Genomic DNA, 55,658 nt, shown 5'->3' with positions numbered 1-55,658 from the left:
GTCCCCGGCCAGCAGCGCGGGCAGCTCGGCGACGACGTCGGCGAACCCGCGGGCGGTGGCCGCGCAGGCCTCGGCGAGCCGGTCGACCTCCCAGTCGTCCTTGACCGCGCGCAGCCGGTCCAGCGCGCGGGCCAGCTCGGTGGACGCGGCCCCGGGGCGTAGCGCGTCGACGTCGGCGTCCACGCCGGCCAGCAGGTGCACGTCGCCGGCGGCAGCCAGCGCCGAGGCCAGCTCGGTGCGCGGCCGCACGGCCACCTCCAGGCGCTGTGCCGTCGCCCCGGCCGACGGGATGCCCCCCACCCAGACAGCACCCTCACGGCGGTCGGTGAAGTAGGTCAGCGTGCCCGGGCCGGCCGAGGGCAGCAGGAAGACGGTGGCCTCGCCGGCGGGGGAGAGCACCAGCACCGCGCCCTCGGCCTGGTCGCCGGTCAGCCAGGTGTAGGCGCTGGCGGCCCGGAACGGGTAGACGGTGTCGTTGGCGCGCACCGGTGCCGTACCGGCCGGGACGACGACGGTGCGACCGGGCAGCGCCCGCAGCAGGGCAGCCCGGTGCGCCGCAGCGGCCTCGGCGGCACCGTCGACCGCGGGGTGCCCGGTGACCGGCTCGGGGTCCCAGCCCTCGGTCAGCGTCGTCTGGACCCAGGGGCCGAAGGGCTGGTCGTGCGGGGCTCGGCGGGTGGCGGCGTCGGCGGGCTCGGTCATGCCCCCAGTCTGCCCGTCAGCCCCCGGGCGCCACGAACACGCAGAAGGGGTGACCGGCGGGGTCGGCGTACACGAACAGCGGTTCCTCGGGGTCGTCGCTGCGGTCCGCCCGCAGCACCGCGCCCAGCTCCAGGGCACGCCGGTGGACGGCCCGCAAGCCGTCGAGGTCCGGCACGGTGCAGTCCAGGTGCAGCTGCATCGGCACCTCGTCGTCCGGCCAGGTGGTGGGGGTGAGCACGGCGACCCCCTGGAAGGCGAGGTCGACTGCGCCCGCCGGGCCGCGCAGCACCAGCCAGTCGGGGTCCTCGTCGGCCACGGGCTCGTCGCCGGGGCGGTACTCGTAGCCGAGCAGCTGACGGTAGAACTCGGCCAACCCACGGACGTCGGTGCCGTCGAGGACGACCTGACGGACGGTGGGGCCGAGCGGCTCACGAAGGCGCAGCTGCGCGGCGTAGGCGCCGAGGGAGCGCTGGTAGCGGGGGAGGTGCGGGGCGAGGGCGCCGAGGGCGAGACCCAGGGCCTCGCGCTCCCGTCCGAGGTCGGCCAGGCAGAGCGCCAGGAACCCCCGGACGGCGTCGCTCAGCTCGTCGGCGGGCTCAGCGAGCTCGGCGGTGAGCAGCTCGACCCCCTCCGCGGCCCGACCGACGTTCCGCAGCGAGCTGGCCAGTTGCACCGACGACCGACGGCGCCGCAGGCCGGTCAGCCCCAGGGTCCGGGCCTCCTCGTACAGCTCGACCGCCCGGGCCGGGTGGCCGGTCGAGTCGTGGGCGCAGGCGAGCTCGAAGACCCCCGCACCGTCCCCGGTCGGGCACTGCCCGGCCAGCACGGTGACCCGGTCCAGGAACCCGGGCGCCTCGGGGTCGGCCCACTCCTGCGCCACCTGCTGGTCCCAGTCCACGCCCCGACCCTGCCGGACACCGGTCGACGGCGCCAAGGGGCACATGTCCAGGCCTCCGGCCTGCAGGGCACCCCGCAGGCCCGCGGCCGGTGGTGCCGGGTGCGGCGGCCTGGCAGGGTGCCGGCATGCGTCCCGTCGTCTCGCTGGTCACCCTGGGGGTGGGCGACCTGGCCCGCGCCCGTGCCTTCTACGCCGCACTGGGGTGGCGGGAGTCCAGCCAGTCCACCGACGACGTCGCGTTCCTCGCCGGCGCCGGCACGCACCTGGGGCTGTGGTCCCGGGCCTCGCTGGCCGAGGACTCCGAGGTGCACGAGGACGCCGGTGGGTGGGGCGGGGTCACGCTGGCACACAACGTCGAGACCCCGGCCCACGTGGACGTGGTCCTCGCCGAGGCCGAGGCAGCCGGCGGGACGGTGCTCCGGCGCGGTGCCGCCACGTTCTGGGGCGGGTACAACGGCGTCTTCGCCGACCCGGACGGACACCGCTGGGAGGTCGCGCACAACCCGGACTGGCCCCTGGACGACGAGGGCCGGGCCCAGCTGCCCGACTGAGCCCGGGGCTCAGAGCTTGCGCAGCAGGACCTTGCGCACCGAGTGGTCCTGGGCCTTCTGCAGCACCAACCGGGCCCGGGAGCGCGTCGGGGCGATGTTGGTGCGCAGGTTGGGGCCGTTGGTGGCCGCCCAGATCCCGCGCGCGGTGGCGGTGGCCTCGGCATCGGTCAGGTCGGCGAAGCGGTGGAAGTAGGCGGCCTCGTCCTGGAACGCCGTCCGGCGCAGGGCCAGGAACCGCTCGACGTACCACTCCTCGATGTCGTGCTCGGCGGCGTCGACGTAGACGGAGAAGTCGAAGAAGTCCGACAGGAACACCTCCGGCACCCGGCCGTCGGTGCGGCTGCCGGCCTGCAGCACGTTGAGGCCCTCGACGACGAGCACGTCGGGGTGCTCCACGGTCTGCCGCTGGTCGCGCAGCACGTCGTAGGACTGGTGGGAGTAGAGCGGGGCGCTGACCTCGCCGCGGCCGCTCTTCACGTCGGCCAGGAAGCGGAGCAGACCCCGGCGGTCGTAGGTCTCCGGGAAGCCCTTGCGGCCCAGCTGCCCGCGGGACTCGAGCACCGCGTTGGGGTGCAGGAAGCCGTCGGTGGTCACCAGGTCGACCCGGGGGGTGTCCGGCTGGGCGGCGAGGAGGGCCTGCAGCAGCCGGGCCGTCGTGCTCTTGCCCACCGCGACGCTCCCGGCGACGGCGATCACGTAGGGCACCTTGGCCGTGCTGGCCCCGAGGAACTGCGACTGCGCGGTCCACAGCCGCCGGCTGGCCGCGACGTGGAGGGCCAGCAGGCGGGCCAGCGGCAGGTACACCGTGGCGACCTCGTCGAGGTCGATCCGGTCACCGAGGGTGGCCAGCTCGGCGACCTGCCCGGCGTCCAGGGGCAGCTCGGACCCGGCTGCCAGGGCCCGCCACGTCGCGCGGTCGTAGGCCGCGTAGGGCGAGGGATGGCTCCTGGCACCGACCGTCACGGCGCCCATGGTGCCGTCCGCCTCCCGGGTGCCCCCCGACCGGGTCGTCCAGGACGTCTCCTGGGACGTCGTGCCGGACGGGCGCGTCTAGGGTGCGGGGGTGCCCTCGCGCCCGGACCTGCTGGACCTCCTCGAGCGGTACTTCGCCCTCTCCCCGGTGCCCGACGGACCGGTCCTGGGCGTCGGCGCGCTCGACGTCCCGGTCGGGACCCCGGAGTGGCCGCACCCGGCCCGGCCCCGCCCCGGCGTCGGGCCGGTGCCCATCGACGACGTCCGGGCCGCCCTGGCCGCCCAGGTCGAGGCCGGGCTTCCCGAGGCCGTCGAGTGGTTCGCCGAGCGCAACCCCGGCCTGTCCCAGGCGGCCCGGTCGGCCGGGCTGCACGTCGACGAGCTGCCCCTGCTGCTGGCCGCCGACCCGCTGGAGGTGCTGCTGCCCCCGGGGGTGCGGTTCTTCCTCGTCGGCGCCGAGGACCCCCAGCTGGCCACCTACCAGCGATTGGCCCAGCTCGCCTTCACCGTCCCGGCCGGCTCCGTGGCCGGTGAGGCGACGGCCACCCCCACCGGGACGGCGCCCGACCGGATGGTCGACCCGCCCCAGCCCACCGACGTGCTCCGTGAGCGCATCGCCGCCGGACGCACCGTGCTGATGATCGCGGTGGAGGACGGCGAGACCGTCGCCGTCGGCTCGCACCAGCCGGTCGACGTCGAGGGGACCGAGGTCAGCGAGATCGTCGGGGTGGCCACCCTGCCGCGCTTCCGCGGCCGGGGGATGGGTGCCGGCCTGGCCTCGGCGTTGGTGGAGCACGCCCGGGAGACCGCGGCGCAGGTGTTCCTGTCCGCCGGGGACCACGACGTCGCCCGCGTCTACGAGCGCGTCGGCTTCGCCCGGATCGGCACGACGTTCGTCGCCGAGCCGGCCGGCGACTGACTCAGCCGCGCAGCGCCGCAGCGGCCGCGTCGACGGCGGCCCGGCCGACGTCCCACCCGGCGCCGGTGGGCGTCCGGCTGAGCAGCACGACGACCTCGCCGTCGACGACCCCGACGGAGTGCAGGTCACGAGCGCCGTCCACGCAGCACATCCAGCCCTGCTTGGCGGCGATGGCGCCGGGCGCACCCGGGGCCATCAACCCGAAGGACTGGTCGAACCCGTCGGCACCGGCCGGGGTGGCCAGGGCCAGCCAGAAGCGCATCGTGGTCGCGTCGGCCGGGTCGGCGGTCACCGACAGCGCGGACAGGAAGCGGGCCACGTCGGCGGCGGTCGTGACGGTCTCGCCCCACTGGCCGGGGTCGGCCGGACCGGCGGTGCCGGTGAGCCCGTAGCGGGTCGCGACGTCGGTGACCATCTGGGTGCCGCCCCAGCGGTCCCAGGCGGTGCTCATCGCCGGGTCGTCGGAGGTGACGAGCATCGACATGAGGAGCTGACGGTCGGCCGTGGTGAGCGTCAGCGCACCCGTGCGCGCCCGGTGCAGGACGTCCTCGACGACGAAGAGCTTGGACAGCGACGCGGTGTAGAACGGCTCGTCGGCAAGGGCGTTCGCGACCGGGGAGGACGTCCGGTCGGCCAGAGCCACCGCACCGTCCGCGGTCTGGAGCGGGGCGACGACGACGGCGAGGGCCCCGCTGGTGCCGGACGCGGCGACGCTGGCGGCGAAGGCCGCGTCGGCCGCGGACACCGCGGTGCTCGTCGCGACGCCGACGCGAGCCTGGGCCGGTGCGGCGAACGCGACGCTGAGCGACATGGCCACGACAGCGAGCGAGGACGCGCCCCATCGCTGGGAACGCGTCCTCGGTCGTCGTGTCATGAACGCTCAACTACCCGCGGGAAGCGGCATTCACACAGGTCCATCAGGTGTCCGGCACGTCACGGCCGGGTGTCGGGTCAGCCGACCTCGTAGGTCGGCACCAGCACGGCACGGGCCAGGGTGTGGCTGAACAGGTTGAAGCCCAGGAACGCCGGGGTGGCCTCGGCCGGGACGCCGAGGTCGTCGGTGTCCAGGGCGTGCACGACGACGTAGTAGCGGTGCGGGCCGTGTCCGGCCGGGGGAGCGGCACCCACGAAGCCCACGAAGCCCGCGTCGTTCTTCAGCTGCACCGCACCCTCGGGCAGACCGCCGTCGGCCGCGCCGCTGTCCAGGCTGGTGACCGAGGCCGGGATGCCGGCGACGGCCCAGTGCCAGAAGCCGCTGCCGGTGGGGGCGTCGGGGTCGTAGACGGTGACGGCGAAGCCCTTGGTCTCCTCGGGGAACTCCGACCAGGACAGCTGGGGCGAGCGGTCCTCGCCGTCCAGGCCCATCTTGCCGCTGACCAGCTCGCGGCCGACCGGCGTCCCGTCACTGACGTCGGTGCTCGTGACGGCGAACTCGGGGACCTGGGGGAGGAAGTCGTAGGGGTTCGGCGGGGTGGGGCGGGCCATGAACTGCTCCTCGGTCGGGCGGATCGGTCGTGCCCAACCTAGGAGCCCTGCGACCGGGACGCAGATCGGAGCCGACCCGCCGGGGTGACCTGCGACTCTCCGGCGGGTCGGGGGGTCCCCGGACCCGTACCGTCGGCGCGTGCTCGGACTCCCTGACTCCATCCGCGCCTGCCTGTTCGACCTGGACGGAGTGCTGACGCGGACCGCGACGGTGCACCAGGCGGCCTGGAAGCGCACCTTCGACGAGTTCCTGCGCGCCCGGGACCCGCAGGCCCGTGAGTTCAGCGCCGAGGACTACAACCGCTTCGTCGACGGCAAGCCCCGCGCGGACGGCGTCCGCGACTTCCTCGCCTCCCGCGAGATCGACCTGCCCGAGGGCTCCGCCGACGACGGGCCGGACGCCCAGACGGTGCAGGGTGTGGCCACCCGGAAGAACGACCTGGTGCAGACCGAGCTCGACGAGCACGGGGTCGAGGTCTACGACGGTTCGATCCGCTACCTGCACGCCGTCCGCGAGGCGGGCCTGGCCGTCGCCGTCGTCACCGCCTCGGCGAACGGGGAGAAGGTGATCGCTGCTGCCGGCTTCGCCGACCTGGTCGACGCCCGCATCGACGGCGTCGTCACCGCCCGGGAGGGCTACCGCGGCAAGCCCGCACCCGACACCTTCCTGGCCGGGGCGCGTGCGCTGGGGGTGGAGCCCTCGGCCGCGGTGGTGTTCGAGGACGCCCAGTCCGGGGTGGCCGCCGGCCGTGCCGGGGAGTTCGGCTTCGTGGTCGGCGTGGACCGGGTCGGGCAGGCCGACGCCCTGCGCGAGCACGGTGCCGACGTCGTCGTGCAGGACCTCGACGAGCTGCTGGAGGACCCGAAGTGACCGAGGGGCGCGCGCACTTCCCGATCGAGCCCTGGTCGCTGACCGAGGTCGGCATCGACCACGACAGCCTGGCGGTCAACGAGTCGGTGTTCGCCCTGGCCAACGGGCACATCGGCATGCGCGGCACGCTGGAGGAGGGGGAGCCCGGCGTCGTCCCCGGCACCTACCTCAACGGCTTCTTCGAGGAGCGGCCGCTGCCCTACGCCGAGGCCGGCTACGGCTTCCCCGAGGAGGGCCAGACCGTCGTCAACGTGACCGACGGCAAGCTCATCCGGCTGCTGGTGGGGGACTCCCCGCTGGACCTGGACTACGGCGAGATCGTCAAGCACACCCGCACGCTCGACCTGCGGGCCGGGGTCCTGAAGCGGTGCACCGAGTGGCGCTCGCCGAACGGCCGGACCGTCGAGGTGAGCAGCACCCGGCTGGTGTCGCTGACCCGCCGGGCGATCGCCGCGATCGAGTACGAGGTCCGGTGCACCGACGACGGCGGCGATCTGTACGTCGCCATCCAGTCCGACCTGCTGGCCAACGAGGTGGTGGAGAACTCCGGGTCCGACGACCCGCGGGCCGCCGCCGCCCTGCGCAAGCCGCTGCAGTCCGAACAGCACGTGGGCCGCGGCCGGCACGCCGTGCTCGTGCACCAGACGAAGACCAGCAGGCTGCGGATGGCCGCGGGCATGGACCACGAGGTGCAGACCCCCGACAGCGCCAGCGAGGACCTCGAGGTCTCCGCCGACCTGGCCCGCTACACCCTGGCCGCCCGGCTGCCGGCCGGGTCGCGGCTGCGGATGGTCAAGTACCTGGCCTACGGCTGGTCGTCCCGGCGGTCCTCGGCCGCCGTCCGCGACCAGGTGGAGGGCGCGCTCAGCATCGCCAAGCTCGCCGGCTGGGACCGCCTGGTGAGCGAGCAGCGCGAGCTGCTGGACCAGCACTGGGCGCAGGCCGACGTCGTCATCGAGGGCGACGACGAGTTGCAGCAGGCCGTGCGGGTCGGCATGTTCCACGTCCTGCAGGCCGGGCTGCGCGCCGAGCGCCAGCCCATCCCGGCCAAGGGCCTCACCGGCCCCGGCTACGACGGGCACACGTTCTGGGACACCGAGACCTACGTCCTCCCGGTGCTCACCTACACCGCCCCCGAGGCCGTCCGGGACGCGCTGATCTGGCGCTGGTCGACCCTGGACCTGGCCCGCGCCCGTGCCGCCGAGCTCGGCCACGAGGGGGCCGCCTTCCCGTGGCGGACCATCCGCGGTGAGGAGACCAGCGGCTACTGGCCAGCCGGCACCGCGGCCTTCCACGTCAACGCGGACATCGCCGACGCCGTCGCCCGCTACCAGGCGGCCACCCGGGACGAGGTGTTCGAGGCCCAGTACGGCGTCGAGCTGCTGGTCGAGACGGCCCGGCTGTGGGCCTCGCTGGGCCACTTCGACGACGGGCGGGGCTTCCGGATCGACGGGGTCACCGGGCCCGACGAGTACACCGCCGTGGTCGACAACAACGTCTACACCAACCTCATGGCCCAGCGGAACCTGCGCGAGGCCGCCGCGGCGGTCGGCCGCCACCCCGACGTCGGCGGCCGGCTGCGCGTCACCGACGAGGAGCTGGACCTGTGGTCGCGGGCCGCCGAGGCCATGCGCATCCCGTTCGACACCGAGCTCGGCGTGCACATGACCAGCGAGGGGTTCACCCGCCACCAGGAGTGGGACTTCGAGGGCACCGACCCCCAGAAGTACCCGCTGCTGCTGCACTTCCCCTACTTCGAGATCTACCGCAAGCAGGTCGTGAAGCAGGCCGACCTCGTCATGGCCCTGCACCTGCGCGGGGACCACTTCACCCACGAGGAGAAGGTGGCCGACTTCGCCTACTACGAGGCCCGCACCGTGCGGGACTCCTCGCTGTCGGCGGCCCAGCAGGCGGTGGTGGCCGCCGAGTGCGGGCACCTGGAGCTGGCGCACGACTACTGGGGCGAGGCCGCGCTGACCGACCTGCAGAACCTGCACGGCAACTCCGGGCACGGCCTGCACATCGCCTCGCTCGCCGGCGGCTGGACCGTCGCCGTCGCCGGGTTCGGCGGGATGCGCGACCACGACGGCAAGCTGACCTTCGCTCCCCGGCTGCCTCCGCGGCTGACCGGCCTGGCGTTCCGCATGGTGTTCCAGGGCCGCTGCCTGCGGGTGCGGGTCACCCAGCAGGACGTGACCTACCGCCTGCTGGACGGCGAGGACCTGGAGATCGGCCACCACGGCGAGGTCGTCACCGTCGGCAGCGAGGACCTGGTGCTCCCGGTCCCGCCGGCGCCCCCGGTCGAGCCGGTCCGCCAGCCGGCGCACTGCGCCCCCCGCCGCCGGGGGCGCCCGGCGACTAGGTGAGCACCCAGCGGGAGCCCAGGGCCAGCGCGCCCAGGTCAACGACCAGGAACGCGCCCACCCAGACCAGCCCGGGCACCCGGGTGAGCCGGGCCAGCTGGTCGGCGTCGCTGTCCGGGGTCGGACGGCGACGCCGCTTGGCCTGCAGCTCCCACACCGTGCGCGGTGCGGCCAGCAGCAGGAACCAGACGACGACGTGGGCGAACCCCGACTGCCAGGTCACCGGCAGCCACCAGGTGGCGGCGAAGACCAGCGCGCCGGTGACCAGGACCGACCACAGGCCGTAGAGGTTGCGGATCTGCAGCAGCAGGAGGGCCAGCAGGACCAGCAGCAGCCAGAGCGCGCCGATCGCGTGCCCGGCCCCGAGCAGGGCGGCCGCCCCGAGCCCCAGCAGACCTGCTCCGACGTAGCCGGCGAACGCGGTCACCACCATCCCGGGCCCGGTGGGCCGACCGGCCGACACGGTCACCCCGGAGGTGTCCGAGTGCAGCCGGATCCCGGCCAGCCGCCGCCCGGTGAGCAGGGCCGCGACGCCGTGCGCGCCCTCGTGGGCGATCGTCACCGCGTTGCGGCTGAGCCGCCAGAGGTCCCGCTGCAGCACCAGCGCCAGGGCGAGGAGGGCGGCTGCGGCCAGCACCCAGCCCGGCAGCGGGGGAGAGGTGGCACTGACCCGGGCCCAGAACTCGCTCATCACGGTCCAGCCGACCACACCGGGCTGTGTGCGCGACGTGACACGCACAGGACACGAGCGGCGAGGACCCTGGGGGCGTGAGCTCCAGCCCGTCGAGACCCTCCCGGTGACCGTCTCGTTCACCCGCCGCGCCGACCCCGCGCACGCGACCGAGATGACCGCGTGGATCCGGTCGGGCCTGACCATGGCCGAGTCCTTCCCCGGGTTCCTCGGCGGCGGGTGGGTGCGCCCGCGGCACGGCTCGGACGAGTGGCACATGCTCTGCCGCTTCGACTCCCCGGCCACCCTGGCGGCCTGGGACGACAGCACCGAACGCGCCTGGTGGCTGGGGTCGGCCCAGGGGCTGGCGCAGACCACCCGGACCGAGAAGCGCACCGGCATCGAGGGCTGGTTCGACCCGCCGGGGTCCACCGAGGCGGTCGACGTCCCCGGACCGGCGGTGGCCGCGCCCCCGCCACGGTGGAAGCAGGCCACCACCATCTGGCTGGTCTTCTTCCCGCTCAACCTGCTGGCCACGGTCACCCTGGGCGCGCTGCTGGCCGACGTGTTCGTCGTCGTCCGGGTGGCGGTGGTGACGCTGACCCTCACCCCGCTGATGACCTACCTGCTCCTGCCCTGGATCACCCGCCGCCTCGAGTGGTGGCTGCAGGGCCGACACTGGCGCGACCGGCGCGGCTGAACCTGGGGGCTGCCCGGGTAGGCCCCGGCATGGCCACCACCGAGAACGCCCGCGTCCCCGCCTCCACCGTCCCGCCCGGCGCCGTCGCCCGCGCCGGTGACTCCGCCGTCGGCAACGCCGACGGCGAGCTGTTCGCCGTCTCCCGCCGCTGCCGGCACCAGCTCGCCGACCTGTCCCGCGGCAGCGTGGACGCCGACGGGTGCCTGGTCTGCCCGTGGCACGGCGCCCGCTACGACGTCACCGACGGGACGATGGTCTCCGGCCCCCGCGGCTTCTTCGGCTACCACGGCCCGGTGCCCGGCTACAGCGGCCTCATCCGGTTGGTCGGCCGGGTCCTGCCACTGAAGGTCCGCCGCGCGGTCCGTCGCGGGGACGACGTCGTCGTCGAGGACTGACCCCGGCCCACGGAGCCGGGCGGTCAGGCAGGATGGGCCCGCCGCTTGAACAGTCGGGCGGCCCCGAGGAGGCCTGCGTGACCGCCCCGCCGATCGACCCGTCTCCCGTCCTGCTCTACGACGCCCAGCGGGACAGCCACCACGCCCGCCCCCGGTGGCGCGGTTCGCTGCACGCGGTGTGGTGCGTGCTGTCCCTGGCCGCCGGGATCCCGCTGGTGATCGCGGCCGAGGACGGCGCCGAGACCCTGGGCGTGGCCGTCTACGTCGCTGCGCTCGTCGGCCTCTTCGGCACCAGCGCGGCCTACCACCGGGGCACCTGGACGCCCACGGCCCGGCGGGTGATGCAGCGCCTGGACCAGACGATGATCACCGTCCTGGTCGCCGGGACGGCCACGCCGATCGCGCTGCTGGCCGTGCGCGGGACCGCCGGCACCCTGCTGCTGGGGCTGATCTTGACCTGCGCCCTGAGCGCCATCGTGCTGCACCTGTTCTTCCTGCAGGTGCCCGAGCTGCTCATGGGCGGGGTGTTCGTCGGGCTGGGCCTGGTCTCCGCGCTCGGCCTGCCCGCGCTGTGGGACACCGCCGGGCACGCCGCCGGCTGGCTGGTGCTCGGCGGGGGAGCGCTGTACATCGCCGGCGCCGTGGGCTTCCACCTGCGCCGACCCGACCCGCGGCCGCTGGTGTTCGGCTACCACGAGGTCTTCCACGTCTGGGTGTGCGTCGCGGCCTCCTGCCACTTCGCCGCCATCGCGCTGCTGGTGGCCGCCCGATGAGGCTGCCGTGGGCGTACCGGACCGTCATGACCGCGGGCACCCCGGCCGTGCGCTGGTGGGGCCGGCTGCGGGTCGAGGGCCTGGAGCACGTGCCCGCCCAGGGCCCGGTCGTGCTGATGGCCAACCACGACAGCGCCTGGGACCCGGTGGTCGTCGGCATCGCCGCGGCCGGCCGGCGTCAGGTGCGTGCGCTGGCCAAGGACACGTTGTGGAAGAACAAGGCCGTGGCCTGGGTGCTCGACCACATGGGCCAGATCCCGGTCAGCCGGGGCCGCGGCGACGCAGCGGCGCTGGCCACCGCGGTCGGGGTGCTGGAGGGCGGGGGCTGCATCGGCGTCTTCCCCGAGGGGACCGTCTCCCGCGGCCGCACGATGAAGGTGTTCAGCGGCGCCGGCCGGCTCGCCCAGGCCGTGCCCGGCACGCCGGTGGTGGGGGTGCGGATCCTCGGCTCGACCGACGTGGTGCGCTTCCCGAAACGCCCGCGGATCAGCGTGACCTTCTTCCCGCCGGTGCAGCCGGAGCCGGGGGAGTCCGCCCTCGGGCTCACCCGGCGGGTCGTCGCCGAGGTCCGTTCCACGGCCCCGCCGCAGCTCCCCGGTCGGGCCAAGGCGCAGGCGAAGTTCCGGCAGCTGGTCGCCGAGCACGACGCGAAGCGGGCGGCGGACCCGAAGGCGGGCTGAGGCGGCTCAGAGCATGCTGAGCCCCGGCACCGCGAGGACGACCACGGCGGGCAGCACCAGCGCGAGCAGCACCACCGGCCAGTGGCCGGGGCGCCCGCGGCGGAGCAACGAGTGCACGGTCCCCGCGGTGCCGAGCAGGCCCAGCGCGACCGCGTCGGCGACCCAGGTGCGGACGGCGGCGTCGGTCACCCGTGCGCTGCCCTCGACCACCAGGAACACCCCCAGCCAGTTGACCAGCATCGCGGCCAGCACCACCGTCACGGCCGAGGCCAGCAGCGCCTGGACGAGCCGGTCGGCGGTGCCGGGCCAGGGGGTGCGGGTGGCGGCGGGCAGCGGTGTCGTGGTCACGGGTCCACCCTGGTGGGGAGAGCCTCGTCGTCCCACCGGGTGACTACTCAGCCCCGGGACTGTCGGTGGTCCGGCCTACGGTGACCCCCGACACAGCCACCGCCTCCCGAGGAGCTCGCCGTGACCACGCTGACCGACCGACCGAACACCGCCCTGCTGGTGATCGACGTGCAGAACGGCGTCGTCACCGGCGCCCACGACCGGGACGCCGTCGTCGGCGCCATCGCGGGGCTGGTGGACGCCGCCCGCGCCGCGGCGGTGCCGGTGGTGTGGGTGCAGCACGCCGACGAGGGCATGACGCAGGGCAGTGACGCCTGGCAGGTCGTCCCGGAGCTGCAGCCCGCCGACGCCGAGCCGCGGGTGCTCAAGCGCTTCGGCGACTCCTTCGAGGCCACCGACCTGGAGGACGTGCTGGCCGAGGCGCAGGTCGGCCGGCTGGTGGTCACCGGGGCGCAGACCGACGCCTGCATCCGCTCGACGATCCACGGCGCCTTCACCCGGGGCTACGACGTGACGCTGGTGGGCGACGGGCACACCACCGAGGACCTCACCGCCTACGGCGCTCCCGCTCCGGGGGACGTCATCGCGCACACCAACCTCTACTGGGGCTTCCAGTCGGCGCCCGGGCGGACGGCGTCCGTGGTGCCGGCCGTGGAGGTGGCCTTCTGACGGTGCACGTGCGACCGCGAGCGGGAGCGGACCTCCCCGGGCTGCTGGCGATCCTGCAGCGCAGTCACGAGCTGCACGCCTACCCGGTGCGGGCGTCGGTGGTGCGGGCGGACTGGCTGGCCCTGCCGACCGAGCTGATGGGCGCCGTCGCCGAGCACGAGGGACGGGTGGTCGGGCACGTGGCCCTGCACCCGGCGGACGGCCCGGGCCACGACGCGGGGGAGCAGCTGGCGGCACAGCGGTGGGCGGCGGCCACCGGCGTGCCCGTGTCGCAGCTCGCGGTGGTGTCCCGGCTGGTGACCGAGGGCTCGGTACGCGGGGCCGGGTCGGCCCTGCTGGCCCACGCGGTGCGGGTGGCCGGGGATCTGGGCCGCGTCCCGGTGCTGCTGGTCGAGCCGGAGGCCGACGCCCGCGGCTTCTACCGCCGGCGCGGGTGGCGCGAGATCGGCACCGCCCGGCAGCAGTGGGGCGAGCACACCGTCGACGCGGTGCTGATGGTGGTGGGGGAGCAGGCAGACTGACCGGGTGTTCCGCATCGCCTTCCACGAGCCGCGGATCCCGCCCAACACCGGCAACGCCATCCGGCTCGTCGCCGCCACCGGCGCGCAACTGCACCTGATCGGTCCGCTGGGGTTCGACCTCTCCGACGCCAAGCTGCGCCGGGCCGGCCTGGACTACCACGACCTGGCCTCGGTGACGGTGCACGAGGGGCTGCCGGACTTCCTCGACGCGGTGCCCGGCGCGCGGGTATTCGCCTTCACCGCCGCCGCCACGACCCGGCACACCGACATCGCCTACGTGCCCGGCGACGTGCTCCTGTTCGGCCCCGAGCCCACCGGGCTGGACCCCGACGTCCTCGCGCACCCGCGGGTGACCGACCTCGTCCGGCTGCCGATGCTGGCCGGTCGACGTTCGCTGAACCTGTCCAACGCCGCGGCGATCGCCGCCTACGAGGCCTGGCGGCAGCACGACTTCGCCGGCTCCTGAGGCCGGGGGCAGCGCCCCGGACGGGCGTCACTAGATTGCCCGCGTGGAGTCCGCCCCCCGCTTCGGCCGCCTGCTGACCGCGATCGCCACGGCCTTCGACGCCGACGGTGCGGTCGACCTCGACGCCACGGCCCGCATCGCGCGACACGTCGTGGACACCGGCAGCGACGGGGTCGTGGTCTCCGGCACCACCGGGGAGGCCCCGACCACCCTGGTGCCCGAGGACGGCGCGATCCTCGCCGCCGTCCGTGAGGCGGTGGGGGACCGGGCGACCGTGATCGCCGGGGTGGGCACGAACAGCACGGCGCACTCCGTGGAGATCGCCGAGCAGGCCGCCCGGGTCGGGGCCGACGGTCTGCTCGTCGTCACGCCGTACTACAACAAGCCCAGCCAGCGGGGTGTCCTCGAGCACGTGCGCACCGTCGCCGCGGTCAGCGACCTCCCGGTGATGCTGTACGACGTCCCCGGTCGCACCGGGGCGTCCATCGCGCTGGACACCTACGCCGCGGCCCGGGAGATCGAGAACGTGGTGGCCGCAAAGGACGCCACCGGGGCACCCGCGCACGCGGCCCGGCTGGTCGACCTGGGGTACGAGGTCTGGTGCGGCGACGACAGCCTCACCCTGGGGTACCTGGCCTACGGGGCGGTCGGCCTGGTCAGCGTCGTCGCCCACGCGGCCGGTCGCGAGCTGCGGGAGATGATCGAGGCGTTCCTGGCCGGGGACCACGGGCGCGCCCTGTCGCTGCACACCCGGCTGCTCCCGGCCTTCGACGCCGTCATGGGCGTGCCGAACTACGGGGCGACGACCGCGAAGGCCGCGTTGCAGCTGCTCGGGGTGCTCACCGACCGGCGCGTGCGGCTGCCGCTGGTCGAGCTGGACGACGACGAGGTCGCGGCCCTGCGGGCCGGGTTGCAGGCCGCCGGGCTGTTGAGCGGTCCGCGCCCGTCGGACGGCCCGAACGAGCTGGACCCGTGGTGGGGGACCTACCGGGGACTCGCCGCCGACCAGTGACCCCGCACGAGGTCCGGGTCTCCGCCTGCCGGTACCACCACGGCAGCTGACCGCCGGGAGGGGCTCGACAGGTGCAGGTTGACATAATGTCGATTATCGGCGCACTGGGACGGTCCGCAGACAGGGGTCCCAGCGGCGTCCTGCAGACCGCCGACCCCCAGAGTGCACGTGTCGTCGTTGCGGGCGGCGCGTCGTCGCGTGTCAACGACGCCAACTGCACACCGGAGCCCCCCGGGTGGAACGACCCGGGCCCGCTGCGGCGCCCTCGGCGCCGTCTCCACCCGGTCTCGTGGACCACGGTCGCCGACCTTCGGACTCCCCTCCACTCACCGTCACCTGTCGCATTGCGTCAGTGTGACGTAAGCACCGGTGTGGCGGCGGGTGTCGGCGAGCCGGTCGGCTGCGCGGTCGCATAAGGTCCGCACATGCAGATCCGCCGTCCCGTCGTCTCCGTCCTCGCCGCACTGGCCCTCCTCGGCGCCGGCGGCGCACTGACCGGGTGCAGCGACACCGACGGCCTGGGTCAGCGCACCGGCACGCCCAAGGACGACACGAACAACACCTCGGGCAACGACCCGTCCAGCGTCGAGCAGGGCAGCGTCTACAACCACGGCAACGAGATCCCGGGCACCGGGGCGGAGAACGCCGAGGGCGGCGGCGTCGGCTGACCCGGCCGCACAGACCCGAACAGCGCCCGTTCCGTCACGCTGACGGAACGGGCGCTGTCGTGTGTCCGGGGCGGGTTCAGCCGGCGTTGCGGCCGGAGAGCCAGAGCTTGTCCAGCCGACCGGTGGAGCGGACCAGTTCGGCGAGTGCCTTCTCCAGGTCGGCCTTCGTCGGCTTCTCCCCCATGAGCGTCTGCACGTCCTCCAGGGCGCAGCGCAGCTGGAACAGCCGGTCCTGCAGCCCGTCGAGCTCCGAGCGGGTCACCAGGACGACGTCCGGGCTCAACCCCGCCTTGGCCGTCGCCGAGCGCTGCTCGTAGGCACGCTGCCGGCAGGCCTGGCCGCAGTACAACCGCGGCCGTCCCACGGACTCCTGGGCAGGCAGCACGCTGCGGCACCAGCCACACCGTCGTTCCTCCGCCGTCGTCGACCGACGCCGCGGACGACGGGTCGTGCCCGCGCCCACCGGGTCGGTGCCGGGGATCGTCACGGCCACGCCCTCGGGCGCCGCCACCTGCTCTGCCACCACGCCGCGAACCGTAGACCGGCAGGTGGCACCGCCCCACAGGACACGCCCAGGCACCCCCGCTCAGCGCGCCCCGGACACCCGCCCTAGCGTGTTCGCGTGCCCGGCTCGCGCTTCCCCTTCCTCGACAGCGAGACCCCGCTGGCCATGGCGCACCGCGGTGGCGCCATCGAGCACGTCGAGAACACCCTGCCGGCCTTCGAGGCGTGCGTCGCGCTGGGCTACCGCTACCTGGAGACCGACGTGCGGGTCACCGCCGACGGCGTCCTGGTCGCCTTCCACGACCCGACCCTGGACCGGGTGACCGACCAGACCGGCCGGGTCGACGCCCGGCCCTGGCGGGAGGTGCGGACGGCGCTGATCGGCGGCCGCGAGCCCGTCGTCGCACTGGAAGACCTGCTGACCGCCTGGCCCGACGTCCGGTTCAACCTCGACGTCAAGGCCGCCGGGGTGCTCGCGCCCCTCGCGAAGCTGGTGCGGCGCACCGGCACGCTGCACCGCATCTGCCTGGCCTCATTCTCCGATGCCCGGATCGCGGCCGCCCGGCGGCTGCTGGGTCCGGAGCTGTGCACGTCGCTGGGGCCCAAGGGCGTGGCGGCCCTGAGGCTGTCGTCGTACTCCCCGCGCGCCGCCGGGCTGGTGCGCATCCAGGCGGGCTGCGCCCAGGTGCCGCTGCACCTCGGCGGCCGGCCGCTGGTCGACGAGCGCTTCATCGCCGCAGCCCACGAACGGAGCCTGCAGGTGCACGTGTGGACCGTCGACGACGCCCAGGAGGCGGACCGGATGCTCGACATGGGGGTGGACGGCGTGATGACCGACCGCCCGGCGATGCTGCGCGAGGTCCTCGACGCCCGCGGCCAGTGGACCGGCCGGTGAGCCGCCCGTCGTGGAAGCAGCGGCTGCTCGCCTGGGAGCCCCGCTGGCCCGCGGTGCCTGCGGACCTGGCCGACCAGGTGGGTGAGGACGACCCCGCCTGGTTCGCCCGGGAGCTCGCGGTGGCCGCCACCCCGCCCTGGTGGTTCTGGCGGTTCCTGCTGCACACGGTGTCCCCCGCCGTGCCGCTGTTCGGCCGGTTGCAGATCACCGGGTCGGTGTCCCGGGAGCTGCTGGACGGCCCGCTGATCCTGGCCGCCAACCACATCGGGGACTACGACAGCTTCGTGATGGGCGCCAGCCTGCACTCGCTGGGCATCACCCCGCGGTTCATGGCGGCCAAGGGCATCATCACCGCTCCCCTGGTGGGCCCGGTGCTGGAGCGCTCCGGGGGCATCCGGGTCGATCGCGGCACCGACGTCGCCGCCCGGGCGCTGAAGGTGGTGGAGGAGGCGCTGGCCCGGGGTGGACACGTGGCCCTGTTCCCCGAGGGCCGGGTGGGGCTCACCCCCGACGGCTGGCCGGAGAAGGGCCGCACCGGGCTGGCCCGCCTCGCCCTGAGCACCCGCGTGCCGGTGCTCCCGATCAGCCAGTGGGGCGCGCACGAGGTGCTCGCCTACGGCAACGACCGGACCAAGCTGCGGACGGCGGCGTCGGCGCTGTGGCGTCAACCTGCACTGAAGGTCCACGTCGGCCCCCCGGTCCCCCTCGACGACCTCGAGCTCAGCAGGGTCGGGGACGCGAACAAGGCCCGTACCCGGATCAACGCCGCGATCACCCGTGGCCTGGCCCCGCTGCGGGCACACGAGCCGGCCGACCGGATCCTCTTCCACGACCCCACCCGTCCGGTCCGGGCCACCGCGGCGTTCCCCGGCGGGGTGGTCCCCGACGACGTCCCGGGCGCGTCGGAGCCCGCCGCTGGACCTGAGCGCTCGGCGGCTGACACCCTGCGCCGGTGACCGACTCCCGCACGGTGGACACCCCGGCCCCGGACGCCGAGCTGCGCCGCGAACGCTTCGGTTGGTACTCCTACGACTGGGCGATGTCGGTCTTCAACACCTCCGTCACCACGGTCTTCCTCGGCCCCTACCTGACCTCGGTGGCCGAGGACGCCGCCGGCCCCGACGGGCGGCTGGGGTTCCTCGGGTTGTCCATCCCCCCGGGCAGCTGGTTCTCCTACGTGCTGTCGTTCTCCGTCGTCCTGCAGGTGCTGGTGCTGCCGCTGACCGGGGCGGTGGCCGACCGGACCGGGAAGAAGCGCCAGCTGCTGGCCGGGTTCGCCGCCCTGGGTGCGGTGTCGACCACCGGGCTGTTCTTCGTCGCCGACGGCCGCTACCTGCTGGGCGCGCTGTTGTTCGTGGTGGCCAACATCAGCTTCGGCGCGGCCACCGTCGTCTACTACTCCTGGCTGCCCGACCTGGCCGGGCCCGACGAGCGCGACGCGGTGTCGAGCAGGGGGTGGGCGTTCGGCTACGTCGGGGGCGCGCTGCTGCTGGCCGTGCACCTGGGGCTCGTGCTGGGGGCGCCCTCGCTGGGGCTCACCACGGGCGAGGCCGTCCGGATCTGCCTGGCCAGCGCCGGGCTCTGGTGGGGCGCGTTCACGCTGTTCACCGTCTCCCGGCTGCGCGACCGCCCGGTGCCCGCCTCGCACCGACGTCCCGGGGGCGGGTTCCGGCAGCTGGGCCGGACCATGAAGGAGATGCGGGCCTTCCCGCTCACGCTGTGGTTCCTGGGTGCCTACCTGCTGTTCAACGACGGGGTGCAGACCGTCATCTCGCTGTCGGCGACCTACGCCACCGAGGAGCTGGGCCTGGAGCAGTCGGTGCTCACCGGCGCGATCCTGATGGTCCAGGTGGTGGCCGTGGCCGGCGCCCTGGGCCTGGGGCGGGTGGCGGCCCGGTACGGGGCGAAGCGGACGGTGCTCGGGTGCCTGGTGGCCTGGACGGCGGTGCTGGTCGCCGCCTTCTCCCTGCAGGAGGGCGCGGTCGCGCAGTTCTACGCTCTGGCAGCGGTCATCGGCCTGGTGCAGGGCGGCACCCAGGCGCTGTCCCGTTCGCTGTTCAGCCACCTGATCCCGCCGGGCAAGGAGGCCGAGTACTACGGCTTCTACGAGATCAGCGACCGGGGCACCTCCTGGCTGGGCCCGCTGGCGTTCGGACTGACCTACCAGCTCACCGGCTCCTACCGGTACGCGATCATCAGCCTGGTGGTCTTCTTCGTCCTGGGCTTCCTCGCCCTCGCCCGGCTCCCGATGCGTCGCGCGGTGATCGCGGCCGGCAACACCCCGCCGGAGCGGCTGTGAACCCGCCGCTCCCGCCGTTCGTCGTCCCGGCGTCCGGTGACCGCCGGCGGCACGCCGCCCCGGCGCACCTGACGTTCTTCCACGGTCCGATGGACTGCGGGAAGTCCACCCTGGCGCTGCAGGTGGACCACAACCAGAGCCGGCAGGGCCGGCACGGGCTGCGGCTCACCCAGGGCGACCGGTCGGCCGCGCCCCGGATCAGCAGCCGGGTGGGGCTCAGCCGGGACGCCGTCGAGGTGGACGGCGACACCGACGTCCGGCTGCTGGTGCGCGACCGCTGGGCCGACGGGCACCGGGTGGACTACGTGATCGTCGACGAGGCCCAGTTCCTCACCGGCGCCCAGGTGGAGCAGCTGGCCGAGCTGGTCGACGAGTCGCACGTCGACGTCTACGCCTTCGGACTGACGACCGACTTCCGGGCCGAGCTGTTCACCGGCACCCGCCGGCTGTTCGAGCTCGCCGACGACGTGCAGCGCATCCAGGTCGAGGTGCTGTGCTGGTGCGGGCTCCCCGGCCTGCTCAACGCCCGGGTCGTCGACGGCGCCATGGTGCGCGAGGGCGAGACGGTGGTCGTCGCCGACACCGTGGCCTCGGCCCCGCAGAAGGCCCCCGACGAGGTCCGCTACCAGGTGCTCTGCCGGCGGCACCACGTCAACGGGCAGCTCGGCCCGACCCCCACCGGACCGGGTCAGCTCACCCTGTCCGGGTCTCCCCTGGCCGACGGCGAGGTGTCCGTGCGATGATGGGCGACTGACGAGACGGAATCTCCGTCCGACTTCCGTCGTTGATCCCATCGGTCCCCCCGGGTGACACCTCCACGACTCCGTGCCGTGGACGCGTGCCCCGGCCCCGGTGGGCGACCGTGCACGGACCGACACGAGCAGGAGAGGACGGTGGACCATGGGTGAGCGATCCCTCCGCGGCAGCCGACTGGGCAGCGTCAGCTACGAGACCGAGCGCAACACAGCGCCGATCGAGCGGCAGTACGCCGAGTACCGGTGCACGCAGGGCCACGTGGTCACGGTGCCCTTCGCCGACGACGCGGAGCTCCCGGACACCTGGGAGTGCAAGTACGACGGTGCTTCGGCCAAGCTGGTCGGTGGCGCCGAGCCGGCCCCCAAGAAGGTCAAGCCCCCGCGCACGCACTGGGACATGCTCCTGGAGCGTCGCTCGGTCGACGACCTCGAGGAGGTCCTGGCCGAGCGCCTCGACGTGCTGAAGAGCCGGCGCACCAAGGTCAGCTGAGCACCGACACCGAACGGCCCCCCGGAGCACTGCTCCGGGGGGCCGTTCTGCGTCCGTCAGCGGGGGTCGTCGACCACGGTCCCCTCGATGACCGCCGGGCCCCGGGTGCTGGTCGTGCGCACGGTGGGGTCCACCTCGGCCGTCCGCTCGCTGCGCACGTGCACCGGCCCGCGGGCCCGGTCGGGCAGCCGACGCAGCACCAGCGAGGTGATCAGCGCCCGGGGCAGTCGCCGGGTACCGGGCAGCAGGCACAGCAGCCCCAGCAGGTCACCGATGAAGCCGGGCAGGATCATGAACAGCCCGCCCGCGGCGATCAGCCCGGCGTCGCCCAGCACGGTGCCCGGGGCGCGGTGCTCCTGGGCCCGCAGCCGCAGCTCGGTGAGCGTCTTGGTGCCCTGCTTGGCCAGCAGCACCCAGCCCAGCACGCTGGTGGCGATGGTCGCCAGGACCGTCCAGCCCACGCCGATCCAGGCCGCCACGGCGATGAACACCAGCACCTCGGCCAGGGCACCCAGGCCCAGGATGGTGCGCAGTCGGCTCGACATCTTCTCCCTCTCTCCGGTCGCCGGGGAGGTCAGCGACCTCCGGCGACCTGCGACCGTGCCGGCACGGGTCGGGGGACCCTGCCGGGCAGCCGGTCGGCCACCCGGTCGAGCAGACCCCACCAGGTCACCCGTGCCAGTGCCTCTCCAACGATCGAGGAGCTCATCTTGCTCCTGCCGGCGGCACGTTCGGTGAAGACGATCGGCACCTCGACCACCCGGGCCCCGCTGCGGACCGCCCGCCAGGCCCAGTCGACCTGGAAGCAGTAGCCCTGCGAGGCCACCTCGTCGAAGGGCAGCCGGTCCAGCAGCTCGGCCCGGACCGCCCGGAAGCCCCCGGTGGCGTCGGTCAGCGGCAGCCGCAGGGCGCGCCGGGTGTAGACGTTGCCCACCCGGGAGATCGCCAGCCGGAACCACGGCCAGTCCACGACGCGGCCCCCGGGGAGGTAGCGCGAACCCAGCACGAGGTCGGCGTCGGCGAGGGCGGTCAGCAGGTCGGGGAGCTGCTCGGGCGGGTGTGACCCGTCGGCGTCCATCTCCACCACGACCGGCCACCCGTGCTCGCGCGCCCAGGCGAAGCCGGCCACGTAGGCCGGGCCCAACCCGGCCTTCTCGGTGCGGTGCAGCACGTGCACCCGCTCGTCGGCGGCAGCCAGCGCGTCGGCGAGTGCGCCGGTGCCGTCGGGTGACCCGTCGTCGACGACCAGGGCGTGCGCGGCCGGCACGGCGGCGTGCAGCCGCGCCAGCACGGGCGCCAGGCTCTCGACCTCGTTGTAGGTGGGGACGACGACCAGGACGCCGTCTCGCGCGGGGCTCACGCCTGCGTTCGCCGTGCGGCCCGGCGGCGGATGACCCCGGAGCCGGCCAGCACCAGGACCGAGCCGACCCCGAGGGCGGTGAGCACCCACTCCGGTCCGGCGTCCAGCCGCGAGGCCAGGGTCTGGCCGTCCCGCTGGGCGATGTCCTCGACGAAGACGTCGGGGGTGAACAGCTCCGAGCTGCGGACCAGGGTGCCGTCGGGGGCGATGACCGCGCTGATCCCGCTGGTGGAGGCCATCACCACCGAACGGCCGGTCTCCACTGCGCGCAGCCGGCCCATCGCGAGCTGCTGGGGGCTCTCGTCGGAGAACCCGAAGGTCGCGTTGTTGGTCTGCACCACCAGCATCGTGGCGCCGCCGTCCACGACGTCGTGCACGAGGCCGTCGTAGGCGACCTCGAAGCAGATGACGTCCCCGACGGTGGAGCCGGCGATCTGCAGCGTGCCCACCTCGTCGCCGGCGGCGAAGTCGTTGCGCACCAGGTCGACCTGGGAGCTGAAGAAGCGGAAGAAGGACCGGTACGGGATGTACTCGGCGAAGGGCACCGGGTGCCGCTTGACGTAGGTCTGGCCCGGCCCGGTCTCGGGGTCCCAGACGATGGCGGTGTTGGAGATGAACTCCCCCGGCCCGCTGACCACCGCCCCGACCAGGATCGGGGCGTCGATCGCCCGGGCGGCCCGGTCGATCGCGGCCGCGGCGTCGGCGTTGAGGTAGGGGTCGATGTCGGAGCTGTTTTCCGGCCACACCACGAGGTCGGGCTGGGCCTGGTCACCGGCAGCCACCGCGGCGGCGAGGTCCAGGGTCTGCTGCACGTGGTTGTCCAGGACCGCGCGGCGCTGGGCGTTGAAGTCCAGGCCGGCGCGGGGCACGTTGCCCTGCACCACGGCGACGGTCTGCGTCGGCCCGCCCTCGGTGAGCGAGGACCCGGCCAGCGGCAGCGACGAGAGCAGCCCGAGCGACGGCACGGCGACCGCGCCCACGACGGCGAGGACCGCGACCTTCCGCCCGCTCCTCCGCCGGCCGCGGCGCACCAGCGCGAGGACGGCGGCCGCCAGCAGCGTGCCGGTCAACGCCACCGCGAAGGACACCAGCGGCACCCCGCCCCAGGCGGCGAGCCCGGTGAACGGACCGTCGGCCTGGCTGAAGCCCAGGCGTCCCCAGGGGAAGCCACCGAAGGGCCAGCGGCCGCGGACGGCCTCCTGACCGACCCACAGCGCCGCGGCCCAGAACGGCCAGCCCCGCGCGCGTGAGGTGAGCGCCAGCGCCCCACCCAGGACCGCGACGTACAGGGACTCCGTGGTCGCCAGCGCCAGCCGGGGGAACGAGCCGACGTAGATGCCGGTCCAGGACAGCAGCGGGACGAAGAAGACCAGGCCGGTGACCAGGCCGAGCCACAGCCCGGTGCGCACCCGGACGCCCCGGACGGCCAGGGACAGCGCCATCGGTCCCAGGACGGCCAGCCCGGTCAGGTCCCAGCCCGGGAAGGCGAGGAACAGCGCGCCACCACCGAGGGCCGCCAGCAGGGTGCGGCCGAGCAGGCCGATCCCGCGACGGCTGGTCCGCTGCTCGTCCTCGGGCGGGCGTGCCGCCTGGACCGTGCCGGTCGCCACCACTCCGGCACCCGCCCCCGTTCGTGTCCACCCCGCCGCCGGCGGGGACGTGGACCACAGGCCGGTGGGCCGGGTCCGGGCCGCGGTTGCGGCCGGACCCAGCATCCCACCCGTCCGGCGGGGCGTCCGGCACCCGGTGGCGGCACCCCGCACCTTCGGGCCGCCGGGGCGGACGCCGGCTGCGTCCGTACCCGCCGTTGTCTGGTGGCGCGGGGTGCCGCCCGGGTGGTCCCGAGACGCCTCGGGGCCGTTCGTGCTGCGGGGTCAGACCCTAGGGAACGGAGCGGGCCCCGGACAGGCCATCGGTACAGCAGCGGCACGCCGTGACCGAACCGTTACATCGGCTGTACCGGAGGTCACGCACCGGTCGCGGGGACGACGAGGGCAGCGGTCGCCTCCACCACCCGCAGTGGCGGGTCCAGCACGGTGGCCGCCGACGCGCCGCGGGACGGGTCGGCCCGGGCCACGACGTCGGCCCAGCACCGCAGTTCGCGGCTGCGTCGGCCGACCCGGACGACCTCGCACGAGGCCTCCAGCACGTCCCCGGCCTGCACCGGGGCGAGGAAGCGGACCTCGGAGTACCCGGCCAGCAGGCCCTCGTCGCCGTCCCCGACGATCGCGACCTCGGTGGCGACGTCGCCGAACAGGCCCAGCGTGTAGGCGCCGTCCACCAGCGAGCCGCCGTAGTGCGCGTGGGCGTACGGCACGTAGCGGCGGTGGGTGACGGTCAACCCGACGGTTGCACTCATGCTGCCTCTCCCGACGGGATCAGGGCGGAGACGAGGTAGGAGGCCACCTCGCCGGGGGTGGTGCCGCGGCCGAAGACCTTGTCCACGCCGAGCTCGCGGGCCATGGCCGGGTCGAAGCGCGGCCCGCCCACGACGAGCAGCGGCCGGTCCTCCCCCATCGCCTCGCGGAAGGCGCCGGCCAGCTCGCGGGTGTTGCGCAGGTGCGCGTCCTTCTGGGTGACGACCTGGCTGACCAGCACGGCGTCGGCACGGGCGGCGCGGGCCTGGCCGACCAGCTCGGGCACGGTCACCTGGGCGCCGAGGTTGGCGACGTCCATCTCCCGGTAGTACTCCAGGCCCTTCTCCCCCGCGAAGCCCTTGAGGTTGAGGATCGCGTCGATGCCCACGGTGTGGGCGTCGGTGCCGATGCAGGCGCCCATGACCACGAGCTTGCGGTGCAGCCGGGTCTTGATCACCCCGTTGACCTCGCTGGGGCTGAGCAGCGGGTAGGCCCGCTCCTCGACCTCGACGGCGTCCAGGTCGACCAGGTGGGACACCGAGCCGTAGACGACGAAGAACGTGTAGCCGGTGCCGATGCCGTGGCTGTGCACCACCATCGCGGGGCTGATGCCCATCTTGGTGGCCAGCTGCAGCGCCGCGCCCTCGGCCCTGGGCCCCGGCGGCACCGGGAGGGTGAACGACGTCTGGATCATCCCGTCGCCGGTGGTGTCGCCGTAGGGCCGGACGATGCTGCTCACAGCGCTGCCTCCATGAGCTCGGTGGCGGGGTCGAGGTGGCCCGGCGCCTTCACGACCACGCCGTCCAGGCCCTTGCCGCGGTCGGCCGGACGCCTGGTGATGCCGAACGTGCCCGCGGCGATGGAGGGCAGCAGGCCGTCGGCGGTGATCCGCTCCAGCAGCTCGACGGCCTCGCCGAGGACGGTGTGCGCGCGGGTGTCGATGAACCCGCCCGGCGGCGGGGCGAAGTCCTCCCCCAGTCCCCCCGCGGCGTCCAGCACGTAGCGGACGTTGCGCAGCGCCAGGTCCCGGTCGGAGAGCCACGGGGTGACGACGGCCTCGGTCATCATCCCGACCAGCAGGATCGACTGGTCGGTGAGCATCCCGGCCAGGTTGAAGAACCCGTCGAGCAGGTAGCCGCCGAACACGTCGCCGGTCATGTGCTTGGTGGGCGGCATCCACTTGAGCGGGGCGTCGGGGAACAGCGAGCGGGCCAGCATCGCGTGCGCCAGCTCGAGCCGGAAGGACTCCGGCACCGTCGGGTTGATCTCGAAGGCGTGGCCCAGGCCCAGCTGCCAGTCCTCGAGGCCGGCCTCGCGGGCGAACCGCTCGTTGAGCAGCTGGCTGACCGTCACGGTGTGCGCCTCGTCGACGGCGTCGGCGGTGGTGAGGTAGTTGTCCTCGCCGGTGTTGATGATGATCCCGGCGCGGGCGTGCACCATCCGGCTGAACCGCTGGTCGACGAAGGTGCGGATCGGGTTGATGTCGCGGAAGAGGATGCCGTACATCGCGTCGTTCAACATCATGTCCAGCCGCTCGAGCCCGGCCAGCGCGGCGATCTCGGGCATGCAGAGCCCCGAGGCGTAGTTCGTGAGCCGGACGTAGCGGCCGAGCTCCGCGCTCACCTCGTCCAGGGCGGCCCGCATGAGCCGGAAGTTCTCCTGGGTGGCGTACGTGCCGGCGTACCCGGTGCGGGTGGCGCCCTCGGGCACGTAGTCCAGCAGCGACTGCCCGGTGGAGCGGATGACGGCGATGACGTCGGCCCCGGCGCGTGCGGCCGCCTGGGCCTGCGGGATGTCCTCGTAGATGTCGCCGGTGGCCACGATCAGGTAGATCCAGGGACGGCGGGGCGGGTCGCCGTGGGTGGCCACCAGCTCCTCCCGCCGGCGGCGGGCGTCGTCCACCCGGGAGAGACCGGCACCGACGGCGGCGAGCGCGGCCTCGCGGGCCCGCTCCTCGTCCCCGCCGGTGGGCACCTCGAAGCGGGCGGTGCCCGCGCCGACCTGCTCGGCGACGTCCTGCACGGTCGCGGCCGCACCCGAGGCGATCGCGTGCCAGACCGGCAGCGCCACGCCGTGCTCCAGCCCCACCTGCTCGCGGACGACGTCCACCACCCGGTTCACCCAGGGGATCTCGCCCTCCCCGGTCACCGGATCGGTGCCCTCGAGGCCGGCCAACCGCAGCACGGCGCGCTCGACGGAGACGGTGGTGTGCTTCCCGGCCAGGTCGATCACCGGTTGGGCGGCCTGCTCGGCCAGCTCGCGGGCCCGGGTGACCAGGCCCGGGTCCAGGGTCAGACGGGCGCTCACGGCTCTCCTCGGACGGCGTGGCCACCGACGAGCAGGCCACGGCAGGTGGGCCGGGCGCGCTCGGCGAGCACCCCGGACAGGGTCAGGTCGGTGGCCCACAGCGCCAGGTGCGCCGGAGCTCCGACGGCCAGGGGGCCGTCGCGGTGCTCGGCGCGGGCGGCGTGCCAGCCGCCGTGGGTCGCCGCGTCGTAGGCGTCGAAGGGGCGCAGTCCGGCGCCGGGGGTGCGGTGGTCGACGGCGGCGTGCACCCCGCCCCAGGGGTCCAGCGGGGTGACCGGGGCGTCGGAGCCCAGCGCGATCGCCACCCCGCCGTCGGACAGGTCGGCCAGGGGGTTGCAGGCCAGCGCCCGCTCCACGCCCAGGCGCTCGGCGTACATGCCGCCGTCCCCGCCCCAGGCGGCGTCGAAGGCCGGCTGGACGCTGGCGACCATCCCCCAGCGGCGCATCTCCTCGATGGCGTCGACCGACACCATCTCGACGTGCTCGAGCCGGTGCCGGCACGCCCGGACGGCGTCGCGGCCCAGCTGCTCCCCCACCGCGGCGACGGCGGCGAGCACCTGGTCCACCGCGGCGTCCCCGATGCAGTGGAACCCGGCCTGCACTCCGGCGGCGGTGCAGGCGCGCACGTGCTCGACCAGCTGGGCGGTCTCGAAGCGCAGCACCCCCGAGGTGTCGGGCCGGTCGGTGTACGGGGTGGACAGCGCCGCGGTGTGCGAGCCGAACGCGCCGTCGCAGAACAGGTCGCCCCCGGCGCCAGCCAGGTCCAGCTCTCGGACGACGTCCAGCCCGCCGCGCTCGGACAGCTCCCCCCACCAGCCGAGCACCAGCGGGCCCGGGGCCCGGCGGGACAGCTGCAGCAGCCCGGCGAGGTCCTCGGCGCTGGACACCTCGGGGCCGGCCATCTCGTGCACGCAGCCGATGCCCAGGTCGGCGGCGAGGTCGAGGGTGGCGCGCTGGGCGGTGGTGCGCTGGCCCGGGTCCACGGCGCCGTAGGCGGCCTGCCGGGCGGCGTGGTGGGCGTCCAGGCGCAGCTGGCCGTCGGCGGAGTACCCGGGCAGCGCGGTGATGCCCGGGATCCGGTCGAGCAGCGCGGTGGAGACGGTCGCGGAGTGCACGTCGACCCGGGCGAGGTAGGCCGGCCGGTCCCCCACCACGGCGTCCAGGTCGTGCCGGGTGAGTGCGCGGCCCTCGGGCCAGTCGTTCTCCTCCCAGCCGGTCCCCAGCACGATGCCGCTGCGGTGCCGGGCCACGTGCGCGGCGACCGCCGCCAGCGCCGACCGCAGGCTGTCCGCCCCGTGCAGGTCCAGCCCGGTCAGGGCCAGGCCGGTGGCGGTGGCGTGCACGTGGGCGTCGACGAACGCCGGGGTGAGCAGGGCGCCGCCGCCGTCCAGGGTCCGGTCCGCCGTCGGGGCCTCGGCGGACGGCCCGACCCAGGCGATCGCGCCGTCGACGACGTGCAGGGCCCGGCCGCGGGCGTCCCCGACGGTGACGTCGCCGATCAGGAGCGACATCAGTGGACGCGCGGGTCGATCAGGGCCCGCACGCCGGGGGTCCGGCGGTACAGGTCCAGGGCCAGGGCGGCGTGCCCCGGCGTGTAGCCGTTCCCGATCAGCATGGTCACGTCCGCTGCCATCCCCTCGGCGCCCAGGGCCGCCCCCGGGAAGGAGGTGGCCATGGAGAAGAAGACCACGGTGCCGCCGTCGGCCGTCGCGAGGACCGCGCCGTGTTCGGCCCCGGCCACGTCCACGCAGACCACGGTCACGTCGACCGGGTCGCCGACCGCCGCGGCGACGGCCAGCGGGTCGGTGGCGTCGGCGACGACGACCTCGTCGGCCAGCCCGGCCGCCCGCAGCGCGGTGGCCTCCTGCTCGGTGCGGACGACGCCGACCAGCCGGTGGGCATGGGCGTCCCGGGCCGCGGCCAGCGACAGGCAGCCGGACTTCCCGGCGGCACCGATCACCGCGACCGACGACCCGCGCCGGACCACGCGCTCGGTCGCCGCCGGGGCGCCGCACACGTCGAGCACCGCCAGCGCCACGTTCTCCGGCAGGTCCTCGGGGAGCACGGCGGCGATCGAGCGGGCGAAGAGCACCGCGGTGCCGGTGGTCGGCACCTGCTCGCCGAGCCCGTCCCAGCGCTCGAGGCCGTCGGTGATCCGCAGCGGGGTCAGCGTCAGCGACACCAGGGTGGCCACCCGGTCGCCGACGGCCAGGCCCAGCGGGGAGTCGTCGCCCACCTCGGCGACCCGACCGATGAGCATCCCGCCGGAGCCGGTGACGGGGTTCTGCATCTTGCCGCGCCGGCCCACGATCTCCAGCACGGCGGACCGCACCGCGTCGCCGTCCCCTGCGTGGGCCTCGTTGAGCTGCCGGAAGGACGCCGCGTCGAGGTTCAGCCGCTCGACGTCGATGCGCACCTCGTCGCGGCCGGTCGGGGCGTCGGGGTCCAGCCGGTGCGCGGCCTGGGGCAGCACGCCCACCGGCTCGAGCACCCGGTGCACGCCCAGTGCCCGCTCTGCCGCCGTCGTCACCTGGAACTCCTGTCGTCGATCGCGTTCAACACGGAGAACCTATCGCGAAACTCACGTTTCACCGAACGATCTCCCGTAGGGTGTCGGGGTCGCCACCGGAAGTGCCGGTCGCACCCGCAGGAGGACGTCGTGCTGGAGCAGCCCTACGAGTACACCGCCCGGGAGCTCGTCGAGCCCGACTGGCGTCGGCTGCCCGGGTTCGCCGACGTGACGGCGGAGCAGTGGCGCAGCGCCCAGTGGCAGCGGGTCAACTGCGTGAAGAACCTGCGCCAGCTGCGCGGGGTCTACGGCGACCTGCTCGACGAGTCCTTCTACGCCGACGTCGAGGCCGACCAGGCCGGCCGCGCCACGATGTCGCTGCTGCTGCCCCCGCAGATGCTCAACACGATGGTCCCGACAGCGGTCCCGACCACCGCGGCGATGCTGGCCGACCCGGTGCGCCGCTACATGCTCCCGGTGGCGTCGGACCGGCTGCCTGGGGCCGCCGCCAGCCACCCCTACGCCGCCCGGGACTCCCTGCACGAGCACGAGATGTGGGCCGTCGAGGGCCTCACCCACCGCTACCCCACCAAGGTGCTCGCCGAGCTGCTCCCCACCTGCCCCCAGTACTGCGGGCACTGCACCCGGATGGACCTCGTCGGCAACTCCACCCCGGCGGTCACCAAGCTGAAGTTCGACCTCAAGCCGGTCGACCGGCAGGCCGAGATGCTGGCCTACCTGCGGGCCACCCCCGGCGTCCGGGACGTCGTGGTCTCCGGCGGTGACGTCGCCAACCTGCCGTTCAAGAACCTCGAGGCGTTCGTCTCCGGCCTGCTGGAGATCGACTCCGTCCGCGACATCCGGCTGGCCACCAAGGCGCTGATGGGGATGCCGCAGCACTGGCTGCAGGACGACGTCGTCGCGGGGATGACCCGACTGGCCGGCACGGCCCGGGCCCGCGGGGTGTCCCTCGCCGTCCACACTCATGTCAACGCCGCCCAGTCGGTCACCCCGCTGGTGGCCGAGGCCGCCCAGGCGATGCTGGCCGCCGGCGTGCGCGACGTGCGCAACCAGGGCGTCCTGCTGCACGGGGTCAACGACACCGCCGGCCAGCTGCTGGACCTGTGCTTCGCGCTCCTGGACGGTGCCGGTGTCACGCCCTACTACTTCTACATGTGCGACATGATCCCCTCGGCCGAGCACTGGCGGGTGCCGCTGTCGGTGGCGCAGACCCTGCAGCACGACCTGATGGGCTACCTGCCCGGCTTCGCCACCCCGCGGATCGTCTGCGACGTGCCCTACGTCGGGAAGCGCTGGGTGCACCAGGTCGCCGAGTACGACCGCGAGCGCGGGATCAGCTACTGGACCAAGAACTACCGCACCGGCATCGAACGCACCGACGAGGCCGCGCTGGACCGCCGCTACACCTACTACGACCCGATCCCCTCGCTCCCGGCGTCCGGCCGGCAGTGGTGGGCCGACCGCGCGGTCGACCCGGTGGCCGCCGACGCGGCCGCGGTGGCCTCCCGCGAGGCCTCCCTCGCCCAGCTGTCCTGACCCCCCTCTCCTCTTTCCCCTCCCCCCTCCCGCCGGTGATCATGGGGTCGTTGCCAGGTGACACGCCGCCCGTCGGCGAGTCTCTGACATCCACCCCATGATCATCGGGAGGTGTGTGCCGTGGAGCTGGTGAGGACCGGGCGGCTCCTCGTGCGGGCGTGGACCTCGTCCGAGGACGACCTCGCGCGGCTCGCCGACCTGTACGGGCGCGCCGAGGTGACCCGGTGGTTGTCCGGGCCGCCGGCCGGTGGGGTGCAGGCGATGCTCGAGCGGTGGGCGGCGGTGCACGCGGCCGATCCACGGGCGGGGTGCTGGGCGGTGCAGCCGCTGGACGGCTCACCGGTGGCCGGCACGGTGCTGCTCAAGCCGTTGCCGGCCGGGGACGGCGAGTTCGAGGTGGGCTGGCACTTCCACCCGGACAGCTGGGGTCGCGGGTACGCCACCGAGGCGGCCGCGGCCGTCGTCCGGCGCGCGTTCGAGGACGGGCTGCCCGAGGTGTTCGCCGTGGTGCGGCCGGGGAACGAGCCGTCGCTGGCGGTGTGCCGGCGGCTGGGGATGACCCCGCTGGGCCGGACGACGCGGTGGTACGGGGTGGAGTGCGAGGCGTTCGGGCTGGCCCCTAGCGGCGGAAGCGCTGGCGTAGGGGCGTCCGTGGGGGCTTGACCGCGGTGCCGTTGACGTCGTGGACGTCCAGCTCGTGGGCCTCCTCCGGCGTCGGTGCGGTGCCGCCGAGGTGCGCGGGCAGCCACCAGCGGTCGGTGTCGCCGGCGGGGACGTCGGGGTAGCTGCGCTGGGCCTCGGCGAGCAGCTCCTCCATCGCGGCCTTGGTGCGCCGCAGCACGGCCTGGGTCTTCTCCCCCTCGGCCGGCACGATCGGCTCACCGAGCAGCACGGTGACCGGGATGCCTCGGCGGAAGACGGGCCGGCGGGCCTTGGTGGCGATCCGGTGCCCGCCCCACACCGCGGCCGGGATGATCGGCACACCGGCCTGGACGGCCATCCGGGCGGCTCCGGCCTTGAGCTCCTTGACGGTGAACGAGCTGGAGATGGTGGCCTCGGGGAACACCCCGACCACCTTCCCCGCCTGCAACGCCCGCACCGCCTCGTCGAAGGCCGCGGCCCCGGCCCGCCGGTCGACCGGGATGTGCTGCATGGCCCGCATGAAGGGCCCGGAGAACCGGTTGTGGAACACCGAGGCCTTGGCCATGAACCGCACCAGCCGGTGCTGGGGCAGCGCACCCAGACCGAGGTAGGTGAAGTCGAAGTAGCTGACGTGGTTGCTGGCGATGACCGCGCCGCCCGTGGCGGGCACGTGCTCCTGACCGCGGACGTCGAAGCGGAAGCCGAAGAGCCGGAACACCACCAGCGCAGCCCGGATGACGAACCGGTACGGCTTGTCGCGGGGGTCGGGCCGGTCGCCGAAGAGGTCGCGGCGGACGACGTCACGCCAGCTGGCCGTGTACATGCGCGGACCCTAACCGGGTCCGGGCCACCGACCAGGACCGGCACGGACCCGTTCCGGGCGGCTCAGCACAGTGACAGCTGCTCGGGCTCCTCCACCTCGGCGACCGTCACCGGCCGGTCGGGCAGCGACCCGGCCGGGAAGCTGGCCGCGTCGTCCCCGGGCAGCCCGCCGACCCCGCGGGCCACTCCCCCGGTGTGGCTGTCCAGCCCGTGCGCGGCGAGCATCGGGCCGACCCGGGCCGAGAGCCACTGCCGGTAGTCCGCGGGCACGTAGGCGCCCCGCCCGTACAACGACCTGTACCGGCTGACCAGGCGGGGGTGCTCCCGGGACAGCCAGGTGGTGAACCACTCCCGCGCCCCGGGTCGCAGGTGCAGCGGCACCACCGTGATCCCGGTGGCACCGGCCTCGGCGACGGCCGCGATGGCCTTCTCCAGGTGGTCGCGCTGGTCGGTGAGCCCCGGCAGGACCGGGGCGAGGAAGACCCCGCAGGGCAGCCCGGCGTCCCGGATGCGGCGGACCAGCTCCAGGCGCGCCTTCGGGGTCGGCACACCGGGTTCCAGTGAGCGGTGCAGGTCGTCGTCCCAGATGGCCAGCGAGACGCCCATCCCGATCGGCACGTCCCTGCTGGCAGCAGCCAGCAGCGGCAGGTCCCGCTGGGCCAGCGTGCCCTTGGTGAGGATCGAGAACGGCGTCCCTGACCGCGCCAGGGCCTCGATCACCGGCGGCATCAGCCGGTAACGGCCCTCGGCGCGCTGGTAGGGGTCGGTGTTGGTGCCCAGCGCCACGTGCTCGCGCTTCCACGACGCCCGGCCCAGCTCGCGCCGCAGCACCTCGGCGATGTTGGTCTTGACCACGATCTCCTGGTCGAAGTCCGCGCCGGTGTCCAGCTCCAGCCACTCGTGGGTGCCGCGGGCGAAGCAGTACACGCACGCGTGGGAGCAGCCCCGGAACGTGTTGATCGTGTACGCGAACGGCATGGCCGAGCCCTTGGGCACGGCGTTCAGCGCGGACTTGGAGCGCACCTCGTGCAGGGTGAGGCCGGGGAACTCGGGCACCTGGAGGCTGCGCAGCAGGCCGGCCACGGTGGGCAGCCCGGGGAGCGTCTCGGGCTCCACGAGATCGAGCCGTTGGGCGTCCCATCGCATGACCCCAGTCGAACACACGTTCGGGCCGATGTCGACGTGCCGGGCCGACCTGTGGACGAACGGTCAGGCCGGCGGTTCCCCGACGTCCAGCCTCGTGACGAGCCCGTCGACGACGGTCAGGGTGTGCTGCACCGTGGTGTCGGACAGCAGGTCGCCGTCGGCGTCGCGCACGACCTGGTGCACCGTCACCTCGACGAGGCCGCCTGCCCGGCGCACCACCACGGGTGTCACCTGCAGCCGCACCACGCGGGCCTGGTCCCGTAGGTGCGCCTCGACGGCCCGCCGGCCCCGCAGCCGCCCGCCCGACCAGGGTTCGGGCCAGTCCACCCCCGCCCGCAGCCGCGCCGACAGCGCCGGCACGTCACCGGCGGACCAGTCGGCGTAGAAGGCCGGGACGTCGAGGATCAGAGCGGCGGCCGGTCCTCGTAGAAGGTGGTGAGCACCACCGTCGTCCGGGTGGTGACGTTCGCCGCGGACCGGATCTCGGCGAGCAGGCCCTCCAGGGCGTCCGGGGAGGCCACCCGCACCTTGAGCAGGTAGCTGTCCGGGCCGGCCACGGAGTGGCAGGCCTCGATGGCGCCCAGGTGGGCCAACCGGGCCGGGGCGTCGTCGGGCTGGGCCACGTCGATCGGGGTGATGGACACGAAGGCGACCAGCGGCAGCCCGACGGCCTTGGCGTCGACCTTGGCCGCGTAGCCGGTGATCAGCCCGCGCTGCTCGAGCCGGCGGACCCGCTGGTGCACCGCCGACACCGACAGCCCGACCTTCTCGGCCAGCTCGGTGTAGCTGGCCCGACCGTCCCGGGCCAGAGCAGCCAGCAGGGCCCGGTCCACGTCGGGCGCGGCGACCTTGGGGTCCAGGGCGGTCATCGGCAGAGACTAACCAGCACGTCGGACAGTTCCGCCGGTCGTTGTGAGGCCGTTACCGTCCCCGGCGTGACGACGATGCTGCTGGACGCCGCGAGCCTGTACTTCCGCGCCTTCTACGGCGTCCCGATGACCGTGGTGACCCCCGACGGCAGGCCGATCAACGCCGTCCGCGGCTTCCTGGACATGACCGCCCGGCTCGTCGTCGCCCACCGTCCCAGCCACCTGGTGGCCTGCTGGGACGACGACTGGCGCCCGGCCTTCCGCACCGACGCGGTGCCCTCCTACAAGGCCCACCGGCAGGCCGAGGAAGGGGGCGAGGAGGTGCCCGACGAGCTCGGCCCGCAGGTGCCGGTGCTCGTCGAGGTGCTCGCGGCCTGCGGCATCGCCCGGGTCGGGGCACCCGGTTACGAGGCCGACGACGTGATCGGCACGCTGGCCACCCGCGCCGACCGGGACGTCGACGTCGTCACCGGCGACCGGGACCTGTTCCAGCTGGTGGACGACGCCCGCGGGGTGCGGGTGCTCTACACCGCCCGGGGCGGGATCGGCGACCTCGACCTGGTCGACGAGGGTGCGGTGGCGGCCAAGTACGGCGTGCCCGGGAAGGCCTACGCCGACTTCGCCGTGCTGCGCGGCGACCCCAGCGACGGCCTGCCCGGCGTCAAGGGCGTCGGGGAGAAGACCGCGGCAGCACTCATCACCGCGTTCGGGGACCTGGCGGGCATCCGGGCTGCGGCGGCCAGGACCACGGTCCCGAAGGCACCGCTGACCGCCTCGGTCCTGAAGAAGCTGCACGAGGCCTCCGCCTACCTCGACGTGGCGCCCGCCGTGGTGGAGGTGGTGAAGGACATCGACATGCCCGAGGTGGCCGGCGAGCTGCCCGGTCGGCCCGCCGACCCGGACGCGCTCACCGCCCTGGCCGAGCAGCACGGGCTGCAGACGTCGGTCCATCGGCTGGGCGCTGCCCTGGAGTGGCCCGATTTCACCTTCTGACGGCGGGCCCGAGGGCCCGCCGTCAGGGGTGTCTCAGCCCTCTTGCCAGGTGTAGGCGCCCTCGTCGGAGGTGATCTCGATGGAGATCGTGACGTCCTCGTCGTCGGCGGTGGTGCCGGTGCACTGGTAGGTCTCCCCCACCGACACGTCCATGTCGTCGGGGCAGGTGAGGTCGACGGCGACGCTCTCCCGCTCCTCGAACTGGGTGGCGACGTCGCGCTGGACGGCCTGCGGGTCCAGACGCGTGCCGCCGAGCACGAGCGGCAGGATGATCGCCGCCGCGATGACCACCACGGCCAGCGCGATCAGCCCGACGATGAGTCCGGTGTTGCGCTTCTTGGCCGGCGCACCCTGGTTGCCGCCCTGCCACGAGCCCTGCTGCCCGTACTGCTGACCGGGCCCGGACTGGCCGTACTGGTTGCCCTGCCCGTACGGGGCCTGCTGCCCGTAGGGGCCCTGCTGGCCGTACTGCCCCTGCTGACCGGGCTGACCGGGCTGACCGGGCTGCCCGTACTGGCCCTGACCCGGCTGGCCCGACGGACCGGCCTGGCCGTACTGACCACCCTGTCCGTACTGGCTCGACGTCCCGCCCTGGGGCTGGCCGTAGGACGGCTGCTGCCCGTACTGGCCCGACGGCTGCCCGTAGGAGGGCTGCTGGCCGTACTGGCCCTGCCCCTGCTGGCCCTGCCCGTAGGACGGGTTCTGGCCGTACGGTCCGGACTGCTGCCCGTAGGACGGCGCGCCGGACGAGCTCTGTCCGGGCGAGGACTGCCCCGACGGCGACTGCTGCCCGTACTGCCCGGGGGTCGAGCCGAACGACGGCGGCTGCTGCTGGGAACCGGGCTGCTGGGAACCCGGCTGCTGACCCGACGCGGACTGCCCGGACCAGCCGGCGGACCCGGCGGCCGAGGACCCCGTGCGCTCCGGTGCGTCCGAGCCCTGCCCGGACCAGCCGGAGGCCTGCTGACCCCAGCTGGAGCCCCCGCCCGACGCGCCGGCGGCGGAGGACTGCTCCCAGCCGGCGGCCGGGGCGTCCTGGCCGGGCTGGCGCAGCGGGATCATCCGGGTCGAGCCGGGGCCCTCGGGGACGTCGTCCTGGGAGGGGTGGTGGGCCTGCGTGGCCTCGGGCTCCTGGGGTGCGGACGCCGGGGAGGAACCGGACGAGCCGGTCGACGACCCGGACCCGCCCGACCACCACGGCGTCTCACCGGTCTGCCCGGAGGCGCCGTCCCGGTCCTGCTCGTCGCCACCCTGCGGCGGGTTGGTCATCGTCGCTCCCTCGGTACACGTGGCACGGCGGTCTGCCGTGGCTCGGCCTCCTGGCCGGGCACGGCTCGGTCCACTGTCTACTACGCGGCGGGCCCGGGCACCGTGCGAACCGCCCGGTGGGGGCAGGCGGTCACCCGCTCACCGCCACGGCGACCACGCCCCGGCGGACCCGGCCGACGGCAGCCCGGGCGACCCCGGCCACCGGCTCCTCCGCGACCTTGGCCAGCTGGTCGAGCAGGTCGACGAGCTGCCGGGCCCAGCGGACGAAGTCCCCGCCGGACAGCTCGGTGCCGGCCTGCTCGGCACCGGACAGCACCCGGTCGAGGGGTTGCCCGTCGGCCCAGCGTTGGGCGGCCCAGACGAAGCCCAGGTCGAGGTCCCGGCTCGCCGGCACCCCGTGGTCGCTCTCCACGGCGCGGAGCTCGACGTGCACCCGTCGCATCGCGGCCACCGCGGTCGACACCGGGCCGGTCGGGATGGCCGGCTGCGCCGGGGACTCCCGGCGGGCCTCGAACACCAGCGTGGACACGCAGGCGGCCAGCTGGGCGGGGTCCAGGCCGCGGAAGGCACCGGCGCGCAGGCACTCGGCGGTGAGCAGGTCGGCCTCGGACCAGATCCGCGACAACCTGCGCCCGGCGTCGGTGACCACCGGGGCCTCGACCGCCGGGTGCTGGCCGGGGTCCTCGGCGTCCGCGGCGGACGGCGCGTCGGGCAGCAGGTAGCCCAGCTGCTCCAGGACGTCGCAGGTCCGGTCGAACTGCCGGGTCAGCGACCCGGTGCGCTCGGCCATCCGGGCCCGCAGCTCGGCGGCCTCCGCCACCGACCGCACCCACCGGTCGGCGCCGCGGACCCGCTCCTCCCGGTCGGGCAGGGCGTGCACCGGGTGCTGGCGCAGGGCGTGCCGGAGGTCGGTGAGCACCGGGTCCTCCGAGGCGGCCGAACGCTTCCGGACCTTGCGGGCGCCCAGGTCGTTCTCCGTCCGGGTGTCGCGCAGGGTGGCCGCGAGCTCCTTGCGGGACCTCGGGCTGCGGTGGTTGAAGTCCTTGGGCACCCGCACCCGGGCCAGCGCCGCCACCGGGGTGGGGAAGTCGATCGGCCCGAGCCGACCGGCCCAGGTCTCCTCGGTGAGCACCAGCGGCCGGGGGTCGGCGAGCTCGGTGATGCCGGGGTCCAGGACCACCGCCAGTCCCTGCCGCCGTCCCGAGGGCACCCGGATCACGTCACCGGGGCGCAGCGCGAGCAGCGCCTCGGCGGCATCACGCCACTTGCGGGCCTGGGAGTCCCGGGACAGCTCCTTCTCCCGGCTGGAGATCTCCGCGCGCATCCGGGCGTAGCCCGCGACGTCGCCCCGGTCGGTGGAGACCTCGGCCTCCAGCCGGACGGCGTCCTCCTCGTGCCGGGCCGCCGAGCGGGCCAGCCCGACCACGGACCGGTCGGCCTGGAACTGCGCGAAGGAGGCACCCAGCAGCTCCCGGGCGTGGTCCCGGCCGAACGAACCGACCAGGTTGACCGCCATGTTGTAGCTGGGCCGGAAGGACGAGCGCAGCGGGTAGGTGCGGGTGCTGGCCAGCCCGGCGACGGTGGCCGGGTCGACCCCGGGGGCCCAGACCACGGCGGCGTGCCCCTCGACGTCGATGCCCCGCCGTCCGGCCCGCCCGGTGAGCTGGGTGTACTCCCCCGGCGTGACCTCCACGTGGGCCTCGCCGTTCCACTTGGTGAGCTTCTCCAGCACCACCGTGCGCGCGGGCATGTTGATGCCCAGCGCCAGGGTCTCGGTGGCGAAGACGGCCTTCACCAGGCCGCGGACGAAGCACTCCTCGACGGCCTCCTTGAACGCCGGCACCAGCCCGGCATGGTGCGCGGCGAGCCCGGCCAGCAGACCCTCCCGCCACTCCCAGAAGCCGAGCACGTGCAGGTCGGCCTCGGGCAGCGAGCCGGTGTGCCGGTCGACCACCTCGGAGACCGCGGCCCGCTCGGCCTCGTCGGTGAGCCGCAGCCCCGACCGCAGGCACTGCTCGACGGCGGCGTCGCAGCCCTTGCGGCTGAAGACGAAGGTGATCGCCGGGAGCAGCCCGGACGTGGCCAGCCGGGAGATCACCTCCGACCGGGACGGCGGGGTGTAGCGGGGCCGCTGGTCCCAGCCGTCCCGGCCCCGTCGTCCGCCGCCGTGCCAGGAGTCCAGCCGGCGCTCCTGCTCCTTCACGTAGCGGACCAGCTCGGGGTCGACGACGGCCGAGCCGCGCTGGCGGGCGGTCAGCTCGCGCACCGGGGACTCGGTGCCGGCGACGTGCGCGTCCGGGCGCAACGCGAACAGGTCGAACACCCGGCCGCCGACGAGCATGTGCTGCCACAACGGGATCGGCCGGACCTCGCTGACCACCACCCGGGTGTCGCCGCGGACGGTGACCAGCCAGTCGGCGAACTCCTCGGCGTTGCTGACCGTGGCCGACAGCGAGACGAGGGCGACGTCGTCGGGCAGGTGGATGATCACCTCCTCCCAGACCGCGCCGCGGAACCGGTCGGCGAGGTAGTGCACCTCGTCCATCACCACGTAGCCGAGCCCGTGGAGCGCCGGGGAGTCGGCGTAGAGCATGTTGCGGAGCACCTCGGTGGTCATGACCACGATCGGTGCGTCGCCGTTGACCGCGTTGTCCCCGGTGAGCAGCCCGACCTTCTCCGGGCCGTACCGGGCGACGAAGTCGGCGTACTTCTGGTTCGACAGCGCCTTGATCGGCGCGGTGTAGAAGGCCTTGCGGCCCTCGGCCAGCGCCTTGTGCACCGCGAACTCCCCGACCACGGTCTTGCCGGCACCGGTGGGGGCGCAGACCAGCACGCCCGAGCCCTCCTCCAGCGCGGCGCAGGCCTCCTCCTGGAACGGGTCCAGGGTGAAGCCGAGGTCGGTGATGAAGTCCGACAGGAGCGGGTGCTTGCCTCGGCGCCGGGCCGCGGCGTACCGCTCGGCAGGACTCGACATGTCCTCCACCGTAAGCGGTGCGTACGACGGTCCGGCGGCCTCAGCGGCGGCCGGTGCCCACCACGACCAGGGCGCCGGGGACGACGACGGTGCGCGCGGGCAGCGGGCCGACCGGCTCCCCGTCGGCCCAGGCGGTGAGCCCCTCCCCCGTGGGTCCGGCCGGCTCGAGCACGACCTCGGCGGCCCGGTGGGTGCGGACGGCCGGGTGCGCCACGTGGCTGCCGTCGGCCAACCGGGGACGGGTGCGCACCAGGTCCCGCCTCGTCACCGGGCCGATGACGGTGACGTCGAGCAGGCCGTCCCTCGGGTCGGCGTCCGGGCACATGCGCAGGCCGCCGCCGTAGCAGGCGGTGTTGCCGACGGCGACCAGCGTGACCTCGAGCTCGTGAGCCACCCCGTCCAGGGTGAGCCGCACCGCGCGCGGGCGCAGCCGGGCGAGCTCGGCCACGATCGCCACGTCGTAGCGGCGGCGCCCCGTCGGCCAGGTGAGCCGGTCGGCCCGGTCGCTGACCAGGGAGTCGAAGCCGCAGCACAGCACGGTGGCCCACCACCGGTCGCCGTCCGGCGTGCTCGTGCGGCCCAGGTCCACCCGGGCGGACCGCCCGGCCAGCAGGTCGGCGGCGGCCGCCCGGGCAGCTGCGACCGGGTCGGCCGGCACGCCGAGGGCCAGGGCCAGGTCGTCGCCGGTGCCGGCGGGCAGCACGGCGAGCGCGGTGCCGGTGCCGGCCAGGCCCTGGACGGCGGCGTGCACGGCGCCGTCCCCACCGAGGACGACGACCGCGGCCACCGAGCCGGCCACCGCCCGCACCGCCGCCTCGGCGGCCGTCCGGTCGGTGGCGGCGAGCTCGTGCACCTCGAGCCCGGCGGCGGTCAGCGCGGCCCGCACCGGCCCGTGGGCCGCGGTGGCGCGGCCCCTGCCGGCGGCGGCGTTGACCAGCAGGGCGACCCGCACGTCGGGCCGGTCAGCCCCGGGTGCCGGTGGGCTCGTCGAGCCGGGAGGGGGTGGCGTCCAGCGGGGAGGCCTCGTCGTCGTCCAGGTCGTGGAAGCCGGCCAGGGCGTCGCGCTTGGCCCGCCGCTTGTCCACCACCCGGGCGATCTGGATGGCCACCTCGAACAACACGCACATGGGCAGGGCCATGAGCAGCATGGTGAAGGGGTCCTGGGTGGGCGTGATGAACGCCGCGAACACGATGGTCAGGAAGTAGATCCAGCGGCGGGACTTGGCCAGCACCGCGTACGACAGCACCCCGATGAGGTTCAGCGCGACCGCGATGAGCGGTACCTCGAAGCTGACGCCGAAGGCGAGCAGCAGGGAGATCACGAAGCCGATGTAGTCCTGCGCGGTGAGCGCCACGACCACGCCGTCCCCGGCCAGGCCGAGCAGCAGGCGCAGACCGGCGGCGAGGGAGATGTAGGCCAGCACGGCGCCCAGGGCGAACAGCGCGCTGGCGGCGACGACGAAGCCCACGCCGTAGCGCTTCTCGTTGGACTTCAGACCCGGGGTCAGGAAGCCCCAGACCTGCCACAGCCAGAAGGGCGCGGACAGCACGATCCCGGCGATGAAGCTGATCTTCAGCCGGATCAGCGCGCCGCCGAAGACGTCGGTGACGAGCAGGCCGCAGCCGCCCTCGGAGTCGGAGTAGCGCAGGTTCTCCGGGAGGTCGCAGTAGGGCGCCCGGATGAAGGTGCCCAGACCGTGCTCGTACCACCAGAACGAGATGGCGGTCGCGATCAGGATGAACAGCAGCGCGACCGCGATGCGGTTGCGCAGCTCCTTGAGGTGCGAGATCAGCGTCATCGTGCCGGCCTCGTCACGCGGCGGGCGACGACGGCGACCGAGCTTCGTCCGTCCCCCCTGGGTGGTGCTCACGCCCTGGTGCGGGGGTCGGTCAGCGGGTGCCGTCGACCGGGGTCGACGAGCCGGCCCGCGCGGCGTCGGCACGGGCCCGGGCCTCGGCGGCGCGCGCCTCGGCCGCGCGGGCCTCGGCCTCGACGTCGGAGGTCACGGGCGGGACGGGGGCGGGGTTCACGATCTCGCCGCGCACCGTGGTCGCCTCGTCCTTGGTGCGGACGTCGTCGTCCTTCATGCCCTTCATCTCACCCTTGAAGATGCGCATCGAGCGCCCCAGGGAGCGCGAGGCGTCGGGCAGCTTCTTGTAGCCGAACAGCAGCAGGACGGCCAGGATGATCAGGGCGATCTCGAGCGGACCGAAGCTCATCGGGTCCTCCGTGTCGTCGGGGGGTGTGACGGCGACGATACGCGCCGTCGGTCGCCCGGAGTTCGGTGCGAGGTGACGTCCCGGACGGGTGCCACCCGGTGGTCAGCGGGCGTTCTCGCGCTCGTCCCGGTCCTGGCCGGCCCGTTCACGGGCCTGCGCGGCCGCGGCGAGCGAGGCCTGGAGCCGGGCCGCCACCGGGGCGACGTCGCGCTCCAGGGCCGCCAGCTCCCGGGTCAGCCGGTTGCGGGCGCCCAGCAGACCGTAGGCGAGCACGCCCAGGGCCAGGACGGCCAGGACGGCGACGACGACCCACACGATCAGCACCAGCACGGGTCGACCCTAGCCGCCGGGGTGGTCGGCGTACCGCGCCAGCGCGGCGCGGGCGTCGGCGGCGATCTCGTCGGCGAGCTCCCGCGGTTCCTCGACCGTGGCCGCACCGCCCAGGGAGGCGACCAGCCGCCGGGCCCAGGCCGGGTCGGCCGTCCGGACGCCGACGAGCAGCCCGCCGGGCGGGTCGTCCACCGCGACGACGTCCTCGACCGGGTAGTAGTCGGCGACCCAGCGGGCCGTGCGGGCCAGCCGGAGCCGGACCAGCGGCTGCTCCGGGTCGGCTTGGTAGAGCCCGTCGTCGAGGTCGCGCTCCTCGGCCTGCTCCGGGGGCAGCGAGGGCTCGGCGAGCACCGCGACGTCGTCCACCCGGTCCAGCCGGAACAGCCGGACGCCCTCGGCGCGGCGGCACCAGGCCTCCAGGTACCAGTGGCCGTCGACCAACAGCAGCCGCATCGGGTCCACGGTGCGCTCGGTGCGCTCGTCGCGGCTGGGCACGTAGTAGTGCAGGTGGACGGCGCGGTGGGACTGCAGGGCCTGCCGGACGACGGCCAGCACCTGCTCGCGGGCGTCGATGCTCACCGCCACCGACCCGGCCAGGTCGGCGGGCTCCCCCGCGGCGGCCGAGACCTTGACCAGGGCGCGGCTGACCGCCTCGGTCTCGGCCAGGCCGGGCAGCTCGAGCAGGGTGCGCAGCGCGACGATCAGCGCGACCGCCTCGTCGGTGGCCAGCCGCAGCGGCCGGGCCAGCCCGGCGGTGTCGGTGACCCGCACCCGGTCGCCCTCGAAGGCCAGGTCGATGAGGTCGCCGGGCCCGTGCCCGGGCAGCCCGCAGACCCAGAGGAGCTCGAGGTCCTTGCGCAGCTGGACCTCGGTGACCGCGAAGTCCCGGGCGGCGGCGGCCAGGGTGACGCCACCGGGTCGGGCCTCCAGGTAGGGCACCAGGGCCAGCAGCCGGGTCATCCGGTCCGCGGTCGGGGCGCTCACGCCGCACCGCCCATCGCGGCCAGCCGGGTCAGCCGCTCGACCACCGCGCTGCGCAGCTCGGCCGGGGACGCGACCAGCACGTCCGGGCCGTGTGCGGCGATCTCGTCGGCCAGGGCCCACAGCTCCGTCGTCAGCAGCTCGAGGCGGTCGTCGCCGACGTCGTCGGGACCCAGGTCGGTGGCCCGGCGGCGCAGGCCGACGGCGGTGCCCGGGCGGGCGGTCAGCCGCACGACGTGCTCGGTGCGGCCCACCTGGCGGGCGACCACGGCGGCCAGGTCGAGGTCGGCCGGCGGGGTGAAGGCATCCGGCGGTCCGCTGGCCCGGGGGTTGCCGGTCACCCGGGAGAGCCGGAACACCCGGGGTGCGGCGCGGTCGAGGTCGTGGCCGACCAGGTACCAGCGGCCGTGCCACGCGACGACGCCCCACGGCTGCACCCGGCGCTTGGCACCGGCGTCCTCGTCGGGGCGGGTGTAGGTGAAGGTGAGCACCCGGCGGTCGCGCGCGGCGGCGTAGCAGGCGTCGAACGAGGGCTCACCGGCGTCCAGCCGGGGCTGCAGGGGCAGCCCGCGGCCGGCGTCGACGTCCACCCCGGCAGCGCGCAGCTTGACCAGTGCCCCCTGGGCGGCGCCGCCGAGCTGGGCGGACTGCCACAGCCGCAGCGCCAGGCCCACGGCGGCGGCCTCCTCGCCGGTGAGGGTGATCTCGGGCAGCTCGTAGTCGGCCCGGGCGATCCGGTAGCCCTCGTCGACGTCGAAGGCGCTCGTGCGTCCGGTCTCCAGGGGCACCCCGAGCTCGCGCAGGTCGGCCTTGTCCCGCTCGAACATCCGCTTGAACGCCTCGTCGGCCCGTTCGGTGCCGTCGGCGGCCTCGTAGCCGGGCACGGTCGTACGGATCCGTTCGGCCGAGACGTACTGCCGGGTGCCCAGGAGCGCGAAGACCAGGTTCACCAGTCGTTCCGCTCGCTTCGCCGACACGCCCCCCACGCTAGTGGTCTCCCCTAGCCTGGCCCGGTGGCCACCACCGACGCAGCAGGCTCCCGGATCCGCTGGCGGCGCGGGACGGTGACCGCCCTGGGCCGCACCTGGCGCGACTCCCTCGAGCTCGAGGTGACCGTGCCCGGGGACGGCGACCTGCGGGCCCTCGCGCACCCCTCCCTCGTGGGCACCCCCGAGGTGGGCGACGCGGTGCTGCTCAACACCACGGCCTGGGCCCAGCGGCTGGGCACCGGCGGGTACGCCCTCGTCGTCGCGTTCCCCGACCGGCTGCCGGCCGACCCCACCGGCCCCGGGCACCTGGTCAAGGCCCGGTACACCGGCCTGCAGGTCACCGTGCAGGGCGTGGACGAGCAGGAGACCCCGCACCACCGGGTCATCGCCGACGCCGAGGACGTGGGGGGCATGCCCGTCGTGGTGGCCGACCTGCACTCCGCCCTGCCCGCCGTCCTCGCCGGGGTGCACGCCACCGCCCCCGACCTGCGGGTGGCGTACGTGATGACCGACGGCGGCGCCCTCCCGGCCGCGTTCTCCCGCACCCTGGACGCGCTGTCGGACCGGCTGGCCGGTGTGGTCACCGTGGGCCAGGCGTTCGGCGGTGACCTCGAGGCGGTCACCGTGCACACCGGGCTGCTCGCCGCCCGGCACGTGCTGCACGCCGACGTCACGGTCGTCGCGCAGGGTCCGGGCAACCTGGGCACCGGCACCCCGTGGGGCTTCTCCGGGGTCGCGGCCGGCGAGGCCTGCAACGCCGTGCACGTGCTCGGCGGGCGGGCCGTCGGGGCGCTGAGGATCTCCGACGCCGACCCCCGGCCGCGGCACCGCGGCGTCTCCCACCACTCCCTGACCGCCTTCGGCCGGGTCGCCCTCGGTGGCGTCACCCTGGTCGCGCCCCGTGGGCTGTCCTCGGAGCTCGGCACCCAGGTCGGCGAGGACCTCGCCGGGCAGCCCGAGCGCAACCCGGTCGTCTGGGTCCCCACCGAGGGTCTGGACGACGCCCTGGCGGCCTCCCCGGTGCGGCTGTCCACGATGGGCCGCGGACTGGACGCCGAACGTGCCTACTTCCTGGCGCAGGCCGCCGCCGGCCGGTACGCCGCCGATCTCGCCGGCCCGTCCTGATGGTCGGTGGCCTGCCGTCGTCCGCGCAGCTGGCCTGGGTGGTCGCGACCGCCGCACCGGGTGCCACCGTGGTGGACGTCGCCGGGCTGCGGGACCGCAGCTCCCCGTGGCGGGTGACGCTCTCGGAGGGCCCGGACCTGGTGCTGCGGGTCGGGGGCGACGTCGAGGTGATGCGGGCCGAGGTCGCCGGGCGGCGCGCTGCCGCCGAGGGGGGTCTGCCGGTGGCGACGCTGCTGGACACCGCCCTGGACCGGACGCCGGCGCTGCTGCTGAGCGTCGCGCTCCCCGGGTCGAGCCGGATCGCCGAGCAGCCCGACGCCGCCCACCTCGCTGCCCTGGGCGCGGCGGGCGCTCGGGTGTCCGCCGTGTCCGCGCCCGAGCGGCTGCCCACCGTGGACCGGCCGGTCAGCGGGGTGGACTTCGGCGCCCTGCACGCCGCCTTCCCGCGCCCCCTGCTGCTCGCCGGTGCCGACGCGGTGGAGCGGCTCGGTCGGCCCACCGGGCCGGTGGGCTTCGTGCACGGGGACCTGTGGCACGGCAACACGCTCTGGAGCGAGGACGGCGAGCTGACCGGGCTGCTGGACTGGGACTGCTCGGGGGTCGGGCCGGCCGGGCTCGACCTGGGCTCCCTGCGCCTGGACGCGGTCCTGTGCCACGGTCCGGACGCCGCGGACGTGGTCCTCGCCGGGTGGGAGGAGGCCGCCGGCCGCACGGCCACCGAGGTGGCGCGGTGGGACGTGGTGGCCGCGCTGGCCACCCCGCCCGGGATGGACTGGTTCGTCGGCGCGATCGCCGGTCAGGGCCGCCCGGACCTGGACGCCACGGTGCTCACCGACCGGCGGGACGCCTTCCTGGAGTCCGCGCTCGACCGGTTGTGACCGGGCCGCTCACATGCTGGCGATGAGCTTCTCGACCCGCTCGTCGACGGCCTTGAACGGGTCCTTGCACAGCACGGTGCGCTGCGCCTGGTCGTTGAGCTTGAGGTGCACCCAGTCGACGGTGAAGTCGCGTCGCTTCTCCTGGGCCTGCCGGATGAACTCCCCGCGCAGCTTCGCCCGGGTGGTCTGCGGCGGCACCGTCTTGGCCTCGAAGACCCGTGGGTCGTGGGTGACCCGGTCGACCATGCCGGCCCGCTCGAGCAGGTAGTAGAGGCCCCGGCCGCGACGGATGTCGTGGTAGGCCAGGTCGAGCTGGGCGATCCGCGGCGCCGAGAGCGACAGGTCGTGCTTGGCCTGGTACCGCTCGATGAGCCGCTTCTTGACCGCCCAGTCGACCTCGCGGTCGATCAGCGAGTGGTCACCGGTGTCCACGGCCTTGAGCGCCCGGCCCCAGAGCTCGAGCATCTGACGGTGCACCGGGCCCAGGCCCTCACGGTCCACGTACTCGGCGGCCCGGTCGTGGTACTCGGTCTGGATCTCCAGCGCCGACATCTCACGCCCGTTGGCCAGCCGGACGGTGCGCCGACCCGTCAGGTCGTGGCTGATCTCCCGGATGGCCCGGATCGGGTTCTCCAGGGCCATGTCCCGGATCGGGACGCCGTCCTCGATCATCCGGAGCACCAGGTCGGTGATCGCGACCTTGAGCAGCGTCGTGGTCTCGCTCATGTTCGAGTCGCCGACGATCACGTGCAGTCGGCGGTAGCGCTCGGCGTCGGCGTGCGGCTCGTCGCGGGTGTTGATGATCGGCCGGGAGCGGGTGGTGGCGCTGGAGACGCCCTCCCAGATGTGCTCGGCGCGCTGGCTGACGCAGTAGACCGCCCCGCGGGGGGTCTGCAGCACCTTGCCGGCGCCGACCACGATCTGCCGGCTCACCAGGAACGGGATGAGCACGTCGGCCAGCCGGGAGAACTCACCCTGCCGGCCGACCAGGAAGTTCTCGTGACAGCCGTAGCTGTTGCCGGCGGAGTCGGTGTTGTTCTTGAACAGGTAGATGTCGCCGGTGACGCCCTCGTCGGCCAGCCGCTGCTCGGCGTCGACGAGCAGGCCCTCGAGGATGCGCTCCCCCGCCTTGTCGTGGACGACGAGCTCGGTGAGGTCGTCGCACTCGGCGGTGGCGTACTCGGGGTGGCTGCCGACGTCGAGGTAGAGCCGGGAGCCATTGCGCAGGAAGACGTTGGAGCTGCGCCCCCAGGACACCACCCGCCGGAACAGGTAGCGGGCGACCTCGTCGGGGGACAGCCGACGCTGGCCCTGGAAGGTGCACGTGACGCCGTACTCGGTCTCGATCCCGAAGATCCTGCGGTCCACGACGCGAGCCTAGGCCGGTGTACCGACGACGGGGCGGACCACGAGTCGCATCAGGCGGGACCGTCTGCCTGGGCGCCACCGGCGGTGTCCGGGGCGGCCGGGTCACCGAGCCCGGGCGGCGTGCCCGGGGCCGGCTGGCTCGCGGCGTGCTCGGTGGTGTCGGCTGCAGCCTCGGCGGGGCTCTCGCCGGTGACCGCGTCGTCGGCGGTCTGGTCGGCGGCCAGCAGCCCACGCAGCGCCGCGCCCGTGATGCGCCGGAACGACCGCTTCGGGCGGCGGCGGTCGAGCACCGCCACCTCGAGCTGCTCGGCGGGCAGCTGCTCGTGGCCCCCGCCGTTGGCCTGGGTGGAGGCGCTGACCGCGGAGAGGGCCTTCACGCCGGCTGCCAGGGCGTCGGCCAGGCCCATGCCGGCCCGGAAGGACTCGCGCAGGTGGCCGGTGACCACGTCGGCCTGCCCGCCCATGACCACGAAGTCGGGCTCGTCGAACACCGACCCGTCGAAGGTGAGCCGGTAGAGCTGGTCGGTCTCGGGGGTCTGGCCCACGTCGGCGACGCAGAGCTCGACCTCGAAGGGCTTCATCTGCTCGGTGAAGATCGAGCCGAGGGTCTGGGCGTAGGCGTTGGCCACCACCCGGCCGGTGACGTCGCGCCGGTTGTAGGAGTAGCCGCGCACGTCGGCCAGCCGGACCCCGGCGACCCGCAGGCTCTCGAACTCGGAGTACCGGCCGACGGCGGCGAAGCCGATCCGGTCGTAGATCTCACCGATCTTGTGCAGCGTGGAGCTGGGGTTCTCGGCGATGAAGAGGATGCCGTCGGCGTAGGTGAGGACGGCGACGCTGCGGCCGCGGGAGATGCCCTTGCGGGCGTACTCCGAGCGGTCGCGCATGACCTGCTCGGCGGAGGCGTAGTACGGCATGGACACGGCTCAGACCTCCCGGCTCTCGGCGCCGGCGGACCGGTCGGCGGTGATCGCGGCGCTGATCGCGGCGACCTCGGCGTCGGGCAGCCGGACGGCGCCCTCCGCGTCGATCCGGTAGAGGATCGGGTAGAGCCGGCGCACCGCGTCGGGCCCGCCGGTGGCGGAGTCGTCGTCGGCGGCGTCGTAGAGCGCCTCGACCAGGGTGCGGGTGGCGGCGTCGGCGGACAGGCCCGGGCGCCAGGTCTTCTTCAGCGAGCCGCGGGCGAACAGCGAGCCTGAGCCGACGGAGGCGTAGCCGCGCTCCTCGTAGTTCCCGCCGGTGACGTCGTAGCTGAAGATGCGTCCGGGGCTGACGCCCTCGGCTGCGTCGAGGTCGTAACCGGCGAAGAGCGGGACGACGGCCAGGCCCTGCAGCGCGGCGCCGAGGTTGCCGCGGATCATCGCGGCCAGCCGGTTCGCCTTGCCGTCGAGGGACATCGTCATCCCCTCGATCTTCTCGTAGTGCTCCAGCTCGACCTGGTACAGCCGGACCATCTCGATCGCGATGCCGGCGGCCCCGGCGATGCCGATGACCGACCAGGAGTCGGCGGCGTAGACCTTCTCGATGTCGCGGGAGGAGATCAGGTTGCCCATGGTGGCGCGGCGGTCACCGCCCATCAGCACCCCGCCGTCGAAGGTCGCGGCGACGATCGTGGTGCCGTGCGGCGCGAGGTCGCCCATGGGGACCGCCGGCACCGGCCGGCGGCCGGGCAGCAGCTCGGGGGCGGTGGAGCCGAGGAAGTCGGTGAAGGACGAGCCCACCCGGTCCAGGTAGGCGGGGGTGAACCCGCTCCGTCCGGTGCTCTGGTCGCTCACGCGTCCGCCTCTCCTGCCGTCCGACGACGGTCCGACTGCTCGCCCTGGTCGTGCCTGTCCGTGCTGCGCCGACCGGGGCGGGACCCCCGTCGCTCGCGTCTGTCCGACCCTAGTGCGGGTGTCGTCGTGCAGCCGGTCGGTGGGTCGACGGCTGCCGCGGGCTCCCCGCGGTGCCGCTCCACGTAGTCGGCGGCGAGCCGGAGCCTCACCGGGTCGTCGAGGAAGAGACCCAGGCCCATGTTGCAGCGCCCACAGAGCAGCGCCCTGATGCGTCCGGTGCTGTGGTCGTGGTCCAGGTGAGCGGCACCCAGGTCCCCACAGACCGCGCAGGCGTCGCCCTGTTGCGTGCGGAGCTCGGCAACCGTCGCGCGGCTGATGCCGTACTTCTGCCGGAAGTAGGCCTCCTTGCTCGTCTCTCGCCGGCACGGTCGGCACTCGGACCCGAACCCTGATGCCGTGCGCGCGTTGACGCTGAACTCCTCGACCGGGACGGCGTGCCGACACGTGGGACACCACCGATGGCCCTCAGGGACCCAGGAGGTGTCTCTCACCTCTCGACCTCGGGCTGCCCTGCTGTCCCGGTACCACCTGCGGTTGCGTCGACGGTTGCACGCGAGGCAGTAGAAGGACAAACCGTCGGGTCGCGCCTTGTTGCTCCCGAACGCCGACGCCGGCAGGTCCTCCGAGCAGGCGGGGCACGTCTTGGAGTCCATCACTCAACGTGACGGAGCGGTCACTCCCCGCCCTTCTGTACGTACGACTTCACGAACTCTTCCGCGTTCTGCTCCAGCACCCCGTCGATCTCGTCGAGGATGGAGTCCACGTCCTCGGTGACCTTCTCGTGCCGCTCGGCCACGTCGGTCTCGACCGCGGCCTCGACCTCCCCGGTCTCCTCGCGCGACCGCGTCGCCTTCTGCTGCCCGCCGGTGTCCCTGGTGGCCATGGGGCCCTCCCGATCTCCAGTGCTGTGCGGCACCGGTGTGGTGCCTGCCCGCAAGCTACCCGCGGGGAGTGACAGTCCGGTGGCAGCTGTGGGGACTCAGCCGCCGGTGAGGGTGTCGACCAGCTCCTGGGCGCTGCCCACCGAGTCGAAGAGGGCACCCACGTGCTCCCGGGTGCCGCGCAGCGGCTCCATGGTGGGCACCCGCACGAGGTTCTCCCGGCCCAGGTCGAAGACCACCGAGTCCCACGACGCGGCGGCCACCTGGGCGGGGTAGCGCCGCAGGCACTCCCCGCGGAAGAACGCCCGGGTGTCGGCGGGCGGGGTGCCCATGGCCGCGGTCACCTCGTCCTCGGTGACCAGCGTCTGCATCGACCCGCGCGCCACCAGGCGCTGGTACAGGCCCTTGTCGGGGCGGATGTCGGAGTACTGCAGGTCGACCAGGGCCAGCCGGGCGTCGCCCCAGGAGAGCCCGTCGCGCTTGCGGTAGCCCTCGAGCAGGCGCAGCTTGGCCGGCCAGTCCAACCGGTCGGCGCAGCGCATGGGGTCGATCGCGAGGTCCTCGAGCACCTCGGCCCACCTGGCCAGCACGTCGTGGGTCTGCGGGTCGTCGTCCCCGGTCGCAGCGACGTGCGCGCGGGCCATCGCCAGGTACTCCTGCTGGACCTCCAGCGCGGTGAGCCGTCGGCCGTCGCGCAGCTGGACCCGGTGGGTCAGCGTCGGGTCGTGGCTGACCGCCTGCAGCTCCTCCACCGACTCCTCGATGGTGAGGTCCTGGGTGAGCGTGCGGGCCTCGATCATGGCCAGCACCAACGCCGTCGTCCCGACCTTGAGGTAGGTGGACAGCTCGGCGAGGTTGGCGTCGCCGATGATCACGTGCAGCCGGCGGTGCTCCTCGGGGTTGGCGTGCGGCTCGTCCCGGGTGTTGATGATCGGACGCTTCAGCGTCGTCTCCAGGCCGACCTCGACCTCGAAGAAGTCCGCCCGCTGGGAGAGCTGGAAGCCCTGGGTGCGGCCCTCGACGCCGATCCCGACCCGGCCGGCGCCCGCGAAGACCTGCCGGGTGACGAAGAACGGGATCAGTCCGCGGACGATGTCCAGGAACGGCGTCCGGCGGTCCATCAGGTAGTTCTCGTGCGCCCCGTAGGACTGGCCCTTGCCGTCGGTGTTGTTCTTGTACAGCTGGATGGGCGTGCTGCCGGGCACCCGGGCGGCCCGGATCGAGGCCTCGACCATCACCCGCTCCCCCGCCTTGTCCCACAGCACGACGTCGCGCGGGCTGGTGACCTCGGGCGTGGAGTACTCGGGATGGGCGTGGTCGACGTAGAGCCGGGCGCCGTTGGTGAGCACGACGTTGGCCATGCCCGGGTCCTCGTCGGGGTCGGCGTGGTCCAGCGCCCGTGCGGGTGCCCGGTCGAAGCCGCGGGCGTCACGCAGCGGGGACTCCTCCTCGAAGTCCCAGCGCGGACGACGGCGCGAGGGCGCCTCGGCCGGGGCCCAGGCGTTCACGACCTGGCTGGACAGGGTGGTCGGGTTCGCCCCGGGCTGCCCCGGGATCGAGATGCCGTACTCCAGTTCGGTCCCCATGACCCGCCGCACGCTCATGCCGGTCACAGTAGGCGGGCGACGCCGACCCTCCGGGGCCTGCGTCAGGGCAGCAGGCTGCCCGTGGTCTCGCTCCCGTCGGCCGGCACGAGGATGCACTCGGCGTAGGGGTAGCCCTCCCAGCCCTCCTGGTCGTCGGTGGTGATGTCGACCAGCACACCCGCGGGCACCGGGCCGCCGAGGTACTGCACCGCGCTGGACTGGCAGGACTGGGCGTACACCGCCCGGGCGGCCGGGTCGGTCGGGTACGGGGACCCCTCGGCGACGTCGGCGGTGCCCCCGCTTGGCTCGGCGAAGTGCGGCTCGGTGCAGGGCACCGTCTCCTGGCTGACGACATCGCCGGACAGGCAGTACAGGTAGGCGTCCCGGTCCGGGCCGGCCAACGCACCGGCCATCCGGCCCGGGGCCACCTCCGGGGAGGAGTAGCCGTAGTAGACGTCGCAGGCCACCCACCGGGCCCCGGCCGCCCACTGCTCCTGGGTGGGCAGCACCTGGGCGTAGGAGGCGTACAGCTGGTACAGGCTCTCGTCACCCAGGTACTCCTGGGGGGTGTCGTACCTGCAGACGTCGTCGTAGGCGGCACCCAGGTAGTCGTCGTCCAGGTCGTCCACCGTCGGGTACGCGGCGTCCAGCGGCAGCCCGGTGTCGACCACGACCGCCGTCTCGGACGTGTGGTCCTCGTCGCAGTCGACGACCGCCGGCGGCTCGAGCGGCAGGTAGGCGACCTCGAGGTCGTGGCAGGTGCCGATGGCCGGGGCCTCGAACAACGGGTCGTCACCGGGGGTCACCACCGCGGCCGCACCGGGGCTCGCCGTCCCCTCGACGGTGCTGGTGCAGCCGGCCAGCACCAGCACCAGACCGGCCAGCAGGGTCCCCGTCCTGAGTCGCGTCACCGGCCCATCGTGGCCCATGCACGCCCGGGCCCCCGGCACCACACGGTGGCGGGGGCCCGGACGAGCGGTGCTGCTACAGGTACTGCCCGGTGTTCGTCGCGGTGTCGATGGCCCGGCCGCTCTCGTTGCCCTTGCCGCTGATCAGCGTGCGGATGTAGACGATCCGCTCGCCCTTCTTGCCCGAGATCCGCGCCCAGTCGTCGGGGTTGGTCGTGTTCGGGAGGTCCTCGTTCTCCTTGAACTCGTCGACGCAGGCCGCCATCAGGTGCCCGACCCGCAGCCCGTGCACGCCGGTCTCCAGGTGGTCCTTGATGGCCATCTTCTTGGCCCGGTCGACGATGTTCTGCAGCATCGCCCCGGAGTTGAAGTCCTTGAAGTACAGGACCTCCTTGTCCCCGTTGGCGTACGTCACCTCGAGGAAGCGGTTCTCCTCGGTCTCGGTGTACATCCGCTCGACGGTGGCCTGGATCATCCCGTCGATGGTCGCCTCGCGGCTGCCCCCGTGCTCGGCCAGGTCACCGGCGTGGATCGGCAGCGTGGTGGTCAGGTACTTGCCGAAGATGTCCCGGGCAGCCTCGGCGTCGGGGCGCTCGATCTTGATCTTCACGTCGAGCCGGCCGGGCCGCAGGATGGCCGGGTCGATCATGTCCTCGCGGTTGGAGGCGCCGATGACGATGACGTTCTCCAGGCCCTCGACGCCGTCGATCTCGCTGAGCAGCTGCGGGACGATCGTGGACTCGACGTCGGAGCTCACGCCGGTGCCACGGGTGCGGAAGATGGAGTCCATCTCGTCGAAGAAGACGATGACCGGGGCGCCCTCGCTGGCCTTCTCCCGGGCCCGCTGGAAGACCAGCCGGATGTGCCGCTCGGTCTCCCCGACGTACTTGTTCAGCAGCTCGGGGCCCTTGATGTTGAGGAAGTAGGACCGCGCGCGGGTGGCCTCCTCGGCCCCGTGTGCGACGGCGATCTGCTTGGCCAGGGAGTTGGCGACCGCCTTGGCGATCAGCGTCTTCCCGCACCCGGGGGGCCCGTACAGCAGGATCCCCTTGGGCGGGCGCAGCTCGTAGGTCTTGAACAGGTCCTTGTGCAGGAACGGCATCTCCACGGCGTCCCGGATCTGCTCGATCTGCCGGGACAGGCCGCCGATGTCGCCGTAGTCGATGTCGGGGACCTCCTCGAGGATGAGCTCCTCGACCTCGCTCTTGGGGATCCGCTCGTAGACGAAGCCCGACCGGGACTCCATCAGCAGCGAGTCGCCGCTGCGCAGCTTCTGCCCGGTCAGGGAGTCGGCGAGCTGGACCACCCGCTCCTCGTCGGTGTTGCCGACGACCAGCGCGCGACGGGGCTGGCCCTCGATCGGCTCGAGCAGCTCCTTGAGCGTCACGACGTCCCCGGAGCGCTCGAAGCCCCGGGCCTCGACGACGTTCATCGCCTCGTTGAGCATCAGCTCCTGGCCGTACTGCAGGCCCTCGGTGTCGACCGCCGGGGACACCGAGACACGCAGCTTGCGACCACCGGTGAACACGTCGACGCTGCCGTCCTCGAAGCGGCCGAGGAACACCCCGTACCCCGACGGGGGCTGCCCGAGGCGGTCGATCTCCTCCTTGAGCTGCACCAGCTGGTCGCGGGCACCCCGGAGGGTCTCGGCCAGCTTGTCGTTGCGCTCGGAGAGGAAGGCCGTGCGGCCCTCCGCCTCGGCCAGCCGCTCCTCGAGCACGCGCTGCTGCCGCGGGCTCTCGGACACCTTGCGGCGGAGCAGGCCGATCTCCTCCTCGAGGTAGGAGATCTGGGCGACCAGGGAGGCGGCGTCACGTTCACGCCGCGCTCGGAACTCGTCAGGGCCGAGAGAGCCCATCACGCACCTCCACAGACATCAGGGGGAGCCGGAGCAGCCACTGTATCCACGGCGTACGACAGTCCGCCGCGCTCCGCGGCTCCCGTCCGTGACGTCTGGACGACGCCGGGCCCCACCGGCCCCAGCGGGTCCGGGGGCCCGTCTCAGATGCGGCGGGCCTTGCGCGCCCGCATCGGGGCGACCGCACCCTCGGCCAGCCGGCGGGTGGTGACCAGGAACGCCGTGTGGGCCACCATCCGGTGCTCGGGACGGACGGCGAGACCCACGGCGTGCCACGGGCGCAGCAGCGTCTCCCAGGCGTTCGGCTCGGTCCAGGAGCCCTGCGCGCGCAGCGCCTCGACGTAGGTGGACAGCTGGGTCACCGTGGCCACGTAGCCGACGAGGACGCCTCCCGGCCGCAGCGCCGCGGCGACCGTGGGCAGCACGGCCCAGGGCTCGAGCATGTCCAGCACCACCCGGTCGACGGTCTCCTCCGCCGGGTGCTGGTCCAGGTCCCCCAGCCGCAGCGACCAGTTCTCCGGCACCTCGCCCAGGAAGGCCTCCACGTTGCCGCGGGCCACGTCGGCGAAGTCCTCCCGGCGCTCGTAGCTGGTCAGCGTGCCGGTGGTGCCGACGGCCCGCAGCAGCGAGCAGGACAGGGCCCCGGAGCCGGCGCCGGCCTCGAGCACCTTCATGCCGGGGCCGATGTCGCCGAACCCGACGATCTGGGCGGCGTCCTTGGGGTAGATGACCTGCGCGCCCCGGGGCATCGACAGCACGAAGTCCGCCAGCAGCGGGCGGAAGGCCAGGTAGCCGGTGTTCGCCGTGGAGTGGACGACGCAGCCCTCGGGCGAGCCGATGAGGTCGTCGTGCTCGATCGCGCCGCGGTGGGTGTGGAACTGCTTGCCCGGCACGAGGACGACGGTGTGCATCCGGCCCTTGGGGTCGGTCAGCTGCACCCGGTCGCCCTCCACGAAGGCGCCCTCCACGGGCTCCCGGGGCTCCGCGGGCAGCACGGGCTCTCCGGCGGTGTCCCCGTCCAGCTCGGGCTCGGGCTCACCGGCGGGGACGTCGGCCGGGGTCGGGTCCTCGGGGACGTCGGGGGTGGCGGCATCGGGCTCGGGGCTCACGGGGGCGTCCTGCTGGGGTTCCACGGGCGCCGAGCCTACGGAGCGGCGCGGGTGCGCGGTTCTGTCACACCCCCCGCCTACGGTCGGGTCATGACGACGACGGAGCCGGCGGTGCCGCTCGACCCGGGTCCCTCGGCCCCCCGGCGGCCCTCGCTGTCGCCGTCCCGGGCGGCGGACTT

Annotated in this window: 61 protein-coding genes (2 of these 61 cut by a window edge); 24 read left to right on the top strand and 37 right to left on the bottom strand. The window is 74.1% G+C overall.

All coding sequences use genetic code 11. The features are described from left to right. Positions 1-702 carry the beginning of an aminopeptidase P family protein gene (locus ASG36_RS19620; RefSeq protein WP_082523340.1) on the bottom strand. It extends 741 nt beyond the left edge of the window, so the window shows 702 of its 1,443 coding nt (coding positions 1-702); the start codon lies at positions 700-702; its stop codon lies beyond the left edge, outside the window. Positions 703-718: 16 nt separating this feature from the next. Then, complete coding sequence (locus ASG36_RS22415) at positions 719-1,600, bottom strand: tetratricopeptide repeat protein (protein WP_200944587.1); 882 nt, start codon at positions 1,598-1,600, stop codon at positions 719-721. A gap of 125 nt (positions 1,601-1,725) precedes the next feature. Here ASG36_RS22415 and ASG36_RS19605 point away from each other — a divergent pair, with 125 nt between their 5' ends. Then, on the top strand, positions 1,726-2,151 hold the full coding sequence (locus tag ASG36_RS19605) for a VOC family protein (protein WP_055768208.1): 426 nt from the start codon (positions 1,726-1,728) through the stop codon (positions 2,149-2,151). A 9-nt stretch (positions 2,152-2,160) separates the two neighbouring features. Here the strand turns inward: ASG36_RS19605 and coaA are convergent, their stop codons facing one another. After that, on the bottom strand, positions 2,161-3,123 hold the full coding sequence (gene coaA / locus ASG36_RS19600; RefSeq protein WP_055768204.1) for a type I pantothenate kinase: 963 nt from the start codon (positions 3,121-3,123) through the stop codon (positions 2,161-2,163). A gap of 91 nt (positions 3,124-3,214) precedes the next feature. Here coaA and ASG36_RS19595 point away from each other — a divergent pair, with 91 nt between their 5' ends. Further along, positions 3,215-4,042: a GNAT family N-acetyltransferase gene (locus ASG36_RS19595; RefSeq protein ID WP_055768202.1), complete on the top strand. Its 828-nt coding sequence runs from the start codon at positions 3,215-3,217 to the stop codon at positions 4,040-4,042. Between the two features lies 1 nt (position 4,043). On the opposite strand, the gene ASG36_RS19590 is transcribed toward ASG36_RS19595, so the two are convergent. Both ASG36_RS19590 and ASG36_RS19585 read right to left on the bottom strand, forming a co-directional pair. After that, on the bottom strand, positions 4,044-4,853 hold the full coding sequence (locus tag ASG36_RS19590) for a serine hydrolase (RefSeq protein WP_055768199.1): 810 nt from the start codon (positions 4,851-4,853) through the stop codon (positions 4,044-4,046). A 140-nt stretch (positions 4,854-4,993) separates the two neighbouring features. Continuing rightward, the gene (locus ASG36_RS19585; protein ID WP_055768196.1) at positions 4,994-5,527 is read right to left on the bottom strand and encodes a YbhB/YbcL family Raf kinase inhibitor-like protein; all 534 of its coding nucleotides are present in this window, start codon (positions 5,525-5,527) and stop codon (positions 4,994-4,996) included. Positions 5,528-5,666: 139 nt separating this feature from the next. On the opposite strand from ASG36_RS19585, the gene ASG36_RS19580 reads away from it, so the two are divergent. Both ASG36_RS19580 and ASG36_RS19575 read left to right on the top strand, forming a co-directional pair. Next, positions 5,667-6,398, top strand: a complete 732-nt coding sequence (locus ASG36_RS19580; protein ID WP_055768193.1) for an HAD family phosphatase — start codon at positions 5,667-5,669, stop codon at positions 6,396-6,398. Beyond that, positions 6,395-8,764, top strand: coding sequence for a glycoside hydrolase family 65 protein (locus ASG36_RS19575; protein ID WP_055768190.1), 2,370 nt, complete (start codon positions 6,395-6,397; stop codon positions 8,762-8,764). Before ASG36_RS19580 ends, ASG36_RS19575 begins: the two co-directional genes overlap by 4 nt. Here the strand turns inward: ASG36_RS19575 and ASG36_RS19570 are convergent. Further along, positions 8,757-9,452 (bottom strand): M50 family metallopeptidase, encoded by a 696-nt coding sequence (locus tag ASG36_RS19570; protein ID WP_055768701.1) that lies wholly within the window; start codon positions 9,450-9,452, stop codon positions 8,757-8,759. The two genes, ASG36_RS19575 and ASG36_RS19570, sit on opposite strands and share 8 nt — an antisense overlap. Before the next feature lie 106 nt (positions 9,453-9,558). Here ASG36_RS19570 and ASG36_RS19565 point away from each other — a divergent pair, with 106 nt between their 5' ends. From ASG36_RS19565 to ASG36_RS19550, 4 genes are all read left to right on the top strand, one after another. After that, positions 9,559-10,131 (top strand): hypothetical protein, encoded by a 573-nt coding sequence (locus ASG36_RS19565; RefSeq protein ID WP_055768187.1) that lies wholly within the window; start codon positions 9,559-9,561, stop codon positions 10,129-10,131. 29 nt (positions 10,132-10,160) lie between these two features. Further along, positions 10,161-10,526 (top strand): Rieske (2Fe-2S) protein, encoded by a 366-nt coding sequence (locus tag ASG36_RS19560; protein ID WP_055768185.1) that lies wholly within the window; start codon positions 10,161-10,163, stop codon positions 10,524-10,526. Positions 10,527-10,603: 77 nt separating this feature from the next. After that, positions 10,604-11,299: a hemolysin III family protein gene (locus ASG36_RS19555; RefSeq protein WP_055768182.1), complete on the top strand. Its 696-nt coding sequence runs from the start codon at positions 10,604-10,606 to the stop codon at positions 11,297-11,299. 26 nt (positions 11,300-11,325) lie between these two features. Beyond that, the gene (locus tag ASG36_RS19550; RefSeq protein ID WP_200944586.1) at positions 11,326-11,979 is read left to right on the top strand and encodes a lysophospholipid acyltransferase family protein; all 654 of its coding nucleotides are present in this window, start codon (positions 11,326-11,328) and stop codon (positions 11,977-11,979) included. Positions 11,980-11,985: 6 nt separating this feature from the next. On the opposite strand, the gene ASG36_RS19545 is transcribed toward ASG36_RS19550, so the two are convergent. Beyond that, positions 11,986-12,327 (bottom strand): hypothetical protein, encoded by a 342-nt coding sequence (locus ASG36_RS19545; RefSeq protein ID WP_055768175.1) that lies wholly within the window; start codon positions 12,325-12,327, stop codon positions 11,986-11,988. A gap of 120 nt (positions 12,328-12,447) precedes the next feature. Between ASG36_RS19545 and ASG36_RS19540 the strand changes: the two genes are divergently transcribed. The 5 genes from ASG36_RS19540 (at position 12,448) to ASG36_RS19520 (ending at position 15,663) form a co-directional block, all read left to right on the top strand. Then, entirely contained in the window at positions 12,448-12,996 is a 549-nt protein-coding gene (locus ASG36_RS19540) for an isochorismatase family protein (protein WP_055768172.1), read from the top strand. Positions 12,997-13,004: 8 nt separating this feature from the next. Further along, the gene (locus tag ASG36_RS19535) at positions 13,005-13,517 is read left to right on the top strand and encodes a GNAT family N-acetyltransferase (protein WP_162245213.1); all 513 of its coding nucleotides are present in this window, start codon (positions 13,005-13,007) and stop codon (positions 13,515-13,517) included. A 4-nt stretch (positions 13,518-13,521) separates the two neighbouring features. Continuing rightward, positions 13,522-13,983 carry a tRNA (cytidine(34)-2'-O)-methyltransferase gene (locus ASG36_RS19530; RefSeq protein WP_055768167.1) on the top strand — a complete coding sequence of 154 codons (462 nt, stop codon included), beginning with the start codon at positions 13,522-13,524 and terminating at the stop codon, positions 13,981-13,983. 43 nt (positions 13,984-14,026) lie between these two features. Next, entirely contained in the window at positions 14,027-14,995 is a 969-nt protein-coding gene (dapA, locus tag ASG36_RS19525) for a 4-hydroxy-tetrahydrodipicolinate synthase (RefSeq protein ID WP_082523337.1), read from the top strand. A 425-nt stretch (positions 14,996-15,420) separates the two neighbouring features. Further along, complete coding sequence (locus tag ASG36_RS19520; RefSeq protein ID WP_055768165.1) at positions 15,421-15,663, top strand: hypothetical protein; 243 nt, start codon at positions 15,421-15,423, stop codon at positions 15,661-15,663. A gap of 76 nt (positions 15,664-15,739) precedes the next feature. Here the strand turns inward: ASG36_RS19520 and ASG36_RS19515 are convergent, their stop codons facing one another. Then, entirely contained in the window at positions 15,740-16,189 is a 450-nt protein-coding gene (locus ASG36_RS19515) for a hypothetical protein (RefSeq protein ID WP_235495308.1), read from the bottom strand. 96 nt (positions 16,190-16,285) lie between these two features. On the opposite strand from ASG36_RS19515, the gene ASG36_RS19510 reads away from it, so the two are divergent. The 5 genes from ASG36_RS19510 to ASG36_RS19490 all read left to right on the top strand — a co-directional run bounded on the left by ASG36_RS19510 (position 16,286) and on the right by ASG36_RS19490 (position 20,606). After that, positions 16,286-17,062 (top strand): glycerophosphodiester phosphodiesterase, encoded by a 777-nt coding sequence (locus ASG36_RS19510; protein WP_082523336.1) that lies wholly within the window; start codon positions 16,286-16,288, stop codon positions 17,060-17,062. Further along, complete coding sequence (locus ASG36_RS19505) at positions 17,059-18,018, top strand: 1-acyl-sn-glycerol-3-phosphate acyltransferase (protein ID WP_055768693.1); 960 nt, start codon at positions 17,059-17,061, stop codon at positions 18,016-18,018. The genes ASG36_RS19510 and ASG36_RS19505 overlap by 4 nt, the downstream gene beginning before the upstream one ends. Further along, positions 18,015-19,361, top strand: a complete 1,347-nt coding sequence (locus ASG36_RS19500; RefSeq protein ID WP_055768162.1) for an MFS transporter — start codon at positions 18,015-18,017, stop codon at positions 19,359-19,361. The genes ASG36_RS19505 and ASG36_RS19500 overlap by 4 nt, the downstream gene beginning before the upstream one ends. Further along, complete coding sequence (locus tag ASG36_RS19495; protein ID WP_082523335.1) at positions 19,358-20,104, top strand: thymidine kinase; 747 nt, start codon at positions 19,358-19,360, stop codon at positions 20,102-20,104. Before ASG36_RS19500 ends, ASG36_RS19495 begins: the two co-directional genes overlap by 4 nt. Before the next feature lie 157 nt (positions 20,105-20,261). Further along, positions 20,262-20,606, top strand: coding sequence for an RNA polymerase-binding protein RbpA (locus tag ASG36_RS19490; RefSeq protein ID WP_055768159.1), 345 nt, complete (start codon positions 20,262-20,264; stop codon positions 20,604-20,606). 56 nt (positions 20,607-20,662) lie between these two features. On the opposite strand, the gene ASG36_RS19485 is transcribed toward ASG36_RS19490, so the two are convergent. The 8 genes from ASG36_RS19485 to ASG36_RS19450 form a co-directional block, all read right to left on the bottom strand. Next, positions 20,663-21,151 (bottom strand): FxsA family protein, encoded by a 489-nt coding sequence (locus ASG36_RS19485; RefSeq protein ID WP_055768156.1) that lies wholly within the window; start codon positions 21,149-21,151, stop codon positions 20,663-20,665. A gap of 29 nt (positions 21,152-21,180) precedes the next feature. After that, complete coding sequence (locus ASG36_RS19480) at positions 21,181-21,966, bottom strand: polyprenol monophosphomannose synthase (protein WP_055768153.1); 786 nt, start codon at positions 21,964-21,966, stop codon at positions 21,181-21,183. Then, positions 21,963-23,576 carry an apolipoprotein N-acyltransferase gene (gene lnt / locus ASG36_RS19475; protein ID WP_235495306.1) on the bottom strand — a complete coding sequence of 538 codons (1,614 nt, stop codon included), beginning with the start codon at positions 23,574-23,576 and terminating at the stop codon, positions 21,963-21,965. The genes ASG36_RS19480 and lnt overlap by 4 nt, the downstream gene beginning before the upstream one ends. A 356-nt stretch (positions 23,577-23,932) precedes the next feature. Continuing rightward, positions 23,933-24,325 (bottom strand): hotdog domain-containing protein, encoded by a 393-nt coding sequence (locus ASG36_RS19470; RefSeq protein ID WP_082523333.1) that lies wholly within the window; start codon positions 24,323-24,325, stop codon positions 23,933-23,935. Then, entirely contained in the window at positions 24,322-25,062 is a 741-nt protein-coding gene (locus ASG36_RS19465) for an OAM dimerization domain-containing protein (RefSeq protein WP_235495304.1), read from the bottom strand. The genes ASG36_RS19470 and ASG36_RS19465 overlap by 4 nt, the downstream gene beginning before the upstream one ends. Continuing rightward, on the bottom strand, positions 25,059-26,630 hold the full coding sequence (locus ASG36_RS19460) for a lysine 5,6-aminomutase subunit alpha (RefSeq protein ID WP_055768144.1): 1,572 nt from the start codon (positions 26,628-26,630) through the stop codon (positions 25,059-25,061). The genes ASG36_RS19465 and ASG36_RS19460 overlap by 4 nt, the downstream gene beginning before the upstream one ends. Beyond that, positions 26,627-28,141 carry an amidohydrolase gene (locus ASG36_RS19455; RefSeq protein ID WP_055768141.1) on the bottom strand — a complete coding sequence of 505 codons (1,515 nt, stop codon included), beginning with the start codon at positions 28,139-28,141 and terminating at the stop codon, positions 26,627-26,629. Before ASG36_RS19455 ends, ASG36_RS19460 begins: the two co-directional genes overlap by 4 nt. Continuing rightward, positions 28,141-29,160: an L-erythro-3,5-diaminohexanoate dehydrogenase gene (locus tag ASG36_RS19450; protein WP_200944585.1), complete on the bottom strand. Its 1,020-nt coding sequence runs from the start codon at positions 29,158-29,160 to the stop codon at positions 28,141-28,143. Before ASG36_RS19450 ends, ASG36_RS19455 begins: the two co-directional genes overlap by 1 nt. A gap of 129 nt (positions 29,161-29,289) precedes the next feature. Here ASG36_RS19450 and ASG36_RS19445 point away from each other — a divergent pair, with 129 nt between their 5' ends. Together ASG36_RS19445 and ASG36_RS19440 are read left to right on the top strand one after the other, a co-directional pair. Further along, entirely contained in the window at positions 29,290-30,696 is a 1,407-nt protein-coding gene (locus tag ASG36_RS19445) for a KamA family radical SAM protein (RefSeq protein WP_055768137.1), read from the top strand. A gap of 120 nt (positions 30,697-30,816) precedes the next feature. Next, positions 30,817-31,359, top strand: coding sequence for a GNAT family N-acetyltransferase (locus tag ASG36_RS19440; protein ID WP_055768134.1), 543 nt, complete (start codon positions 30,817-30,819; stop codon positions 31,357-31,359). Here ASG36_RS19440 and ASG36_RS19435 read toward each other — a convergent pair. The 4 genes from ASG36_RS19435 to ASG36_RS19420 form a co-directional block, all read right to left on the bottom strand. Beyond that, the gene (locus ASG36_RS19435; RefSeq protein ID WP_055768131.1) at positions 31,316-32,161 is read right to left on the bottom strand and encodes a 1-acyl-sn-glycerol-3-phosphate acyltransferase; all 846 of its coding nucleotides are present in this window, start codon (positions 32,159-32,161) and stop codon (positions 31,316-31,318) included. The genes ASG36_RS19440 and ASG36_RS19435 overlap by 44 nt on opposite strands. Positions 32,162-32,223: 62 nt before the next feature. Beyond that, entirely contained in the window at positions 32,224-33,306 is a 1,083-nt protein-coding gene (locus ASG36_RS19430) for an Rv2578c family radical SAM protein (RefSeq protein ID WP_055768128.1), read from the bottom strand. A 63-nt stretch (positions 33,307-33,369) separates the two neighbouring features. Further along, positions 33,370-33,666: a hypothetical protein gene (locus ASG36_RS19425; RefSeq protein ID WP_055768126.1), complete on the bottom strand. Its 297-nt coding sequence runs from the start codon at positions 33,664-33,666 to the stop codon at positions 33,370-33,372. A gap of 44 nt (positions 33,667-33,710) precedes the next feature. Then, positions 33,711-34,175, bottom strand: coding sequence for an Lrp/AsnC family transcriptional regulator (locus ASG36_RS19420; RefSeq protein WP_055768123.1), 465 nt, complete (start codon positions 34,173-34,175; stop codon positions 33,711-33,713). A gap of 75 nt (positions 34,176-34,250) precedes the next feature. Between ASG36_RS19420 and ASG36_RS19415 the strand changes: the two genes are divergently transcribed. Further along, complete coding sequence (locus tag ASG36_RS19415) at positions 34,251-35,168, top strand: 5'-3' exonuclease H3TH domain-containing protein (protein WP_055768120.1); 918 nt, start codon at positions 34,251-34,253, stop codon at positions 35,166-35,168. Positions 35,169-35,201: 33 nt separating this feature from the next. On the opposite strand, the gene ASG36_RS19410 is transcribed toward ASG36_RS19415, so the two are convergent. The 8 genes from ASG36_RS19410 to ASG36_RS19375 form a co-directional block, all read right to left on the bottom strand. Beyond that, positions 35,202-36,437, bottom strand: a complete 1,236-nt coding sequence (locus ASG36_RS19410) for a DUF4333 domain-containing protein (RefSeq protein ID WP_055768117.1) — start codon at positions 36,435-36,437, stop codon at positions 35,202-35,204. Between the two features lie 130 nt (positions 36,438-36,567). Next, entirely contained in the window at positions 36,568-39,411 is a 2,844-nt protein-coding gene (locus ASG36_RS19405; RefSeq protein WP_055768115.1) for an RNA helicase, read from the bottom strand. 40 nt (positions 39,412-39,451) lie between these two features. Further along, a complete protein-coding gene (locus tag ASG36_RS19400; protein ID WP_055768113.1) occupies positions 39,452-40,363 on the bottom strand; it encodes a diacylglycerol kinase family protein in 912 nt (303 codons plus the stop codon). Positions 40,364-40,373: 10 nt separating this feature from the next. Then, positions 40,374-41,282 (bottom strand): twin-arginine translocase subunit TatC, encoded by a 909-nt coding sequence (tatC, locus tag ASG36_RS19395; protein WP_235495302.1) that lies wholly within the window; start codon positions 41,280-41,282, stop codon positions 40,374-40,376. Positions 41,283-41,301: 19 nt separating this feature from the next. After that, positions 41,302-41,631: a Sec-independent protein translocase subunit TatA gene (gene tatA, locus ASG36_RS19390; protein ID WP_055768107.1), complete on the bottom strand. Its 330-nt coding sequence runs from the start codon at positions 41,629-41,631 to the stop codon at positions 41,302-41,304. Positions 41,632-41,733: 102 nt separating this feature from the next. Beyond that, the gene (locus ASG36_RS19385) at positions 41,734-41,961 is read right to left on the bottom strand and encodes a hypothetical protein (RefSeq protein ID WP_235495300.1); all 228 of its coding nucleotides are present in this window, start codon (positions 41,959-41,961) and stop codon (positions 41,734-41,736) included. A gap of 9 nt (positions 41,962-41,970) precedes the next feature. Next, on the bottom strand, positions 41,971-42,945 hold the full coding sequence (locus ASG36_RS19380) for a YafY family protein (protein ID WP_200944584.1): 975 nt from the start codon (positions 42,943-42,945) through the stop codon (positions 41,971-41,973). Further along, positions 42,942-43,919: a YafY family protein gene (locus tag ASG36_RS19375; protein WP_055768104.1), complete on the bottom strand. Its 978-nt coding sequence runs from the start codon at positions 43,917-43,919 to the stop codon at positions 42,942-42,944. The genes ASG36_RS19380 and ASG36_RS19375 overlap by 4 nt, the downstream gene beginning before the upstream one ends. A 36-nt stretch (positions 43,920-43,955) precedes the next feature. Between ASG36_RS19375 and ASG36_RS19370 the strand changes: the two genes are divergently transcribed. Next, the gene (locus ASG36_RS19370) at positions 43,956-45,056 is read left to right on the top strand and encodes a DUF3866 family protein (RefSeq protein ID WP_235495298.1); all 1,101 of its coding nucleotides are present in this window, start codon (positions 43,956-43,958) and stop codon (positions 45,054-45,056) included. After that, on the top strand, positions 45,056-45,934 hold the full coding sequence (locus tag ASG36_RS19365) for an aminoglycoside phosphotransferase family protein (RefSeq protein WP_055768101.1): 879 nt from the start codon (positions 45,056-45,058) through the stop codon (positions 45,932-45,934). The genes ASG36_RS19370 and ASG36_RS19365 overlap by 1 nt, the downstream gene beginning before the upstream one ends. 9 nt (positions 45,935-45,943) lie before the next feature. Here ASG36_RS19365 and pafA read toward each other — a convergent pair whose 3' ends face one another. From pafA to ASG36_RS19320, 9 genes are all read right to left on the bottom strand, one after another. Continuing rightward, on the bottom strand, positions 45,944-47,302 hold the full coding sequence (pafA, locus tag ASG36_RS19360) for a Pup--protein ligase (protein WP_055768096.1): 1,359 nt from the start codon (positions 47,300-47,302) through the stop codon (positions 45,944-45,946). Between the two features lie 50 nt (positions 47,303-47,352). Then, the gene (gene prcA / locus ASG36_RS19355) at positions 47,353-48,219 is read right to left on the bottom strand and encodes a proteasome subunit alpha (RefSeq protein ID WP_235495344.1); all 867 of its coding nucleotides are present in this window, start codon (positions 48,217-48,219) and stop codon (positions 47,353-47,355) included. A gap of 9 nt (positions 48,220-48,228) precedes the next feature. Next, the gene (gene prcB, locus ASG36_RS19350) at positions 48,229-49,077 is read right to left on the bottom strand and encodes a proteasome subunit beta (RefSeq protein WP_082523332.1); all 849 of its coding nucleotides are present in this window, start codon (positions 49,075-49,077) and stop codon (positions 48,229-48,231) included. Continuing rightward, positions 49,074-49,790, bottom strand: a complete 717-nt coding sequence (locus tag ASG36_RS19345) for an endonuclease domain-containing protein (RefSeq protein WP_157498981.1) — start codon at positions 49,788-49,790, stop codon at positions 49,074-49,076. Before ASG36_RS19345 ends, prcB begins: the two co-directional genes overlap by 4 nt. Before the next feature lie 20 nt (positions 49,791-49,810). Further along, positions 49,811-50,020 (bottom strand): ubiquitin-like protein Pup, encoded by a 210-nt coding sequence (locus ASG36_RS19340; RefSeq protein ID WP_055768084.1) that lies wholly within the window; start codon positions 50,018-50,020, stop codon positions 49,811-49,813. A gap of 96 nt (positions 50,021-50,116) precedes the next feature. Further along, positions 50,117-51,622: a depupylase/deamidase Dop gene (dop, locus tag ASG36_RS19335; RefSeq protein ID WP_055768659.1), complete on the bottom strand. Its 1,506-nt coding sequence runs from the start codon at positions 51,620-51,622 to the stop codon at positions 50,117-50,119. 44 nt (positions 51,623-51,666) lie between these two features. Beyond that, on the bottom strand, positions 51,667-52,515 hold the full coding sequence (locus ASG36_RS19330) for a septum formation family protein (RefSeq protein ID WP_055768081.1): 849 nt from the start codon (positions 52,513-52,515) through the stop codon (positions 51,667-51,669). Between the two features lie 73 nt (positions 52,516-52,588). Then, positions 52,589-54,370: a proteasome ATPase gene (arc, locus tag ASG36_RS19325; protein ID WP_055768079.1), complete on the bottom strand. Its 1,782-nt coding sequence runs from the start codon at positions 54,368-54,370 to the stop codon at positions 52,589-52,591. A 143-nt stretch (positions 54,371-54,513) separates the two neighbouring features. Beyond that, positions 54,514-55,503, bottom strand: coding sequence for a tRNA (adenine-N1)-methyltransferase (locus ASG36_RS19320; RefSeq protein ID WP_304437806.1), 990 nt, complete (start codon positions 55,501-55,503; stop codon positions 54,514-54,516). Between the two features lie 66 nt (positions 55,504-55,569). Here ASG36_RS19320 and ASG36_RS19315 point away from each other — a divergent pair, with 66 nt between their 5' ends. Then, positions 55,570-55,658, top strand: the start of a protein-coding gene (locus ASG36_RS19315) for a RecB family exonuclease (protein ID WP_055768075.1). It continues 802 nt past the right edge of the window; 89 of the gene's 891 nt are visible here — the first part of the coding sequence; it begins with the start codon at positions 55,570-55,572; its stop codon lies off the right edge, out of view.

Origin of the sequence: Geodermatophilus sp. Leaf369 (genome assembly GCF_001424455.1) — a bacterium.
Classification (GTDB): Bacteria; Actinomycetota; Actinomycetes; order Mycobacteriales; family Geodermatophilaceae; genus Klenkia.
Note: the sequence above shows the minus strand (reverse complement) of the source record. Positions and strands in the feature narration are given on the sequence as shown.

Excerpts from the sequence above, each read along its gene's own strand:
- ASG36_RS19605 (WP_055768208.1), top strand. The coding sequence starts at position 1,726 with ATGCGTCCCGTCGTCTCGCTGGTCACCCTGGGGGTGGGCGACCTGGCC.
- coaA (WP_055768204.1), bottom strand. The coding sequence starts at position 3,123 with ATGGGCGCCGTGACGGTCGGTGCCAGGAGCCATCCCTCGCCCTACGCG.
- ASG36_RS19590 (WP_055768199.1), bottom strand. The coding sequence starts at position 4,853 with ATGTCGCTCAGCGTCGCGTTCGCCGCACCGGCCCAGGCTCGCGTCGGC.
- ASG36_RS19585 (WP_055768196.1), bottom strand. The coding sequence starts at position 5,527 with ATGGCCCGCCCCACCCCGCCGAACCCCTACGACTTCCTCCCCCAGGTC.
- ASG36_RS19570 (WP_055768701.1), bottom strand. The coding sequence starts at position 9,452 with ATGAGCGAGTTCTGGGCCCGGGTCAGTGCCACCTCTCCCCCGCTGCCG.
- ASG36_RS19560 (WP_055768185.1), top strand. The coding sequence starts at position 10,161 with ATGGCCACCACCGAGAACGCCCGCGTCCCCGCCTCCACCGTCCCGCCC.
- ASG36_RS19550 (WP_200944586.1), top strand. The coding sequence starts at position 11,326 with ATGACCGCGGGCACCCCGGCCGTGCGCTGGTGGGGCCGGCTGCGGGTC.
- ASG36_RS19520 (WP_055768165.1), top strand. The coding sequence starts at position 15,421 with ATGCAGATCCGCCGTCCCGTCGTCTCCGTCCTCGCCGCACTGGCCCTC.
- ASG36_RS19490 (WP_055768159.1), top strand. The coding sequence starts at position 20,262 with ATGGGTGAGCGATCCCTCCGCGGCAGCCGACTGGGCAGCGTCAGCTAC.
- ASG36_RS19485 (WP_055768156.1), bottom strand. The coding sequence starts at position 21,151 with ATGTCGAGCCGACTGCGCACCATCCTGGGCCTGGGTGCCCTGGCCGAG.
- ASG36_RS19470 (WP_082523333.1), bottom strand. The coding sequence starts at position 24,325 with ATGAGTGCAACCGTCGGGTTGACCGTCACCCACCGCCGCTACGTGCCG.
- ASG36_RS19455 (WP_055768141.1), bottom strand. The coding sequence starts at position 28,141 with ATGTCGCTCCTGATCGGCGACGTCACCGTCGGGGACGCCCGCGGCCGG.
- ASG36_RS19435 (WP_055768131.1), bottom strand. The coding sequence starts at position 32,161 with ATGTACACGGCCAGCTGGCGTGACGTCGTCCGCCGCGACCTCTTCGGC.
- ASG36_RS19430 (WP_055768128.1), bottom strand. The coding sequence starts at position 33,306 with ATGCGATGGGACGCCCAACGGCTCGATCTCGTGGAGCCCGAGACGCTC.
- ASG36_RS19420 (WP_055768123.1), bottom strand. The coding sequence starts at position 34,175 with ATGACCGCCCTGGACCCCAAGGTCGCCGCGCCCGACGTGGACCGGGCC.
- ASG36_RS19415 (WP_055768120.1), top strand. The coding sequence starts at position 34,251 with ATGCTGCTGGACGCCGCGAGCCTGTACTTCCGCGCCTTCTACGGCGTC.
- ASG36_RS19410 (WP_055768117.1), bottom strand. The coding sequence starts at position 36,437 with ATGACCAACCCGCCGCAGGGTGGCGACGAGCAGGACCGGGACGGCGCC.
- ASG36_RS19405 (WP_055768115.1), bottom strand. The coding sequence starts at position 39,411 with ATGTCGAGTCCTGCCGAGCGGTACGCCGCGGCCCGGCGCCGAGGCAAG.
- tatA (WP_055768107.1), bottom strand. The coding sequence starts at position 41,631 with ATGAGCTTCGGTCCGCTCGAGATCGCCCTGATCATCCTGGCCGTCCTG.
- ASG36_RS19365 (WP_055768101.1), top strand. The coding sequence starts at position 45,056 with ATGGTCGGTGGCCTGCCGTCGTCCGCGCAGCTGGCCTGGGTGGTCGCG.
- prcA (WP_235495344.1), bottom strand. The coding sequence starts at position 48,219 with ATGCCGTACTACGCCTCCGCCGAGCAGGTCATGCGCGACCGCTCGGAG.
- ASG36_RS19345 (WP_157498981.1), bottom strand. The coding sequence starts at position 49,790 with ATGGACTCCAAGACGTGCCCCGCCTGCTCGGAGGACCTGCCGGCGTCG.
- ASG36_RS19340 (WP_055768084.1), bottom strand. The coding sequence starts at position 50,020 with ATGGCCACCAGGGACACCGGCGGGCAGCAGAAGGCGACGCGGTCGCGC.
- dop (WP_055768659.1), bottom strand. The coding sequence starts at position 51,622 with ATGAGCGTGCGGCGGGTCATGGGGACCGAACTGGAGTACGGCATCTCG.
- arc (WP_055768079.1), bottom strand. The coding sequence starts at position 54,370 with ATGGGCTCTCTCGGCCCTGACGAGTTCCGAGCGCGGCGTGAACGTGAC.